Below are 41,179 nucleotides of genomic sequence, written 5' to 3'. Positions count from 1 at the left end.
TTGATTCTGGGGGTTGCCATTCATGCCCTCGCCGGAGATCGTGCTGCCCGACGTTTGGGAGAAGAAAGTCTGTTGGCCAGCAATATTCTTGAAGAACTACCTTTTGTCATACAGGAGTTGAATGCCATCCATGTCTGAAACCGAAATGCTGAAAGCCTGGGACCGCCGTTATTTTTGGCATCCCTTCACCCAGATGCAATGTTATGGTGATGATGATCCCTGGATTATCGAGAGGGCGGAAGGCCATTATTTGTATGATGTGGATGGCGCGCGTTGTCTGGATGCGGTTGCGAGCCTTTGGTGTAATGTGCATGGTCATCGCCATCCGCGCCTTGATGCTGCCCTTCTGGAGCAGTTGGGAAAGGTTGCGCATACGACAGCCCTGGGTGCCAGTAATCCACCGGCTATCCGTCTCGCCAAAAAGCTGGTTGAGTGCACACCGGAATCCCTGCAACACTGTTTTTTCAGTGAAGATGGTTCCGAAGCGGTAGAAGTGGCTATTAAAATGGCTGCACAGTACTGGGCCAACATCGGGCGTCCGGAAAAGCATCTTTTTTTGACCCTCGATAACGCTTATCACGGCGATACCGTGGGGGCTGTTTCGGTGGGTGGATTTCCGCTTTTTCACGAAGTGTATGGTCATTTGCTGTTCCCGACGCGCAGGTTACCCAGCCCTTATGTGTTGCAATGGGAACAATGTCAGGGGGATGCCGCACAGGCAGCCAAGCTCTGGCTGAATACGTTGGAAGCCGCTTTACTGGCAGAAAAAGACCATATTTCCGCTTTGATTCTGGAAGGAGGCGTGCAGGGTGCAGCCGGGATGTTGCCTTTTCCACCCGGGGTCTTGTCGGGCGCACAAAAGCTCTGTAATACCCATGATGTCCTGCTTATTGTTGACGAAGTGGCCACGGGCTTTGGTCGCAGCGGCCAATTGTTCTCCTGCCAAAAAGAACAGGTCGAACCCGACTTGCTGGCGCTCGGCAAAGGACTGAGCGGCGGTTATTTACCCATTGCCGCAACGCTGACTTCAGAAAAAATCTATCAGGCATTTCTGGCACCCTTTGGCGAAGCCAAGCAGTTTTATTACGGGCACACTTTTACGGCTAACCCTTTGGCCTCTGCAGTGGCCCTGGAAAATCTGAGCATTTTTGCTGAAGGCTATTTGTTGTCCGAAATTCCGAATAAAATCGAAAAACTGCGCGCAGGTCTGGAAGTGTTTCACCATCAACCCTGGGCAGGTGATCCTCGGCAATTTGGCTTGATGGCGGCCATTCCCTTGCGTGACCCGGCTACCGGAGCGGCTTACCCTTATGGCGAACGTGTCGAATACATGGTCTGTAAACGTGCCCGGGAAATGGGGGTTTATAGCCGCCCGCTTGGTGATCTGCTCACCATTGTGCCCCCTCTGTCGGTGACAGAGCAGGAAATAGACACTATTCTCCAAACATTATTTGACGCCATGGCGGAAGGAAGAACCCAATGACAACGGCTCAGGAAATCATGACGCGTGCGGCCAGCACGGTGCAGGAAGATGATTCGGTCAAGAATGTCGGCAAAATCTTGCTGCAGACGGGGCATCACAGTATTCCCGTAGTCAATGCCTCCGGGCATCTGGTCGGCATGATCGGTGAGCGCGACCTGATTGATGCCAACCGCGAGGTGCATTTGCCCACCATGTTGACCATTCTCGATGGATTGATTCCGTTGGGTGGCATGCATGAATATGAAGAAGAATTGCGTAAGGTCACGGCTGTTACTGCAGGCCAGTTGGCCACTACCAAGGTCGTGACCGCCGGACCCGATGAAAACACCGATGCGGTCGCCGAAAAACTCTTGCGTAAGGAAGTGCATGCCTTGCCTGTTGTGGATACAGATGGAAAGCTGTTGGGTATTATCACCCGCTCCGATATTCTCCAGCATCTGTTAAAACCCTGAGTTTGCGGATGGATTGGGACTTTCCCAGTGCAGATATTTGCCAGTCCTGGGGGGCGGCCTTGGCGCAAACCTTACAAGCACCGGCAGTCATTTATCTGGAAGGCGACCTGGGAGTTGGTAAAACTACGCTTGCCCAGGGTATTTTGCGGGCGCTGGGCGTCACCCAATCCATCAAAAGTCCAACCTATACTCTGCTCGAAACCTATGAAACAAAATCCGGGCTGGCACATCATCTGGATTTGTATCGTTTGAATGATCCAGAAGAGCTGGAATTTATCGGTATACGTGATTATCTGGCGACACCTGCCCTATGGCTGATCGAATGGCCGGAAAAAGGCAAGGGGCATCTGCCGAGTGCTGATCTCAAACTGCATTTGCACATTCTCCCTGATGCCCGCCATCATTTGTCAGCAACGGCGCAGCATCCGCGCGCCGAAGCCTGGGTGCAGACTTTACCTGTTGATCTGGCGCGCATTGCATGAACAAGCCAGTGACTGGTCCCTCACGCGTGCGCCGCCTGGACGCCACCCTCGCCAATCAAATCGCAGCGGGGGAGGTGGTGGAAAGGCCCGCCTCGATCCTCAAGGAACTGCTGGAAAATAGTCTGGATGCACAGGCTTCCCGGATCACCATTCAATTACAGGGTGGTGGTATGGATTTGCTGAGTGTGGAAGACAACGGCACCGGCATATTACCCGAAGATCTGCCGCTGGCGCTGGAGCGTCATGCCACCAGTAAGGTGTCAAGCTGGGAGGATTTGCAGGCTATCCAGACCATGGGCTTTCGTGGTGAAGCACTGCCAGCCATTGCGTCGGTGGCGCGGATGGAAATTCTGAGCAGAACGCACGACGCGGGGCAGGGTGCCCGGCTCCAGGTGCATGGTGGTGAGGTCCTGGCCTCGGAACCTGCTGCCCGCGCTCCCGGAACGACGGTGCAGGTGGCCGATCTGTTTTACAATGTCCCGGCGCGCCGCAAATTTCTGCGTTCGGCTGCCGCCGAATTGACGCGTATCCAGAAGGTGCTCCGACAGATAGCTCTGGCCAATTTCCCGGTGGCTTTTCAACTGCTGCAAAATCGTCGCAGCCTGGTGCAGTATCCGGCGGCCACTGATGCCGAAGCCCGTTCGGCAAGAGTCGCAAGCATCCTGGGCGAAGGTTTTTTGGCAAATGCGCTGTACCTCGAGCAAAGTGATCAGGGTATGTCGCTGCGGGGCTGGCTGGGCTTGCCTACCTATAATCGTGCACGGGGCGACGAACAATACTTTTTCGTCAATGGTCGTCCGGTGCGTGATCCGGTGTTGACCCATGCCTTGCGCGCTGCCTATCAGGATGTATTGTTTCAGGATCGCCACCCGTTGTTTGTTTTATATCTGGATATACCTGCCGAGCAAGTGGATGTGAACGTGCATCCAGCCAAGGCTGAAGTGCGTTTTCGGGATAGTCGTGCGGTACATGATTTCCTTTTTCATACCCTGCGCCGGATTATTGCCGAGCAGGGCGGGGATAAACCGCAAATTTCCGTTCCGGTACAGCCAGCAATGCGCCCCCTCGGCCTTGCTATGGATAATCCCGGTGCTATCCGTCCGCCTTCTGGTCCGTCTTCTGCTTATGTACCTTCCTTCCAGCAGGACTTGAGCGTTGTCGCAGAGGCCCGGACAGCCGCTTATTGGGAGCAGATGGTTGCAGCCGGTACGTCGCGTTCAGTAGAAAATTGCGTCGGGCAATCTCCGCAGGAGCAGTCCCTGGCGCCGGAATATCCGCTGGGGCAAGCCGTAGCGCAAATTCATGCCCGCTTTATCGTGGCGCAGAATCAGGAAGGCATGATTCTGGTGGATCAACATGCGGCGCATGAGCGCATCCTTTACGAGAAGATGAAAAAAGACTGCCAATCAGAGGATAAACAACAATTTGTGATTCCCGAATACGTGCATGTTACCGCCGCCCAAATGGCCTGTTTTGAAGAGCAGCAGGAGGCATTGCGAGCTGCCGGTCTGGATATCAGCGTAGCTGGGCCGGGCACCTTGGCTATTCATGGTGCTTTGCGTTCATTGGATGCGCGCAATTTTGCGCAACTGGTTGCGGAGCTTCTGGATATGGAAAAACCCTGGGGGCAGGGTGACGTGGAGGGTAATCCGGTATTGGCAGAAATGGCTTGTCGGGCGGCCATCAAGACCAGTCGGCGTCTGAACATGGACGAAATGAACAGTCTACTGCGCCAGCTGGAGGCTACTCCCCGGTTTGGTCAATGTAATCATGGTCGGCCTACGGTTGTGCAATTTTCTCTGGCGGATCTTGACCGCCTGTTTTTGCGTGGCCGATGATTCCCGCCCTGTTCCTGATGGGGCCTACGGCGAGCGGCAAAACAGAACTGGCCATGCATATTGCCAACCAGCTGCCGGTAGACATTATCAGCGTCGATTCCCTGCTGGTTTATCGTCATTTTGATATTGGCAGCGCCAAGCCGGATTGCGCACTAAGGCAGCAATATCCCCATGCTCTGGTGGATATTCGTGAACCAGATGAACCCTATTCCGCCGGACTTTTTCGGGAAGATGCCCTGGCTTGCATCACCCGGGCACGCGCCCGGGAACGCATTCCCCTGCTGGTAGGGGGCACCGGCCTGTACTTCCGGGCGCTGGAACGCGGAATTGACGAGCTGCCTCCTGCTGATCCGCAGATACGGGGTAAATTACTGGAAGAAGCCGCGCAAGAGGGCTGGCCTGCATTACATTTGCGTCTGGCTGCTCTTGATCCGCAAACGGCTGCAGGCATTCAGCCTCATGATCAGCAACGTATTCAGCGTGCGCTGGAAATTATTCAGCAAACCGGGGCACCGTTAAGTCAATCGCGGCAGTGGCAGGGCGCTTTCCCCGGACCACTGCTGAAAATCCTGTTACGTCCGGCTCGCGCCTGGCTGCATAACCGTATTCAGCAACGACTGGATTTGATGCTCCAGGAGGGGTTCCTGGAAGAAGTGGAAGCTTTACAGCAACGCCACTACTCCCCTGATCTTCCCGCCATGCGGGCAGTGGGTTACCGCCAATATTTTGCCCGCCTGAATGGCGAGTTTACAGCGGCAGAAGCTTATGCGGCAGCCCTGGCGGCAACGCGTCAGCTGGCCAAGCGCCAGGACACCTGGTTTAAAAGAGAGAGTGCGAATCTGGTGCTGGATCCGGCAGAGGATCAAACACGGAAGTCTTTGCCGGACTGGATCAGACAACAAATGCTGTAATACACTTTCATTCTGGTCTATCGGCTCTGCCGACAATTACCGGTTCCGGGCCAAGCTCCAAAATCTTCTACGGGAGAACATGATTGAAATCCTGGCATTTCCTTGGCTGCTTGCTGCCAGCGTTCATGCTGGCTGGCTGTGCACCGCCCATGCCTCATTTGGCAAAGCCTACCCCATTGCAGGATTTACAGCTTGGCAGTGACTTGACACAAAAAAACTCGTCTGTAGCTGCTCTTGCGGACTGGTGGCGTCCTTTACTCAATCAGCCAGAGCAAAACATCATGCAACTGGCTCTTGAAAAAAATCCGGACATGCTTGCTGCGAAAGCCAGAATAGCCTTGGCTTTATCTGCCTTGCGCGAAGCGGGAGCGCAGCGCGAACCACAACTCCAGGGCACCGGGCAGATTGGGGTAAGTCGTTGGACCAAAAATCAATTTTATTTGCCCCCCTATGGCGGAGAAACTTCCTGGAACAATTCGTTAAAGTTCGATTTTTCTTTTCATCTTGATCTTTGGGGCAAGGAACAAGAGCAGGTCAAGGAGGCGCGCTTGCGCTTGCAAGCAGCCGAACAACAAAGGCGCGCCGCCAGGTTGATTCTTGAAAATGCAGTGTTGCAACAGCTTCTCGCAATAGACGCCAGTGCTGCCATTCTGCAGCGTTTACAGGCCGAGCATCACATCTTGCAGCGGCTTGAACAAATTGAAAAGGAAAGACAGCAGCATGGCCTCAGTGATTCCTTGATCAGTCTGGCAAGTATCGCACGTCTTGCGGGTTTGGAGCAGGAAATAGCCGCACAAAAGGCCAAGTACGACAGCAATCGTCAGGTCTTGGCAACACTTTGCGGTGTGGGTGTCCAACTCCCCTTGGTGCTGCGGCATTACCAGCCCAATCTGCTGCAGACCCATTGGCAACAACCTAACACTGTTCCGGCTGAATGGATTGCCGAACGGCCGGATGTTGTCGCTCAGCTGATGACCATCAAGGCAGCAGCTGCAGCGGTGCATATTGCCCGCGATGCCTATTATCCCAATATCAATTTGGTGGCTTTTGCGGGTGGTTTGGCAGCGGCAGGCGGCTTGCTTACTTTTTTGCATCCTGGATCCTTACAAGCGGGTGTGGGACCAGCCATCAGTTTGCCATTGTTTACCGGGGGGCGACTGCGGGGCCACTTTGATGCCAGCCAGGCGCAATATCAGCTAGCCCGCGCCGCATACCAAAAAAGCTTGTTACAGGCTTTGCAGCAAGTCGCTTTCAGTCTGAGGCAATTGCAGTCTGCCAGTCAGGAGCGGGAAATCTTACAGCGGCGCGCGGAAGCCTTGTCGCGCAGCGCGGCATTACAACAACAAAGATATCAAGCGGGTCTCAGTAATGCCCTGCCAGTCATGGCGGCGCAACTGCCTATCATCGACAATCAGATGCAGCAAATTCGCCTGGATACTTATGCCCGGCAGAATCTGATCAAACTCTATGCTGCTCTTGGGGGAAGGATGATTCCAAAAACCTGGACGGGACCGGATTCACCATCATGATTACCCTGAATCTTGCCAGTCGCCAATATTGGCAGAGTTTCTACCAGCATGATCTGCAAACCTGGATTTTCTGGGCCAAGACAGCCGCTGCAGCGCTGATTGGTCTTTGGTTGGCTTATAGATTCCAGCTGGACTCTCCCAGTACGGTCGTAATCACCGTGTTTATTGTGATGCAGTCGCGTAACGGGATGGTTCTGGCCAAGAGCTTTTACCGGGCGATTGGTACTATTGCGGGCAGTATGGTCGCCTTGTTGCTGGTAGCGACTTTCCCGGATGAACGACTGGGATTTCTGGCTGGCTTGGCTCTCTGGGTTGGGTTTTGCACTGCCGGGGCGCGTTATTTTCGTAATTTTCAGGCTTATGCCTTTGTGCTGGCCGGCTATACTGCCGCGCTGGTCGGGCTACCTGCGGCCTTGGATCCTGAGCATGCCTTTTATATCGGCGTTGCGCGCCTGAGTGACGTGATGCTTGGGATCATTGTGGCCTCGGTCATGAGTGCCATTGTATTTCCGCAACCGCTGGAAGATCTGCTGCAGCAGACGGCACAAGCGCGCCTGCTGCATTTTTTGCGCAACACTTTGCGTGTACTGCAGGGGGGCGTACCTAGAGCTGACTGGATTGCACTGCATCTTGAAGCGATTCAGGAGATTTTGCAGCTGGATAGTTATCGTTCCGGGGCGCTTTTTGAAAGTGGTCGTGGGCGCCGTAAAAATATGCGCGTTCGGCAGATGATTGCCGACATGATGTTTGCTTCGGGTTCGCTGCATTTACTGAATAGTCATATTCGTAGACTGCAACGCGATACTCTCGCGCCGGTGCGTCTCAAAACCGAAAATTTGATAGATTCGGTGCGTCTGGATTTTCAGGAGATACAACAACAAATCCGGAATGGCGGAATAATTGCTGCGGAAAATCACTTGCAGAGACTGCAAAACAGGACCGGGCAGCAATTAGATGAATTACGGGTCTCTTTGCTGGATGATCTGAATGCGGATCAACGACTGGCTCTCGATAGCCTGATAATGTTACTCACCCGCTTTCTGGCTGAGCTCCGGCGCTATATGGTCAGTTATGGGCAATTGATATATCCCGAGGCGATCATGGCGGCCCCCCCTTACCGCTGGCGATTGCCAGGGTACAAGAGAAACATTGGCACGCCTCTTTTGACCGTCCGCCTACCGAAATAGCCCAGCCCTTGAGCGCGGCTTTGCGCAGCATTATTGTTGTTGCGGTGGTTTCGCTTTTCTGGCTAAACACGGCGTGGCCTTCTGGTCCCGAAGCCGTCATTATTGCTGTGGTCCTCAGCGCGTTATTTTCAACCTTTCCAAATCCGCTGGCTTCGGTGCGCCAGATGGGGTTTGGTGTACTCACTGCTTTCCTCGCGGCTCTCCTGTTCAGTCTGGAGTTTTTACCCCGAATATCTGGTTTTCCAATGCTTGCCCTTGCGCTGTTGCCGTTTTTGTTAATCTCTCCATGGTTGTTGACGCGTACCCGGTGGTCAGGAACAGCGGCTGGCTTTGGTATATTTTTCCCCCTGTTTGCCATTCCGGGAGAGGGGCAAGAAATATCCTATAGCGCATTGCTGAATAATGGGAGCGCACAATTGCTGGCAGTATTTATAGTGGGAATTGCTTTTTATCTCATTTTTCCGGTGGGAAATAACTGGGAGCGACGGCGTCTTCTACAACGCTTTCGCGAGCTTGTCCGGGTTGCAGCGCAGGCTCCATTACCTAATTTACGTAACCAGTTTGAAGCGGAAAGTCGTGAATATTTGCGTTTATTGGCCGCAGATTTGTCACCTCAGCAGGCCAGTGACCTGAAAATTCTGCGCGAGGTAATGCGTCTTAATGAACTCGCCGAAGGAATCCTGCAGCTGCGTATTTTGCTGCATGCACAAGCTGAAATGGATGGTGAGCAACCTTTGCAGCGCTACGAAGCGCAATATGTTACTCCCTTACTGGAAGCGTTTCCCAAGAAATATGAGGTACCCATGTCGGCAAATTATGAAAAACGTTTATGCGCGGTGATGGACGCTGCGGCTAACTTACCGGCAGAAATCGTCGATACGGCTTTACACCCTATTTTGCCGCCTGATGCCCTGTTTCGTGTTTATGTTCATGTCATTGCCAGCGTTTCACGGCGCTTCTCGGTAGACAGCGAGGCTGAGCATGCCCGTTGAAATAGTCTTCTTTGGCGCCGTGGTGCCTACGCTTTTGCCTGTTTTTGGGCTGAGCGTCACTCTGTATCTGATCGTGGACAAATGGACCGGTCGTTGGGATCTGGATCGCTGGGTATGGCATCCGGCACTGTTTCGTCTGGCCCTGTTTGTGTGCGTTTTTGCACTGTTGGGCCTTGAGGTTTATCAATGATTGCACGCGTATTGCGGGTATTGGCTAACATTCTGGTCGTGCTCCTTGCTGCCTGGCTGGGTTGGCGGCTTTGGCAGGCCTATATGGACCAGCCTTGGACAAGAGATGCGGTGGTACAGGCGCAAATTGCCCAAATCAACGCCGACGTCGGTGGTCGAGTGATTGATCTTTATGTCAAGGATAATCAGAAAGTGGCAGCCGGAATGGTATTGTTCCGTATTGATCCACAGCGCTATCGTCTGGCTCTCGCCAATGCGCAGGCCGCACTGGCGGATGCCAATGCGCAATTGGCGTTGCGGCAGGAGCAGTCGGCACGTCGGGCGCATTTGCCTGACGACGTTGTTTCGGCTGAGGCTCGCTCTGATGCCCTGCTGCAAGTGCGCGTAGCCCAGGCGCAAGCGGATGCTGCTCGTGCGCGTGTCCATTTGGCACAGTATGATCTTGCCCATACCCAGGTGCGGGCTCCGGTGGCGGGTATCATTTCTCATCTACGTCTGCGCGTAGGGGATTACGCAGCAACCGGTAAGCCACTTCTGGCCCTGGTGGAGACGGGCAGCTATTGGATTGACGGTTACTTTGAACAAACCAGGCTACAGGGTGTGCATGTGGGAGATCAGGCGCACCTGCGACTGCTGGGATCTGCACATACTTTTCCAGGGTTAGTGGAGAGTATCGCACCAGCTATTACTGATCGCGAAAGCCACACCGGGGCACGTCTCGTAGCAAGTGTACGCGCGAGCTTCAATTGGGTTCGTCTACCTGCCCGCATTCCCGTGCACATCAGGATTTTAAGCAAACCCAAGGATTTCCCGCTGACTGCCGGGATGCTTTGTTCCGTAGTCATTGAGCGAAAGCACTCATAACGCCAGATTTTTACGGGAACTGAACGACATGGGTAAGAACATCTGGAACAGGACTATCGATTGCCAGTAAACCGGTGTAATGCTAGCCTATGGCGACTTTTAATCTATCCCTATTGAGGAACTTATGGCTGTTGAGCGCACTTTGTCCATTATCAAACCCGATGCCGTCCAGAAAAATGCAGTAGGTGCCATTCTGGGTCGTTTTGAAGCAGCGGGTCTTCGGGTGGTAGCCAGTAAAATGCTGCATCTCAGCCAGGAAGATGCGGGTGGTTTCTATGCAGTTCATAAGGCCCGCCCCTTTTACGGTGAACTCTGTGCTTTCATGAGCAGTGGCCCGGTACTGGTCAGCGCGCTGGAAGGCGAGGGCGCGATCCTGAAAAATCGTGATCTCATGGGTGCGACCAACCCCAAAGATGCTGCGCCTGGAACTATTCGTGCAGATTTCGCTGACAGTATTGATGCCAACGCCGTTCACGGTTCTGACAGTGCCGAAACAGCTGCCTGGGAAATCAGTTATTTCTTTAGTCAACGGGAGATTTTTTCGCGCTAAATGAGTGCCGAGGCTTGTGCTGTGATTCCGGCTCAAAAGCCGCACCTTCTGGGGCTGGAACGCCAGTCCCTTGAGCGTTTATTGGCCGATTGGGGAGAATCTCCCTTTCGGGCCAAGCAAATTCTGCAATGGATTCATGGACGGCAGATCACAGACTTTGCGGAAATGAGCAACATCAGCAAGGCGTTGCGTGCGCGTCTCAGTGAACAAACCCAATATGCAGAGCCCGAAATTCTTGCCGACCAACTCGCTGCTGACGGTACCCGGAAGTGGTTGTTGGGTTTGCCTGACGGAAATGCAATTGAAACAGTTTTTATTCCCGAGGAAGATCGGGGAACCCTCTGTGTCTCCTCGCAGGTAGGTTGTTCGCTGGCTTGCAGCTTCTGTGCGACGGGCGCTCAGGGACTCAACCGTAACCTCGATACCCATGAAATAATTGCCCAGATCAGAGCGGCCCGGCAAATGCAGGGCTTGGACGCCATTACCAATATTGTCTTCATGGGTATGGGCGAACCGCTGCTGAATTTACGCCAGGTCTTACCGGCCCTGGATTTGTTGCGCGATGATTTCGCCTACGGTTTTGGACCCAAGCGCATCACGGTCAGCACCGCTGGAGTGGTTCCGGGTCTGGATCGGCTGGGTGCGGAAAGTCCGGTCAATCTGGCAATCAGTTTACATGCCAGCCGGGACGAAGTCCGTGACGTGTTGGTACCGGTTAATCGTCATTACCCCCTGGCTGAATTGCTCGATGCCTGTCGTCGCTATCCGCTGCTCCCGCGTCGCCGCATTACTTTTGAATATGTCATGCTGGATGGTGTTAATGATAGCGATGCAGATGCCCGTGCCCTGTTGCGCATTTTGTCGGGTATTCCAGCCATGGTGAATCTCATACCGTTTAACAGTTTTCCGGGTTCTGATTACCAGCGTTCGTCGCAAAAACGCATTGATGCCTTTCGGGATATTATCCTGCGCGGCGATGTGATGACCGTCACCCGTCGCCCGCGTGGCGATGACATCGCCGCTGCCTGTGGACAGCTCGCGGGACAGGTGCGCGATGGTAGACGCAGCATTCCTTTGAGGGTTCAGGCATGAAAACGGGTCGAATCAGCTTCTATAAAATAACCTGGATTCCTGGTTTGCTTATCGTTTCGGCGTTGAGTGGTTGTGGGCTGTTTGGCAGTAAAAATACGGCCATGAGTTCGGATCAACAAATGGCCGCTTTTATTGCTCATGAACACAAAACGCGTGCGGCTGACCAGAGTCTTCAGGCTTCTGCCGATGATGGTAAAGCCAAGGCGGGTATTTATACTTCACTGGGCACGGCTTATTTGCAGGATGGACATCCCCGACAAGCCATTCGTGAACTGCAAATGGCCAATCAGGCGGATGACAGCTATGCAGATGCCTATAATGTGATGGGTCTGGCCTATGAGCAGCTAGGTCAGAAAACTCTGGCGCGCCAGGCTTTTGAACAGGCCCTGTCACTGGACGCCAAAAATCCGGAATATCGTAATAATTATGGTGCGTTTTTGGTTAACACGGGTGACTACCAGCAGGCTATTGTGCAACTCAAGCAAGCTACCGCCGATCCCTTATACAGCACGCCACAATTTGCCTGGACCAATTTGGCCCAGGCCTATGCGGGCCTCAAAGATCCGGTTGCCGCTCGCAATGCGCTGAATCGCGCGCTCTATCTTCTTCCCAACTATCCACCCGCCTTGCAAATACTGGCCGAAATGGATTTTAAAGAAGGTAATGTGCAAGCTGCCTATGGACATTTACAGGTGGTTCTTGCGCAGGAGCCAGATAACGCCAGCGCATTACTTTTGGCTGGACAGATTGCCGCCCAGCAAGGACGCCCGGAGCAAGCCGCCGCACTGTGGCAGCGCTGCGTCAATGCAGCACCGTATTCCGATGCGGGAAAAAAAGCGCAACAATTGTTGCTGCAACATGGCTGATTAAGAGATGGACTCTATGGATGAAAGCTCCAGCAATCCGGATTTGCGAAATGCCCGTGAAGCACGTGGCTGGACTCTAAAGCAAGTAGCAGAACGCTTACATATTACTGAAATTCAGGTTCAAGGGCTCGAAGAAGGGAATTATGCCGTGCTTCCTGGAGCCACTTTTGCGCGTGGATTCCTCAAGAATTATGCACGCATTCTGGATCTGGATCCGGAACCTTTACTGCGTAATTATGACGCCGCCAACGCGGGCTCGGGAATTTCTCCGACGCGCCAATTGCTTCCTGATGGCGAAAGCCCTTTACTGGATTACAGCAAACGCACCCTCCTGATTTCTTTCTTGATATTAATTGCCGTGATAGTGGCTGTCTGGTGGTTCTGGGGTCGGAGCGAGAACGCTTCTACCGTACTGCCTGAAAATAACAGCCACAGTGTTTCCTCCATGCCAGCGACCGTGGCGGAGCCAGCAATTTCCAATACAGCGCCCACTGCTTCTGTTCAAAGTGTGGTCGTAGCTACTCGCAGTCAGGCTGTGAGCAGCTCCAGTCCGGTGACGGCCACAGCGCAATCGGCTCCGACCAGCTCTGCGGTGACCAGTAGTACGACTGCGGGAATCGCTTTCCAGTTTCATGCCAACTGCTGGGTGCAGGTCAAGGACGCTGCCGGTAAAACCTTATTGGCGGTCCTTGGTCGTCCGGGTGATCTGCTCAAAGTCAACTCAGGGAAACCCCCTTATCAGGTTCTGGTTGGCAATGCCCAGGGCGTGACCATTCATTACCAAGGTAAAGCCATCGCGCTTCCTGTGAACGCCATGGGAGTGGCTCGCATGCAATTAGGAACCGCCCCCGCCGCAAGCGCGCAATCTGCTGCAGTTCCGGCGATTACAGCTCCAGCACACAGTTCGGCAGCCCTTAACAGCCCTGTTAACCGGCACCGTGCTGTGCTAAACCATAGTGCACAACCCGACGTTGTTGCCCCAATCACTTCCGCAGCGCTTTCTGTCAGCGCATCTGTTACTAGCGAGGCATCCCATGCACCATGAATCTCCTATTCAGCGTCGTAAAACCCGGCAAATCCACGTTGGAAAAGTAGCCATCGGTGGAGATGCACCGATCAGCGTGCAAAGCATGACCAATACCGAAACCCGGGACGTAGCAGCCACTGTGGCGCAAATTCGCCGTCTGGAAGCGGTGGGAGCAGACATTGTTCGGGTTTCTGTACCCAGTATGGATGCTGCTGAGGCTTTCAAGGCCATCCGCGCGCAGGTGGAAACACCTCTGGTCGCCGATATTCATTTTGATCATCGCATCGCTCTACAGGTCATGGCCGACGGTGTCGATGGTCTGCGTATTAATCCCGGTAATATCGGGTCACTGGACAAAACTCGTTTGGTCGTGGAAATGGCCAAGGATAAAGGTATTCCCATTCGTATCGGTGTGAATGCCGGCTCCCTGGAAAAAGATATTCAGGAAAAATATGGCGAACCCACACCTGAAGCCTTGGTAGAGTCTGCCTTGCGGCATGTGAGCATTCTTGATGAGCTGAATTTCCACGATGTTAAAATCAGCGTAAAAGCTTCCGACGTTTTTCTCGCAGTAGGAGCATACCGACTGCTTTCAGAAAAAGTGGATTATCCCCTGCATCTGGGCATTACCGAGGCGGGTGGTCTGCGCTCGGGTACGGTCAAATCCGCCATTGGTCTGGGTCTACTGCTGCGCGACGGCATCGGCGATACCATCCGTATTTCCCTGGCTGCTGATCCCGTAGAGGAAATTCGGGTTGGCTTTGATATTCTCAAGAGCCTGCACCTGCGGCAGAAGGGAATTAACCTGATTGCCTGCCCTTCCTGTTCCCGGCAGGAGTTTGATGTCATCAGCACCATCAATGCCCTGGAGGCGCGGCTTGAAGATATTCTTGAGCCCATGGACGTGTCGGTGATTGGCTGCGTGGTCAATGGTATTGGTGAAGCCAAGGAAGCGGACATTGGTCTGGCGGGCGGAGACAAGCGCAGCATTCTCTATTACCGTGGCAAGCAGGTAGACCGGGTAGAAAATGTGGATATAGTCGATGTGATTGAAAAGCGGATTCGTGCCGAAATTGCGGAGCGTCAGGCAGCCCGTAATGATGCCTGAGCGCTTGGTAAGACTTCGTTTGGGGAAAGTGAGTTATCCGTATGGCTGTTAAGGGATTGCAGGCGGTGCGGGGAATGAACGATATTTTTCCCGCAGAAGCAGCAGCCTGGCAGGCCCTGGAAACGGATTTGCGGGGATTGCTCCAACTGTATGATTACGGCGAAGTCCGCCTCCCGCTACTGGAATCGACAGAACTATTTGCCCGCGCCATTGGTGACGTCACCGACATTGTCCAGAAAGAAATGTACACCTTTGCCGATCGTAATGGTGATAGCCTTACTCTGCGTCCGGAAGGGACCGCTGGTTGTGTACGTGCAGCGATCCAGAATCAGACCATGCGTGGGCAGACTCCACGTTATTACTACATGGGCCCCATGTTTCGCCATGAACGTCCCCAGAAAGGCCGTTATCGGCAATTTCACCAACTGGGCGTTGAGGTTTTCGGTCAGTCCGGAGCCGGTACAGATGCAGAAATCATCGCCCTGTCTGCACGTATCCTGAAGCAGGCCGGGGTGCAGGCCTCTTTACAAATCAATTCATTGGGCAGTCCGGAGGCGCGAGCGGCTTACCGTGAGCGACTTCTGGAGTATTTGCGACCGCAACAGGAAGCCTTATGTACTGATTGTCAGACCCGTATGGAGCACAATCCGTTACGAATTCTGGATTGTAAAGTACCTGGCTGTCAGCAGATTGCCAGCAGTGCGCCACATCTGGTGGATCATCTCGATACCGAATCGGCCCTGCATTTTGCCAGTCTGCAAAAATTGCTGACGGCTCTTGATATTCCCTATCAATTGAATCACAGCCTGGTACGCGGGCTAGATTACTATAACCGGACGGTGTTTGAATGGGTTACGGATGCCTTGGGTGCTCAGGGAACCGTGCTGGCCGGTGGTCGTTATGATGGACTGGTTGCGCAGTTGGGTGGTCAGGATACTCCCGCCGTTGGTTTCGCAGTAGGGCTGGAACGCTTACTCGCCTTGCAGGAAATTCAGGGGAACCAGGCCTGCGCCGTCAAACCCGTTCTTTTCATCGGAGCCATGGAAGAAGATAGTCTTGCCCGTGCCTGGCAACTGGCTGAATCTCTGCGCGATCTGGGTATCAGTGTGGTCAGTGGAGGCCCTGCGGGTTTCAAGGCTCTGCTGAAGCAGGCAGAACGTTCCCGGGCGCAGTTCCAGCTAGTCATTGGGTTGGGACAATTGCAAGGTGAACCGGTATTCATCAAGGAACAGGGCGGGGAAGGGCGTTGGGAAGGCAGTCTGGAGACCGTGATCACTGGTCTGCAAAGCCTCGGCGTTGATTTCCCCAAGCATGCACCCCATACTGGGCAAAATTTTGCCACTGCCAGAAGATCAAAGTGACCGGTCAAGAACTTTCCGCATTTCTCTCCCGCCATCGTATTACCCTGATTGTGGGTATTCTCGTGATTCTTTTTGCCGCCATGGGGTTTTTTGGCTACGAGAAATATCAACGCCATCAAAACGAAAAAGCAGCTGTACTGTATAGTGAGCTGGTAGATACCATGGTTCAGGGGCAGACCAGCACGGCCCGTGCCAGTGCGGACACGCTGATTCATCAGTACGCGCATACCCCTTATGCAACCATGGCGCATTTCTTTCTGGCACGCATGGATATGGAGAGCAAACAAGTTCCTGCCGCAGAAAAAACGCTCAACAGTGTGATAGAGAACACCAGCGCACCGCGTGGCATGCGCAGCCTTGCCCGCTTGAATCTGGCACGCCTGTATGTGGATCAGCATCAGGCACACAAGGCTCTGGATATGCTGAAAAATCCACAGCCTGCCTATGTTACCTTGGCTGATGAAATCAAAGGGGACGCTTATGCCTCTCTGAATCAGATCAGCCAGGCAGAACAAGCCTACCAATCGGCCATGGCAGCCTTGCCGGCGGCTGACCCTTATCGTACTTATCTGCAAATGAAAATCGCCAATATTGGAGTTGCGCCGTGATGCGGAATGATTTTTTCAAAAGCATATGGCGTTTAGCCGCTCTGGGAATGGTTGCTGCCCTGCTTAATGGCTGCGGCATCATGTCCTGGTTTAAATCTTCACCCAGTCCCAAAACGCCTCCACCTATCAGTAAAGGTCAGAATAAAGTTTCTTTTTCGACCCAATGGCAGGCCCGGCTTTATGGACTATGGCCTATCAATCCCTACCAGGGAACAGAAATTGCTCACTCTGCGCATCAGATTGTGGTGGCTAATGCTTCCGGGCATCTGGTCAGCATGAATGAATCGGGCAGTCAGCAATGGATGCGCAGTCTGGATGACAAAAGTGCGCGCGGTGCCACCATCGCCCATGGCGTCGTCTACGCGGGCACCAATGCTGGCAAGGTATTTGCCTTTGATGCTAAAAATGGTCATAAACTCTGGTCGGTACAACTCAGCTCCGAAGTGCTGACGCCGGTGGTCTATGCCGACGATCACTTACTGATGCAAACCGTAAATGGCCATCTTTGGGCGCTAAACCCCAAAGATGGCAAAATTCAGTGGACATTCTCCATGAACCAGCCCTCCCTTATCTTGCGGGCGGTTTCGACCCCGACTGTGCATGATGGTGTGGTCTATGCCGGTTTTGCCGATGGAACTTTGACGGCATTAAGCCTTTCTACAGGTGCTGAGCTGTGGCATGCCCGTGTAGCTATTGCCCATGGCAGCAACGAGCTGGCGCGGATGGTGGATGTGGCAGCACGTCCGATAGTCGCTGATAATCAGGTTTTTGCGGCAGCGTATCAGGGTAATCTGGCTGCCTACACTGAGCAGGGAGGTACTCAGAACTGGAGTGTCCCCATGTCGTTGTATTTAACGCCAGTCTGGTTCAAGGGACATTTGTATGTAGCCGACTCAGATGGAGTAATTTCTGAAATAGATCCTGGTTCTGGCAGTATCCTGTGGAAAAACAATAAACTCAAAGGTCATGCCATGACCGGGCTGAGTAGTTGTGGAAATGATTTGCTGGCAACGGATAATGGTGGCTATCTCTACGCCTTCAATCCCGAATCCGGGCATCGGATTGGTCAGACCCGCCTTTCCTCCAGCGGTATTCAAAGTAGTCCTGTATGTCTGGATAATAACCAGATTCTTGCCCTCAGTGATGCGGGCACTTTGTATCGGATCAAGCTCGAAAAGCGCTAAGGCTGTATCATGACTGCAGTTATTGCCCTGGTGGGGCGACCCAATGTCGGTAAATCCACTTTTTTTAATCGCCTCACCCGTACGCGTGAGGCTCTGGTTGCCGATTTCCCTGGGCTGACGCGTGATCGTCACTATGGAACCGCTCAGTTTGAAGGGCGTCAGTATCTGGTCATTGATACGGGCGGCTTTGAACCGGAAGAACGCGAGGGTCTGGTTGCAGCCATGGCCATTCAGACCAGGCTGGCTATTCAGGAAGCCGACGCCATCTGTTTTCTGGTAGATGCCAAAGAAGGTTTATCTACTCAGGATGAAGAAATTGCCATGGAATTGCGCCGTGGTGGCAAACCGATTTATCTGGTTGTGAACAAGATGGATGCTAAAGGAGCCGTCAGCGAACTCCCGGAATTCCATCGCTTGGGTCTGGGAATGCCCTATACCATTTCTGCCGCCCATGGACATGGTGTTGAAGCCCTGCTGGAAGCCGTTTTTTCGGATCTGCCCAGTGAGGAAGCTGCGCAGCAGGATGTCGGAAAAGGCCCCCGTATAGCCATGCTCGGTCGTCCTAATGTGGGTAAATCGACTCTGGTAAACGCCATGCTTGGCGAAAAAAGAGTGTTGGTATTTGATGAGCCGGGGACTACCCGGGACAGTATCCGTATTCCCTATGAACGGGATGGCAAGCCCTATGTCATGATTGATACTGCCGGCATGCGGCGGCGTGCCAGAGTGGGCGAGGGTCTGGAAAAGCTCAGTGTTTTGAAAACATTGGGCGCTTTACGGGAAGCCGACGTCGTGTTGCTGGTGCTCGATGCTAGGGTCGGTATCGCCGAGCAGGATTCTCATCTGGTGGGGGTCGCTGTAGAGTTGGGACGTCCGATTGTCGTCGTGATCAATAAATGGGACGGGATGAGCCCTCACGAGCGTAAGGCGGTCAAGCAGGAGCTCGATCGCCGCCTGAGTTTTATTCAGTATGCGCCGGTCTACACTATTTCCGCCCTGCATGGTACCGGTGTTGGCGATTTGTACAAAAGTATTGACCGCCTCTGGCAGGATTCCCGCAAACATTTTTCAACGGGAGAGCTGAATCGGGCTTTGGGCGAGATTATTGAAACCCATCAGCCACCCATGGTCGGTGGACGCCGAATCAAGTTACGTTATTGCCATCAGGGTGGTGAAAATCCGGTTACTCTGGTATTTCACGGGAATCAATTAACGCGCTTGCCGGGTAGTTACAAACGCTATCTGGAAAGTGCCTTCCGGAAAGCCTTGCACCTGGATTCCATTCCCTTACGTCTGTTATTTCGCCAGGGCGAAAATCCCTATGATCCACAAAGAGGCAAGCATTAGATGAAAGGCAGTCTGGCTGGATGGTGGCGCTGGGCCATTATCGCCCTCCTGATTTATCTCGGCATTTTATGGAGTGGGGCGATACTGCCTGTCAGTCCCCAAGGTTTATGGATTCGTGCCGGGGAGTATGCACTTTGGGCCACCGTAACACTGGGGGCCTTAGCGCGCTTTTATCCGGTACTTGGTCCATATGGCTGGCGTCCGGTGACTATTTTTCTGGGGGCTGTTTTATCGGGGCTGGAGATTTTTATTGGTTCGGGCCCCGACAGCAAAACCCGGGTGGACGAATGGATGACTGCTCTGATTGGCATTGCCGTGATCACGATTCTCGCCCGAGTGTTACCTCGTGCAATCACTGTCACCTGGTTTGGACAGGAAGTGCAAAAACGTGAACCTTTTACTCGTACGCCACGCTGAGGCAGAAGACGAAGCAGTTTCCGGCTCTGATTTTGAGCGGAAACTCACCCGCTATGGACATGAAACAGCCGCTGCTGTCGCCCAGGGCTTACGCCATTGTATTCAAGGTTCGGTTCTCTTGTGGAGTAGCCCCTTGCTCCGTACCCGCGAGACAGCCGCTTATATTTCCCAAGCCTTTGATGTTGAAGTAGAACGCTATCACGAATCCATTCCAGCTGGCGATCTGAACACCCTCAGTAGGGATTGGCAGAGCCTGAGCAAACAGCCTGAAACGCTGATTGTGGTAGGTCATCAACCCCATCTTGGAATTTGGACTACGCGGCTAACCCGCGTCAGTGTGCCCGTCAAAAAAGCCAGCGTGATTGGTATTCATCTGAAAGCTGTTGATCAACTGGAAGGTGAACTTCAGTGGTACGCCCGGCCGGAAATGATGCGCGCCGTTACGACTGAGAATAAAGCATAAGCACAAGCGTTTTAGTTGGCACCGCAAATTGGTGTATAATCATTAAGTCACTTCACACGTTCAATCAGGAGGTGTTAGATGTCCGAAGCTGCGGATCTTGTTATCATTCTTATTACTGGCGCTGAAAATCCCAAGCGTCTTCCTTCCGCTTTTTTCCTGGCTGCCACTGCCGCCGCCGCCGAGCAAAAAGTCGTCATGTATTTCACCGGACCGGCCACGGAGTTGCTTGCCAAAGGTAAGGCCGAAAGTATATTTCCGATGGAAGGTGGCAAGAGTGTCGCCGACTTTATGAAGCTGGCCGAAGATAATGAAGTTCAAATTATTGGTTGCCTGCAGTCTCTGGAATTGAATGGCATGACCAAAGATGATCTGGCCAAACCCATTCCCATGATGAATCCCAGTGCTGCGCTGCCTTCATTGGCCGCTGCGGGCCGGATTCTGACCTGGTAAGCGACGGTAACACAACCTTTATTGTCTTGAAGAGCCCGTCCTTCTGGTCGGGCTCTATTTGCACCAGAAGGTTTGTCATCAAACTGTCATATAACTGTGCTAGATTGCTACTTACGTCGCGTCAGGACTGCCCACCAGGCATTGATGACGTACGGTGTGTGTATGGAAATAAGCCGTAAATCAACGTATTCGCCATCTTTGGAGGTCTTATGCTGTATCGTTTGAAGAAAGAGCTTTCTCGCAGTGTAAAGGGTGCCGTCATGGTTTCTGCATTGGGCCTTGCCGGCATGTATGCCATGCCTGCCAGTGCCGCCACGATTTCCTTGTTGGAAACCGGTTCCACCTTGTTGTATCCGCTTTTCAATTTGTGGGTACCTGTGTACACAAAAATGAATCCCGGCGTGCAAATTACCACCCAGGGTACGGGAAGTGGTACGGGTATTGCTGAAGCCATTTCCGGCGTCGCCCAGATTGGTGCCTCCGACGCATACATGAGTGATGCCCAGATCAAAATGCATCAGAACATCCTCAACATTCCTCTGGCCATCTCCATTCAGATGATCAATTACAATCTGCCCGGCCTGAACAACAAGCATCTGAAGCTTTCTGGTCCTGTGCTTGCCGGTATTTATTCCGGGAAAATCAGCAATTGGGACGATGCGGCTATTGCCAAGTTGAATCCTGGCGTGAAACTGCCCAACCACAAGATTGTCCCTATTCACCGTACTGACGGTTCCGGCGACACTTTTATTTTTACCACCTACCTGTCTGACACCACTCCAGAATGGAGCAAAAGCGTTGGCTACAGCACGACGGTGAGTTGGCCCGCAGTTCCGGGTGGTATTGGTGCTCTAGGCAATCCGGGTATGGTACAGGCTCTGAAGACGACCCCTTATGGTGTAGCATACATCGGCATCAGCTGGAAGAAACCGGTTGAAGAAGCCAAATTGGGTCTGGCCATGCTGGAAAACCGTGCAGGCAATTTTGTATTGCCTACAGTAGAAAATGCCAAGGCCGCAGCTGGTGAAATGGTCAGCAAGACCCCTGCTGATGAACGGATCAGTCTGGTATTTGCTCCTGGTGCCAAGTCCTACCCCATCATCAACTATGAATATGCTATCGTCAGTAAGACCCAGGCCAAGCCAGAAGTGGCTGCAGCCATGAAGAAATTCCTGAACTGGGCCATTGATACTAAGGGTGGTAATGCGCCACACTTTATCACTGCAGTAAACTTCGTACCGCTACCCGACAGCGCAGCTGAGCTGTCACGTAAACAGATCGCAGAAATTCACTAAGATCTGAACGGTGCCGGGTTAATAACCCGGCACCAGTATTTTTTTAATATTCATTTATTACTGTTTATGTAACTTTAACTTACTTTGGGAAGTGGAATCATTGTAATGAAAATTCCTGTATTCAGAACGGCATTAGTGACTACCGCAAGTTTTTTGCCAATTTCATTACTCCTTCTGATAATTTTTTTGGTCGTGTATTCATGGCCCGCTATTCAGTATAATCAATTTCATTTTTTATGGACAAATGATTGGAACCTTGGCAATCTTTATGGGAATCCAGTTACTGTAAATGGACATCAAATCATGCCTGGTGCCAAGTATGGCATCTGGTTTCTGGTCGTTGGGACGGTTGCCAGTTCGGTGCTGGCGATGCTTATTGCCATGCCTATCGCCATTGGTGCAGCCTATTTTCTCAGTGAAGGTATTCGTAAAACCTGGGCAGGGCCCTTATCCTTATTTGTCGATCTGCTCGCAGCCATTCCCAGTGTAGTGTATGGATTGTGGGGATATGCTTTGCTGGTGCCGCTGTTTGGGCATACCATTTTTCCTTTTATGGCAACGACTTTTTCTTTTATTCCTTTCCTGAATGGCGAAGCGGGCAGTGGTTATGGGCTATTGACCTCTGCTTTTGTCCTGGCAGTCATGATCATTCCCCTGATTTCTGCGACGCTGCGTGAATCTATACTGATGACGGAACCTGCCTTAAAAGAAGCTGGTTTGAGTCTTGGCTTGAATCGCCTTGAAGTTTTTTGGCATATTGTTTTGCCCAAGCTAAGAACCGTGTTGATCGGCGTAGGGATTTTGGCATTAGGACGCGCTTTGGGTGAAACCATGGCGGTATTGATGGTCAGCGGTAATGCCTTGAACTACTTGCCCAATAACATTTATGCTCCCATTTCGACGATGGCGGCATTTATTGCCTCGCAGCTGGATAGTGCGCTGCAAGACCCAACCAATATGGCTGTTGAGGCATTATCTGAAATAGCTCTGGTGTTATTGCTGATTACGGTCGTTGTTAATATAGCTGCGAGAATGATGTTGTGGATGGCAAAGGTACGCTAATGGCTATTAATGTGTTGGAAGAGCAGGTATTACCGAAAATGAGCACGCCCAAGAAATTCAAAGTATCCTTATGGCGCAGGCTTATGACTGTTTTTGCTACCGTCATGGTCATAGGGTCCTTTGTTTTTTTGGCGGCCATGTTTCTTTCCATCATTGTTGATGTGCTCATACATGCCTGGCCAGCGCTCAATATTAAATTGTTGACAGACATTACCAATGGTATTGGTGGTGGTCTGAAAAACGCCATTGAAGGTTCCATTATCATCTCTCTTGGCAGCTTGCTGTTGGCTGCGCCTATCGGAATATCTGCAGGCATTTATTTGAGCGAACATGGTCATGGGAATGCTGGCAAGCTGCTGCGGTTTCTCTCCGATGTTCTGGTTGGTGTACCATCCATAGTGCTGGGTTACGTCGGTTATATTACGATGGTTATCTATTTGGGCTGGCAATTTTCAGTGGCTGCAGGAATCATCACCCTGACCGTCATGCTCCTTCCCTATATTGCCCGTTCCACGGAATTGGCGCTGAGCAACATCCCTTTATCTGTTCGCGAAGCCGGATATGGATTAGGGGCAGGGGAGGGGAGGATTGTTTTCAAGATATTACTACCTGGTGCGGCACCGGCGATTATGACCGGTCTTTTTTACGCGGTGGCCTTATCCATGGGCGAAACGGCACCACTTTTGTATACCGCTGGCTGGTCCAACTATATGTGGACCGGAAATCTAACCAAGGAGCCAATCGGCTATTTGACTTATGTCATCTGGACATTCATCAACGAGCCCTTTGCAGAATCACATATGTTGGCATTTGCCGCAGCTTTCTTGATTACCGCCGGAGTGTTGATGCTCATTCTTCTGGGGCGCTGGTATATGGTGCGAGCCCAGCGCCGGATGGGAGCATACCGCTAGTTATTCAGATTGTTCAGGAAAAAACCTTCAGTACCTGGCTATCTTCTGAACCTGATAGGAGTTCTTTTGCTCTGGCAAGATGTTCAGTGGCACGGCCACGATCACTATTATCCGCAGTCTGCCAAATGGGAAACAAAGTAGTTTCTTCACGGTTTTCGTGCTTCGCGAGTGAGCCGGAAAGCATGGCGCATATGGCTGGCAACATGCCATAGTCTTTTTCGTCAAAGGTTTCTTCGACCAGACGCGATTGAACAATAATACTGTCATGTTCAAAAAGCATATCTGCCAAGGGACCTTGTTCTTCGCCACCGCCAAGAACCGGACCCAGCAGATTGTTTTCCAGATGAACGTGACGGCGGAGACCAATCCAGTAATCCTTGAAAATACTCTCAGCCTCAGCAATCCTGTTTTCGTTGGCTGCAGCAAGAACCTGAGCAAACTGATGATCCAGGCGATAATGGTCCCAAGTTAACAAATCAACCACATCTTTGGCTTCTGCCCCGGCTCGGGGTTGAACTTCGATCTGCCATAATTTGCCATCGCTTTCCATGTGCCAGGAGATGGCATCCCGCAGTTGAAAAGCTACGGCACGCATCATAGCGGCAGGATCTGAATCTGCGAGCACCTGTATTTTTTGCCCGACGGATAGACGAATGCTGGCTGCATAAACAACGGGTTGTGCTTCGGTATAGGTCATCCCGCGCACATCAATCACGTTACTCAAGGGCGTCGCCCTGGAAGGGTTTGTGGGGTCAATCGGCATGAGGGGTATCCTTAATGTTACAGAATGGTGCCCAGGGCCGGACTCGAACCGGCACGGTATAAACCGAGGGATTTTAAGTCCCTTGCGTCTACCGATTTCGCCACCTGGGCAAGGTACAGGCTGATCTTTTCATCGTACGCTGTTCACAGCGGCGACAGTCTGATCAGCAGTGCCTGCATCATAACAAGATCAACCTTCACAAACCAGATGATCAAGTTATTAGAATAAACGCGGCAGATTGCAGGGAAGCTTTGCAGCAATTTTGGGCCTCGCATTTGTTGTTTTTATCGAAATATTTCCCCGAAGCATCATTTTTGAACAGAGGATTGGTAGCCAATTGATCCACAACTTGTTTAGCCAGCGATTGCTGTTCAGGAGTTACTGGCTGAAGGCCGTAATCAGTTTCTGTAAACATCAACAACTGCTGAAGTTATGTGAGCATGGTGTGTCTGGCAAAAATATGGATGCTTGTAAACGGACAGACTGGTCGGTATCATTATTGTATCTAATGACTTTGAGCAAACCCTGACTAGGAGAAACCATGGCCGACTTGTTCTCACCGTTGCAACTGGGCAGCATCCACACCGCTAATCGCATTTTTATGGCACCCTTGACGCGCTGCCGCGCAGAGGGCGAGCACGTACCAACGCCGCTTATGGCAGAATACTACGCACAAAGAGCCAGTGCGGGGTTGATCATCGCTGAAGCAACCATGATTTTGCCTGGTAATTCTGCCTTTTGGCATGAACCGGGTATTTATTCAGCCGCACAGATTGATGGTTGGCGCTTAGTCACCAACGCCGTGCATTCGGCTGGCGGTAAAATTGCCCTGCAGCTTTGGCATGGGGGTAGAGCGTGTCATCCCGATTTGAATGATGGTGCTGTTCCTGTGGCTCCCAGCGCCATGGCCATTAAAGGTGAAGAGGTACATACCCCAAATGGAAAGCAAAAATATACTGAACCGAGAGCCTTAAATGATGATGAAATACCCTCTATTGTCCAAGGGTTTGCCCAGGCTGCTCTAAATGCCCGTTCTGCCGGGTTTGATATGGTGGAAGTACACGCCGCAAACGGATATTTACTGGATGAATTTCTGCGCGACGGAAGCAATATGCGCTCTGGAATATATGGTGGTAGTATGGAAAACCGTGCGCGACTGCTATTCGAAACATTGACGGCTGTTTCTAATGCCATTGGTGCCGACCGGGTTGGTGTGCGTTTATCTCCCCTCAATAGCTTCAACGATATGCGTGATACTAATCCTGTGGCCTTGCTGACCTGGCTTGCTGATCGCTTGAATGATTTTGAGTTGGCTTATCTACATTTAATGCGCGGAGACTTTTACGGTCATCAATCAGGCGATATTTTGTCTCCGGCGCGGAAACATTACCGTGGAGCCCTGATTGCCAACATGGGTTACTCGCCTGAAGAAGCCAAAGAGGCTTTAGCCTCTGGTATTGTTGATGCCATTGCGTTTGGGACGGCTTTCCTGGCAAATCCAGATTTGCCAAATCGGATTAGTGCAGGCTATTCTTTGAATGCTCCAGACCAGTCAACTTTTTATTCTTCTGGACCAAAAGGATATACCGACTATCCGTTGTCTAACAAAAGCTAGTTTTGGTAAATAATACAGGACGAGATGAATACCTACTATTTCGTTAGTTATTCCCTCAAGTTCCACGATATTCCCTCTCCGGCCCGGAGAGGAATCAATGTATCCACACCGCAGGGATAGCTTTCGGAAACCGTCCAACTCCGTTTTTCCAGAGTAATGTGCCCCTGATTACGAGGGAGCTGGTAGAAATCCGGTCCATGAAAACTGGCAAAGGCCTCCAGCCGATGCAGAGCATCTGCCGCTTCAAAAATTTCTGCATAAAGTTCAATGGCTGCATGGGCGGTGTAAATTCCGGCACAGCCGCAGGCCGACTCCTTGTCTTGACGGGGATGGGGGGCGCTGTCCGTACCGAGAAAATATTTGGGATTACCACTGGTAGCGGCTTGAATCAGTGCCTGGCGGTGGGTTTCCCGTTTGAGAATTGGCAGACAGTAATGGTGAGGACGAACCCCACCGACAAACAGGGCGTTGCGGTTGAGGAGTAGGTGATGAGCGGTGATGGTGGCCGCTATCTGCTTTCCGGCATCGGCAACAAATTGGGTGGCGGTGCGGGTGGTGATATGTTCGAGGACCATGCGCAGACCCGGAAAATTGCGAGTCAGGGGCAGCAGATGACGTTCTATAAATACGGCTTCCCGATCAAAAATATCAATATCCGGATCGGTCACTTCTCCATGCAGGAGCAGGGGTAGATCCATTTTTTCCATGGCTTCCAGCACGTTGTATACGCGTTTGAGGTCGGTGACACCGTTTTCCGAGTGGGTGGTTGCTCCCGCCGGATAGTATTTCACTGCCTGTACAAAGCCGCTGCTTTTGGCTTTTTCGATTTCACTTACTGTGGTGTTATCGGTGAGATAAAGGGTCATGAGGGGTTGAAATGCTGAGCTCGGTTCCAGTGCCGCAACAATCCGGTCACGATAAGCAGCGGCAAGTTCCACAGTAGTTACGGGCGGCTTCAGGTTGGGCATGACGATGGCCCGACCGAAACGTCGGGCACTGTCAGGAAGCACCGAGGCCATATTGGCCCCGTCACGCAGATGCAGATGCCAGTCGTCGGGACGAATCAGGGTGAGTTCTTGCACAGCAACATCCTCAGCTTGTTGAGATCAGACTGGATGATATGTTGCTGGCGCGATGTTTTTCAATCGGGCACTGCGGACTGCTCTGATTTTTGTGAGACGGCTGCTCTGGCTTTTTTGGCTGCTGCAGCGCTGTGAGCCTGCAGGCTATGGTCAATGGCGGTAGCTTCCTGAGGATTCAGGGAGCCTATCAGCGGCAAAAGACTATAGGCTTCTGCAAAACGCTGCATCCGAATCATGGTTCGGGCTGCACTTCCGTAGGCAATGGCCGCTTCCGGGTATTTGCCGGTCATGTAATACACATTGCCCAATTCACCATAAATACCCGGATGATCAGGCGCTTCGTGGAGCAGTTTTTGGTAGTCGGCAATGGCTTTCGGTGCATTGCGCTGCCAGTAGGCTGCTCTTGCCTGCAAGAGCAGTTTGACTTCGGCTTTGCTCAGGCTTTTTGTCGAAGCCGGTATGGGCATGGATAATGCGGGCGGAGCCTTGATATTTTTGTGGGCTGTGGCAGTCAGATGCGCCGATTGAGCGGGGGCAGTTTCTGCGGCTGCTGCGCTGGCAATAATGCTGAAAGGAGCCGTTTCGAGATGCATATTCCCGGAGACTAATTGCAGGCTGGCGCTCGCAAAAAGTGCTGAAAAAACTATCGCTGTTTTGAAGAGAAAATGTTTGTGGAAGGGTTTTGGGGAGAAAGTACGCATAAGTTGTCCGCCTCAATGATAAATGGGTTTGGTCTAGGCTGTACACCATTCTGGATACAAAGTAATGGCCAGTTTTTCCAGTTCCTGGCTGGCTTTGCTGCTGGCATCCAATTCAAAAACGGCGCGGGCTTCACTCAGTGAGCGGCGAAAGGCAGTGCGTTGTCCGAGTCGTAATCCCAATGATTTGACTTGTGGTAGTTCTGCCAGAATGGCCTCGGCTTCATCGCTTTCACGTACTGCGTGGTGGGTATCTGCACGATTGATAAATGCCCAGACCGGAGGGGCTGCCCATTGGCTGCAATCCTCCAGAAAACGTTGCGCAGACCAGATATCGGCCTGACTGGGGCCGACGGGCATGAGGATGGCATCGGCGCCGCTCAAGGCCTCCCGAAAGGCGGTCAATTCGGAATAACTACAGTCAATCAGTACGTATTCAGCCTGGGGCAGAGCTTCATCCATCTCTGTAGCTACAGAAAAAGCGGGCAGGATGTGCTGTTCTGTGCGATCGCTGCAGACATCGCGTAAGGTCCCTTGGGGATCGAGGTCGTAAAGTTGCACGGGAGTCCGATACGCCAACCACACGGCGAGATTGAAACTCACCGTGCTTTTACCGGATCCACCCTTCATGGAGGCCACTACCAAATGCATGAGGTCCTCGGGTTAGCGGCCATATCCGTAGGGCGAATAACCATAAGGAGACTGATAAGGTCCCATGGGCGGGGGCGGCATGCTGGGACGCATCTGCTGCGGATAGGGTTGGCGATATTGTTGTGGATATTGCCCCTGATTGGGATAAGCGTAGTTTTGTGGTGCCGGATAACGGCCATAACCTTGACTGGGTCCGTTGTAGGATTGTTGTCCATAGGACTGCGGATAACCATTACTACCACCGCCCTGATATTCGCCCTGATAAGGCTGCCCATAACCGCCGTAGTTGCCACTATTCATGTTCATGGGGCCACCATGCGGCCCATTGAAATTCATGCCACCCATATCCCAAGGGCCTTCTGATCCCTGCATGGGGCCACCATAGCCGCTAAAGGGTCCGCTGTTGCCATTCATGGGGCCGCTATAACCGGACCAAGGCATGCCACCACCGCTCCAGGGCATAGGACCCCAGGCATACGCCGGGGTTGCGATCATGAAGCCCGCCATACCGACACCCGCTATCAAAGCCAAAGACCGCAGTTTCCGGTTCATTGGTGTTTTTTTCAATGATTTCATCACATTTGCCTCCATGTTCGTTATAAAAACCCTCGATTCTGTTGGTTTACAGAACCAGCCACGCCATCGGCAATTTCAGCAAGCTTTATCAGCAAACAACGTGCCAGAAGTTAATCTCTTGTTTTATTAAGGATTATGGGTTTAAGAAATTTATCTTGTAGCAACAGAAAATTGAGCCAATCTACTGATATATAATAAATATTATAAATGTTGCAGCATGAAAGAATGCAACGGTTGATACAACAGTTCTTGCAACGTGGTGATTCAGATAAAAAAGGGAAACAGATTGATCTCCCGAATCTAGAGGTGACAAACAACACTAAAATTGCATGGGCGATTTATCCGAACTGGTTTTTGCGCATGGCCCAACTCATGATCAGCATGCCTAATCCAAAGGCAGCCGAGAAACCGATGATGATCCAATTGTATATGGACGAACCGGCTTGCGGGGCCAGTGCGAACAGAAACTGGAGGGCTACCGCCAGGGCCAGATAAGCGCCAGAGCCAATAATCAGCACGAGTTCCTTATCAATTTGCTGGCCGATGGCCACTCGGAGGGCATAAGCACCATCAAACAGGACGTAAATGGCAAAAAACCAGACCAGTAATGGAATGGTTGCCTTGAAATCGGCCAGGGCCACCAGCGCATACACCAATGCGGCTGCTCCGCGAATGGCCAGCAGTGGCCAGGAATAAAAACCGCCACTTTTTTTGATAATCTGTACTGAAGAAGTTGCTGTAGTCATATTTCACCTCCGTGATGTAACTTTTTAAATTAAAATGAAAACCGGCAGACCTAATCCTCGCTGGAATGAATATGGTCACCCACCCAAAGGGCCGCCATCAGTACAATGACGGCGATACTCATGGTCAATACGGACATCGCTTTGAGATGATCGACATCCACCACCAGATAGCGGGCGATGGCCGTCACGGCGACATAAATCAGAAAGCGCACGGGCAGTTTTCCGGTTTTGAAATAAATGCCGGTCATGGCCCCGATTTCCAGATACACAAAAAGCAGCAGCAAATCCTGCAAGGTCGCATAGCCACGATGAATCAGGTGCACATAAAAATGCGTAGCCGACCAGATGATGCTGGCACCAATGATGAACAAGGACAGCGATTTGAAAATCTCGACCATGGTGCCACCCGTGCGATGTGCCCGTTTGAACATTTCCAGTATGCCGGTATTGCGAGTCATCACCCGGCCGTCTTTTTTTTACCGGATGCATTCATGGTTTTGAGGACCCGGTAAGCGATGGAGATGACATTGCGGAGCACATAGATCGTTTTTCCGGACAGCACGAGGCGTATTAGGGCAAAAATCCCGCCACTGCTTGATCCGCCTTTTTGCTCCGCATCGTCCAGGCCATCACGGATGGAGCAGACCAGTGCCCGCGCACCTGATGCCATGTTGCCTCCCCCACAGCGGGCAACCATCGTCTACCAGTCCCGAAACGCGTGCCGACAGGGAAGGTGAGGCACCCTGGATAAGGCCGGTTATCCGTTTCAGGATATCGGTCCATTCTACGGTGGCCATGCCCAGTTGCTGCATGGTGCCGGATTTGGCCAGATCGCCGAGCACTTCCGGCAGGGTTTCCATCAGCGTACTCATGGCGACCAGCAGGGGTTCCAGCATGCGGACGCCGGATTCGACCCGCGCCTCCAGGTCGGCGGCAGAATGCACGCCGGTGACCTGAGCCAGTTTTTGGGTGGCCGACCAGAGGTGGCCTGCTTCACAGGCGATATGCAGGGCAGCACTGCGGACATCGGTATCGGCAGTTACCTCGTCCAGCATGGCGTACAGTAAACGTAACTGATCCTCGATGGCATGACTGAGGTCCAGCACCTGCGACCAATCCGGCGTTTCCGTCGGGTTATTGACGGCTTGACTCATTTCGGCAGCACTCATCACATTTGTCCTCCTTTGAAAAGATAACGGCCCCTGGCGAAGATCTGCAGACAATCTGCGCGCCAGGGGCATGCCCTCAGCCCACTTTGCGGAGATGGGCGGGCTCGTCACTTTTCAGGCGGGAAATACCGAGCATCTGGAAGACCAGCTTTTCATAAAAAGGCTCAGAAACCCCGGCTTTCATTTTGGCGAGGAAGTATTTTTCAAAGGCAATCTTGGACCAATGTACCCAGGGCCCTTCTCCGAACCAGTCAACACGCCGGGGCTTGAATTGGGGTAAGGCCACAAAGGCGGCGCCGCTCGTGCCCATGTCGGCCAGGCAGATGGCGTTCCAGGTGCCCATTTCGGCAGTGGGTGCCTTTCCCTGGATTTCTGCCTGAATGTTATGGACGAGGGCAGTGACCATGGATTCGATCATGTAGCCGGTTTTGGGGGCACCGGTGGGTACCGGAGTCTGTTCTACTGGAGGAATGGCAATACAAACGCCCGCCGAGTAGATGTTGGGATATTTGGGGCTGCGTTGATGTTCGTCGACGATGACAAAGCCCTTGGGATTACACAGTTCCGGCACCTTGGCTACCGCATCTACGCCTTTGAAAGAAGGCAGCATCATGGAAAAACCGAAGTCGTGGGTGCCGACCCCGATTTTTTCACCTTTTTCATTCAGATGCTCGCAGAACATTTTGCCATCGTCCACTTTGGTGGTGTTCATGTTGGTGTGTACCTGAACCCCCATTTCCCCAAGGCCCCGGGTCAGAATTTCCTGAGAGTCCCCGACGCCACCCAGACCCAGATGGCCGACATAAGGCTCGGAAGTGATGAAGTGGAATTCCTTGATTTTGCTGCGCGCGCCACGCTTTTCGAGATCGCTGAGCACAATCATGGCGTATTCATAGGCGGGTCCAAAGCAGCTGGCACCGGGCATGGCGCCGATGATAATCGGATCGGGATTGTTGGAATCCAGCAGGTTCATGTAAGCCGCAAAGGCTTTTTCAGCGTGATCGACGGTACAAATGGAATGGGTCGACTTCTGATGTCCGGCATGGGGACCGGATCCGGGAACGGCATCAAAAGCCAGAGCGGGTCCCGTGGTGATGATCAGATAGTCGTAATGGACACTGGAACCATTGGCGAGATCAATGGAGTTGCGTTCCGGATCAATGCGGTCGGCGCGCTGGGCAATAAAATTGATGCGCTTGCGACTGGTATGCGGCTCAATATCAAACACGATTTGCTCCCGCTGCCGCCAGCCCACACCGACCCAGGGATTGGAGGGAACGAACTGGAAATAAGGGTTTTCGCTGATCAGCGTCACCTCATGTTTGGGACCGAGCAGATCCCGCATTTCATAGGCGGCGGGCATGCCGCCGGTTCCTGCGCCTAAAATCACTACATGTGCCATGGTCAATACTCCTTATTCAAAGCGAAAACGAACAGCTGACGAACGACGGATCAACATCCGCTAAAGATGGGCAGCAAGGTAAAAAGGATGAAAAATGCACCAAATGAAATTTCAGTTCACCAGCAAGTTATATACCAAAAATAAGTTGTTTGATTTTTAAACGATTTTTAATTTATAGAAATTTATAGCGCAACGGTTTTTGGTGATTATGTTTCATATCATATTGTTATTATTCTATTTTTAATGAAACAACGGAGGTGTATGAATGCAACACAGAACTGAATATCAGAGATTCATGTAATGATAATCTGACCTTTTTGGGGGTTTTTATTGCAGCAGAGGCTGGTGATGCAACATCTGATGCATGATTTATCTTATTGTTTTTGTTTTATATATAATAAAAAGCGTTGCATGGATAAAGATTGTCATCAGATTGATTCGATTGAAATCAAACAATTAAAAATTGGCATGATTTATGCTGAATTGCGTTCAGTGTCTGATTCATTATTTTGAGGGAGAGGTTCATGATGGATAGTCATTTTCTTGATGAAGCACGGGACTTGCCTTCAAAGGTGCATGCATCCCGATCTGGAAAATCTGGTATGACTCCCATGGATCGGGTGGTTGCCTGGTCAGTTTTTCGAACGCGTGCGGAAGCGGAAAATCTGGTTGCCCATGTGCATTTGGCACCGGGTCAGCATCTGGTCGGTGGACATGGTCAGGATAGTGTGGCGCCTTTCTGGTGGGTCGGGGTACAAGTGAGTGATCTGGGGGAATGGGGACACAGTGCCGCGATCAATAAGCGGGGGCGGCATGGAGACTGATCTGCGTACACCTTTGGCGGATGTTCTCGAAAAATATCGCCACTGGAATGGTCAAAACTGCCAAGACCTGAAGTCACAATTTTTGACGAGGGATGCGTCATCCTGAGAACCGCTTTTTGGTGCGGGCATGCGTCCGCAAATTTTTGTTCACCAGTATGAGGAGGTATTACCCGTGGCAGATTTATTTTCACCCGCCTGGATGGCTCGTTTTGTTGAGGAATGGAACAAGGATCCCGAGCTTTCTGACGCTCTTGCCCAGATTGGCTTTAATTCGGTCATTGCTTATGGTTATCCGGAAGAAGACAAGCCGCGTGCTTTTCTGGTGGTACAAAACGGCAAGGCAACGGCATCGGGCGTATATACTGATCAGCCTTTAAACTGGGATATTCGCGCCCAGCATCCGCAATGGTTGAAGTGGATAGAGAAGTCTCCGGGTATGACGGGACTGGGCATGGCGTTTACCACCGGAAAAATCAAATTCAAGGTAGGGGATTACGCGAGTATGCTCAAAGATCCACGGATGGCAGGACCCTTTGTCAAAAGCTTTTCAGCGATGTCCAAAATCTAGTCCGCAAGGTAGCGACGCTGGGGCTTCTGGGTTATGCAGAAGCCCTGAATTTATTAGTGTCCCAAATGGTTGTTACTGTCTTTTCCAGAAATACCCAGGCGGGACAAATGCCGCCACAGGGTCACGCGATCAATCCCCAGCTCGCGAGCGGCGGCGGCACGATTGCCTCCATGTTTATCCAGTAGCTGCAAAAGGTTTTCCCGATCATAAATGGCTTCCGGATCGTTTTCTGATCGGCTGGAAGTAACCGATGACCCCAAGTGCATTCTGTCCAGGAAGTCTTTGGGGAAATCACTGTCATTGATTTCCGGTCCGGCACTGCAGATGGCCACATATTCCATCACGTTGCGGAGTTCACGCACATTTCCCGGCCAGGGGTAATCCAGGAGCAGATGTTTGGCCGCCGAGCCGAGTTTTTTCTTGTGACCCCCCGTAGTGATTTTCAAAAAATGTTCAGCCAGGAGCATGATGTCCGAGGGCCGTTCACGCAGTGCCGGAATGCGGATAGGGATCACATTCAACCGATAAAACAAGTCACTGCGAAAATCTCCACTTTCTACCAGTTCCTTGAGATGACGATTACTGGCAGCAACCACGCGTACATCGACCTGATGGGTTTTGGTGCTGCCGACCGGTTCATAGCGCATGTCTTCCAGCACCTTCAGCAGTTTGGCCTGATGATGTTTGGGCAGTTCGCTGACTTCATCGAGGAAGAGCGTGCCACCATCGGCTGCCGCAAAACGGCCAATGCGATCTGTCACTGCTCCCGTAAATGCGCCTCTTACTGAACCGAAAAACTCGGCTTCAAATAAATTATCGGGTATAGCGGCACAATTCACTTCCACCAGGGATTTTTTGGCGCGGTTACTTTGTTGATGCAGCAGGCGGACCATCAAGCCTTTGCCAGACCCCGATTCGCCTTGAAAAATGACGCTGGCATCGGTGGCCGCGACTTGCTCAATCAATTCGAGGGCATCGCGCATGTGCGGGTCATCCGTAATAAAACCCACACTGCGGGTGCCGCCCAGAATCCGCTCGGCATGACGCAATTCGGAGACATCTTCGATGAAAAAAATGCGGCGTTTATGTTGTTTGCGCTCTACCAGTCGGGTTCTGATCTGCAGGACCTTGTGATCGCCTTCGGCAACAGGAAGCAGGTGATCCCAGCGGACGCAGCCAGTTTGCGGGCGACTCACCGCATCTTCCTGACCGGCAGCAATGGCCGCTCGCACCAATTCTTTCTGGACGCTACCCCCAGGTATGCTGCGCAAGTGCTCCAGTTGGTGCGTGTTCAACAAGATTTTGGCGGCAGCGTTGCAGAATTCAATTTTTCCCTGAATGTCGGTCAGCAGAATGCCGGCGTCCATGGAATCCAGTAATTCTGGCAAAACCTCGCAGAGGGTTTCCAGTTCAGTGCTCAGCGACGCCATTTTTTTCTCCTTGGCTAGCACCTCACCATCAGGCTCAGTGGTTGCCATAAGCATTCCCCTGATACGGATAGCCACTTTGATATTGCGGATTATATCCCGGTGGAACTCCATCATAGGCTTCTTGGCGTGGAGGGGGTAGAGGCGTTCTGGGCCCATAGTCCGGATCATTGTGATTGAAGGGCAACATGCCACTCAGAAAAGAAAAGGGGGGGGTAATGTTACGGTTCAGGCTCCAGAATTCAGCCTGCATCTGTCCGGTGGCCCGGGCCATGTAGTTGGTCGAATGGGTCATCTCTGCCATGTTTTGTGACATGCTGTTCATGTTGCGTTGAATGTTGGGACTCATTTTCTGGAACTGTTTGGTCATTTCATGGAGGTCATGAGACATTTCCACGGCCAGATAAAACTCATAAGCGGCGAGGACCAGAAAGGCGACGAGGGCCGCGTAGACGATCAGTCTGAGCTGGCGGTCAGAAAGGCCAGCGATATGATGCTGAGACTGCGAGTGTGTTTCCGTAGTCGGTTGTTCCGCCATGATGGTTTGTCTCCTGATGATTTAATTGGATCGTCAGCTGATAGGCTGCATATGGATTGATTTGTGCGACGATGGGAATAAGTGTGCGGGCTCCACGCAAGTTTTTTTCCCGGATCAGATTTCGAAAGCTATGAATGTAATCATTTTCCGCCGCGTAAAATGCGTCTATCCGGTAATAAACATTGCCTTGTTCTCCATAGAGATCTGCCAGATACCGTTGGGGGGCGAGATGAATTAATTGCGCATATTCCTGAATGGCGCGTAATGGGTTGCCTTGCCAGTAGGCTTGGCGTGCCTGCATCAGTTGCTGAATGTACGAATGGTCCCATCCGGATTTTGGCCGTGACAAATCGGATGTAACCCCGGCTTGTGCAGCGGCCATGCACACTGTAAACCCGACAGGCAGCAGCATTGCTGTCCATCGAGTTGATTTTGTGAACTTCATTATCAAGCCGGCGGCATCCCGGTTTCGGCTTCGGGTGAATGGGACAGCGCCTCCTGCACTTTTTGCGCTTCCGCAGGATCCAGACGTCCGAGAATAGGAATCAGCGCGGCACCATCGGCATAACGTCCGGCATGAATCAGTTGCATGGCCGCCTGGCCATAAGCGTTGCCCGCCTGGTGATAGTGACCTGTCATGTACAACACATTACCCATTTCGCCATAGGCAGCAGGGGAGTCAGGCGCTTCCTGAATTAAATGATGATAATCCGCAATAGCACCGGCATAGTCGTGATGCCAGAAAGCCCCGCGTGCTTGCATGAGCAACTTGGTCTGATCGGCGGTCAACGGCTTGCTGTTTTGGGTGATGGCCGCAATGCTGGGGGCACTGGTGACATGCAGGACTTTTTGCGCGGGTTTAGCGGCAGCTACCTGGGTATTATCGGGCTGATTGGCAGTGATGGCCCAAATAAACAGAATCACAATGATGATCAGCAAGATCAAAATGATCAGTGGGTATCCCCAAAAGCGACCCAAAAATCCCTCTTTTTGCGCAGGAGGGGGAGGGGGCGGAGAGTAACTGCTATAACTGGAACTTGACGCCGCTGCCGCTGCTGAGGCATCTGTATCGGTACCCGTGTCACTATGCAAGTTAGCTTCTGTTTCCGGCATGGATTCTTTGCCGCTGGTCTGGGCATCTTCTGAATGTAACTGCGGTTCTTCTCGGATGTCACTCATAATTCAGTACTCCTTATGGTTAACGTGCCAGTGCCTGGCGGATGATGGTGGCCTGATTCGGGTCAAGAGAACTGATCAGGGGTAATAATGCTGCGGCAGAAGGATATTGATGCGTTGCAATTAACGTTCGGGCAGCACTGGAATAGGCCTTGCCAGCAGATAAAGGATGGCCAGTCTGGTAATAAATGTTGCCTAATTCGCCATACAGTTGCGGTACTTCCGGCAGTTGATCAATTAACGCCTGATAATCGGCAATGGCGGCTTTCACGTCATGTTCCCAAAACGCCCGCCGTGCAGCCATTAACAGAGCATACTGAGACTCGGTAAGGTTTTTCGGAAAGAGGATTTTAACGTGCGGGGTAACCGGGGTTGCTTGCTGCACAGCCACGCCCGGCTGTAATTTTGGTGTGGTGGCTGTGATCGGCACTGTTGCAGGATGGGCTACCGGAGTGGGTTTGCTTTCCTGTTTTTCCCACCAATGCTGCATTGCCTGCCATTTTTGCACTGTGTATTGCCGGGTCGTCTGCCAATCATGACGCCAGAGTTGCGGATCCTGTATGGCAGCAATGACTACCAGAACAATGATCACCAGAATAATAAACCCAATGATTCTACCCAAAATTCGTTTCATGGCTGGCCTCTTTTGGCACCTGTATTTTTGATTTCACGGCAATATTCGAATAAGGCGGACATCGAGGTGCATCCGTAGCCCGCATAAGTTTTGTGTATCATGGATACCCACAACCACTATGGTGTTACCAGGTACTCCAGGGGCTCATGGGGCTCATGGGCGACATGGGGTTCATGGAGGACATCGGACTCCAGGGCATGCCACCGCCCCAAGGCATGCCGCCACCACCACCCCAAGGCATGCCACCACCACCCCTCCAAGGCATTTCTTCACCGCCCCAAGGCATACCACCACCGCCCCAGGGCATCGCATCTCCGGACCAGGGGCGTCCGTAGCCGCCAAAGGGTCTGCCATTGAAATTCATGGGACCCCAATGGGGAAAAGTCATACGGAAACTCCCCATACTCCAGGGACCACTATTACCGTGCCAAGGACCTCCATAACCAGACCACGGTCCGGAATTCCCTTGCCAGGGATTGGAATAACCGCTCCAGGGCATGCGGTTTTGCCAGCCGGACCAAGGCATTTCGCCTCCCCAGGGCCCCCAGGCATAAGCAGCAACAGGTACGGAAAGTGTTCCCATTGCGGCAGAGAGAATGGCTACCTTTAACCATTTTGCTTTTTGCATTGCGTTCTCCTTTTTTCAGGCAGACCTATATCCCGATATTTCCGTTTATGGATAACCATAACCAGACTGTGGGCCATAAAACTGAGGTGGCCGGGCTTCGGGAGGGGGTCCATAGGGTGATGGCCCGTAGGCTGGTGTTTCATACTCTGGCGCGCCATATTGTGGGCCGTACTGTGGTGGCTGGGCATAAGGGTTGGGTCCATAGGGAGTTGGTCTTCCGTAGGCCGGTGCGCCATAGCCTGGCATGGGAGCGTTTTGCCAGGGCATGTTGGGGCCCCGGTAGGGCATGGACTCCATGGGACCAGCATTCGGCCCGCCGTAAGCTGGTCCTGGGGTATATTGGGGTGCGTATCCTTGCTGGGGGGCATATCCCTGTGGTGGTATCGCCATCGGGGAAGAGGCTGGAGGTGTTGTATCCAGGGCACCTTCGTGCGGCCCATTGGGGTAGGGGCCCGGAGGTGGGGGAACCCAGTCCGCTACTTCGTTGAACGTGGCTGTAGGCATGGCAGCTTCATGGTTGCTCCAGCCTGGAGCGGGTGGCGTGCTCTGGGGGGCTTGTTGTTCTGCGCTGTTCCAGGCGCTGTCTGCATTTTCAGTGGGTGCAGGCCAGCCGTTGGTCTCGTAGGGATAGCTGGATGTATGGTGCGGTGCATATCCATGCCACTCGGCATAGGTGGAGTCTACTGGCATTGGCACTGGCAGTGCTTGATCTGGACGGGTCTCCGACCAGCCGGAAGACGTTGCGCTATTGGCCATGCCAGAACCTGGTATTCCCGAATATGGACTGGAGTAGGGCGTGTCCACGGACGCCAGTGCCTGGGCTTGCATGCCCAGTGCCGTACAGACCGCCACCCCCAGCCAGAACAGGCGCTTGTGGCTACGGGGTGAAAGGGTTGTGTGGCTTGTCATGGGATTAATCCTCCTTTTTCGGTTTGGAACCGGATGACCGTAAATGAATGCCACGCGCTTTGGCGCGGGGTGAAGGTGGTGCAGTTGTTTCAGCGGTTGTGGTTGCGACGGGGTTGCTCTGCCTGCCGACCGGACTATCAGCCGATGCGCTGGCACTTTCTGAAGTTGAGGCATTGGGATTCACTGGCCCTTGCGATGATCCCTCCGGTCCCTGAGGGGGGCTCATGGGCTCTGAAGGCGACTGCGGACCCGGCGCTTCAGGCTTGTTGTGGGCGGCCGGGCGCTTCATCAGCCAGGCCCAGAGTTGTCCGAGCAAAGCCAGCAGGATTTTGGTAATGGCCCGGAAAAAGGCGCGAATATCCTGTCCGATCATGTCCAGGGTCATGGCCAGGGGCCCGACGTTTTTTGCTGGATTATCCTGAACCGGTGCTGCGCTTTGAATATCGCTACGCGCCGGACTGTCTTGGGGAGACAAAGAAACCTGCAGATGCGCGGGCGCAAACGGGAAAGGCGGCTGATTCTCGTTTTTAAACTCGCCCAGATCCATCCCCGCCGGGCAGAAAGCCGCACGACCGCTGACACAGCCCAAAGGAATGACCAGCAGGGTAAGGATGGTCGAAATCATGACCCCGAAGAGCAGGGAAATACCCATCCCCCGGAAAATCGGGGAGGTGATGATTTCTGCGGAACCGAGCATGAGCGCCAGCGCCGTAATCACAATGGGACGGGTACGGGTCGCGCAGGCTTCAATCAGGGCATCCATGACCGGCATGCCTTCGGCCACTCTTTGCTGGGAGTAATCCACCAGCAAAATGGAATTGCGTACGATGATGCCGGCCAGAGCAATGAAACCGATCATGGAGGTGGCCGTAAAGCTCGCACCAAACAGCCAGTGACCGGGTAAAATCCCGATCAGGGTCAGGGGAATAGGCACCATGATGATGGCGGGGATGACAAAATTCCCGAATTCCCAGACCACCAGCATGTAGATGAGGACAATAGCCACGGCAAAGGCAATGCCCATATCCCGGAAGGTCTTGTAGGTCACGGTCCAGGCACCGCCCCACTTGATCGTGGCATGATTACCGCTAGGAATGCTGATCCAGTCGATGCCCAGCGGGTGTCCATCGGGGGTCAGATAACCGGACAGGGCATCTTCGACTTCCAGCATGCCGTACAGCGGGGCGTCCAGACGTCCCTTGCTGCCTGCCGTGACGTACTCAACGGGCTTGAGATCCTGCTGGTAGATGGGTTGTTCAGCGGTCTGCCGATCAAAATGGCCCAGCGTATAAAGAGGGACGGCGCCATAACTGACGGAGGGTACGGGAAGGGCGGCCAGACTATAGACATTACTGCGCAGGGCCAGAGGAGTCTGCAGCACGGCGGGTACCGCAAGATTCTGACCGTAGGGGGTAAAGTTACCCAGTTTGTAGCCACCGAGGGTCATCGCCAGAGTTTCATTCAGGGCGCTGGGCCGTACACCGGCCATGCCGGCCTTGATGGCATTCAGATGAAAATGCCAGTAGTCATGGGGCGCTTCCAGGGTGTTATCCACCTCGGTGAGGTTTTTGGCCCGGGCAAATTCTGCCGTCACCTGCCGGGTGACCGCAGCGCGGATGGCGGCAGAAGGGCCATAAACTTCGGCCACAACCGGCGCCAAAACCGGTGGCCCTGGCGGACTTTGCACAACGACAATATGGGCCTGGTGTTGTGCCGCGATGGGCGTAATCAGGTGGCGCGCGACGACGGCGAGTTCGGAGCTGGAGGCGCTGCGTTCGGCTTTGCCGCGCAACTGCACATGAATCATGGCCTGCCAGGGCTGGTTGCGCAGGTAGTAATGCCGCACCATGCCATTGAAATCATAAGGTTCCGGCGTGCCCACATAACTTTGCAGCGCCTGGACATCCTTCATCCCTTGTAAACTCTGTACCACCTCGGCCGTCACATTGGCGGTCACCGGCATGGCGGTACCTGCCGGCAGGTTGATGACGACGTTAAAGGCACTGGAATTACCATGGGGCAGCATGGTGAAGGGCACCCACTCGACCAGAAACAGCGCCAGACTGGCAAAAAAAGCGACCACAATGCCACCCAGAAACAAACGA

The 41,179-nt window shown here is 52.6% G+C and carries 47 protein-coding genes and 1 tRNA gene; 28 read left to right on the top strand and 20 right to left on the bottom strand.

Features of this window, described 5'->3' with window-relative positions; translation table 11 throughout:
- The first annotated feature begins 130 nt into the window (after positions 1–130).
- From bioA to pstA, 25 genes are all read left to right on the top strand, one after another.
- A complete protein-coding gene (bioA, locus tag HAP95_RS15760; RefSeq protein ID WP_215885083.1) occupies positions 131–1,483 on the top strand; it encodes an adenosylmethionine--8-amino-7-oxononanoate transaminase in 1,353 nt (450 codons plus the stop codon).
- Positions 1,480–1,935, top strand: a complete 456-nt coding sequence (locus tag HAP95_RS15755) for a CBS domain-containing protein (RefSeq protein ID WP_215885082.1) — start codon at positions 1,480–1,482, stop codon at positions 1,933–1,935. Before bioA ends, HAP95_RS15755 begins: the two co-directional genes overlap by 4 nt.
- Positions 1,936–1,943: 8 nt before the next feature.
- The gene (tsaE, locus tag HAP95_RS15750) at positions 1,944–2,417 is read left to right on the top strand and encodes a tRNA (adenosine(37)-N6)-threonylcarbamoyltransferase complex ATPase subunit type 1 TsaE (protein WP_215885081.1); all 474 of its coding nucleotides are present in this window, start codon (positions 1,944–1,946) and stop codon (positions 2,415–2,417) included.
- The gene (gene mutL, locus HAP95_RS15745; protein ID WP_215885080.1) at positions 2,414–4,255 is read left to right on the top strand and encodes a DNA mismatch repair endonuclease MutL; all 1,842 of its coding nucleotides are present in this window, start codon (positions 2,414–2,416) and stop codon (positions 4,253–4,255) included. Before tsaE ends, mutL begins: the two co-directional genes overlap by 4 nt.
- Positions 4,252–5,166, top strand: a complete 915-nt coding sequence (gene miaA / locus HAP95_RS15740) for a tRNA (adenosine(37)-N6)-dimethylallyltransferase MiaA (protein ID WP_215885079.1) — start codon at positions 4,252–4,254, stop codon at positions 5,164–5,166. Before mutL ends, miaA begins: the two co-directional genes overlap by 4 nt.
- Positions 5,167–5,249: 83 nt before the next feature.
- Positions 5,250–6,695, top strand: coding sequence for an efflux transporter outer membrane subunit (locus HAP95_RS15735; RefSeq protein WP_215885078.1), 1,446 nt, complete (start codon positions 5,250–5,252; stop codon positions 6,693–6,695).
- Positions 6,692–7,882, top strand: coding sequence for an FUSC family protein (locus HAP95_RS17365; protein ID WP_215885077.1), 1,191 nt, complete (start codon positions 6,692–6,694; stop codon positions 7,880–7,882). Before HAP95_RS15735 ends, HAP95_RS17365 begins: the two co-directional genes overlap by 4 nt.
- A gap of 20 nt (positions 7,883–7,902) precedes the next feature.
- A complete protein-coding gene (locus tag HAP95_RS17360; RefSeq protein WP_264318864.1) occupies positions 7,903–8,874 on the top strand; it encodes an FUSC family protein in 972 nt (323 codons plus the stop codon).
- Positions 8,864–9,064 (top strand): DUF1656 domain-containing protein, encoded by a 201-nt coding sequence (locus HAP95_RS15720; protein WP_215885076.1) that lies wholly within the window; start codon positions 8,864–8,866, stop codon positions 9,062–9,064. The genes HAP95_RS17360 and HAP95_RS15720 overlap by 11 nt, the downstream gene beginning before the upstream one ends.
- Positions 9,061–9,927, top strand: coding sequence for an efflux RND transporter periplasmic adaptor subunit (locus tag HAP95_RS15715; protein ID WP_215885075.1), 867 nt, complete (start codon positions 9,061–9,063; stop codon positions 9,925–9,927). The genes HAP95_RS15720 and HAP95_RS15715 overlap by 4 nt, the downstream gene beginning before the upstream one ends.
- 124 nt (positions 9,928–10,051) lie before the next feature.
- Positions 10,052–10,477, top strand: a complete 426-nt coding sequence (gene ndk, locus HAP95_RS15710; RefSeq protein WP_215862938.1) for a nucleoside-diphosphate kinase — start codon at positions 10,052–10,054, stop codon at positions 10,475–10,477.
- On the top strand, positions 10,478–11,569 hold the full coding sequence (gene rlmN, locus HAP95_RS15705; protein ID WP_215885074.1) for a dual-specificity RNA methyltransferase RlmN: 1,092 nt from the start codon (positions 10,478–10,480) through the stop codon (positions 11,567–11,569).
- Entirely contained in the window at positions 11,566–12,435 is an 870-nt protein-coding gene (gene pilW / locus HAP95_RS15700) for a type IV pilus biogenesis/stability protein PilW (protein ID WP_215885073.1), read from the top strand. The genes rlmN and pilW overlap by 4 nt, the downstream gene beginning before the upstream one ends.
- 16 nt (positions 12,436–12,451) lie before the next feature.
- A complete protein-coding gene (locus tag HAP95_RS15695; RefSeq protein WP_215885072.1) occupies positions 12,452–13,480 on the top strand; it encodes a RodZ domain-containing protein in 1,029 nt (342 codons plus the stop codon).
- Entirely contained in the window at positions 13,470–14,570 is a 1,101-nt protein-coding gene (gene ispG, locus HAP95_RS15690; RefSeq protein WP_215885071.1) for a flavodoxin-dependent (E)-4-hydroxy-3-methylbut-2-enyl-diphosphate synthase, read from the top strand. Before HAP95_RS15695 ends, ispG begins: the two co-directional genes overlap by 11 nt.
- Before the next feature lie 41 nt (positions 14,571–14,611).
- Positions 14,612–15,931: a histidine--tRNA ligase gene (gene hisS / locus HAP95_RS15685; RefSeq protein ID WP_215885070.1), complete on the top strand. Its 1,320-nt coding sequence runs from the start codon at positions 14,612–14,614 to the stop codon at positions 15,929–15,931.
- A complete protein-coding gene (locus HAP95_RS15680; protein WP_215885069.1) occupies positions 15,928–16,539 on the top strand; it encodes a YfgM family protein in 612 nt (203 codons plus the stop codon). The genes hisS and HAP95_RS15680 overlap by 4 nt, the downstream gene beginning before the upstream one ends.
- Positions 16,539–17,723 (top strand): outer membrane protein assembly factor BamB, encoded by a 1,185-nt coding sequence (bamB, locus tag HAP95_RS15675; RefSeq protein ID WP_215885084.1) that lies wholly within the window; start codon positions 16,539–16,541, stop codon positions 17,721–17,723. Before HAP95_RS15680 ends, bamB begins: the two co-directional genes overlap by 1 nt.
- 9 nt (positions 17,724–17,732) lie before the next feature.
- Positions 17,733–19,070 (top strand): ribosome biogenesis GTPase Der, encoded by a 1,338-nt coding sequence (gene der, locus HAP95_RS15670; RefSeq protein ID WP_215885068.1) that lies wholly within the window; start codon positions 17,733–17,735, stop codon positions 19,068–19,070.
- Complete coding sequence (locus tag HAP95_RS15665; protein WP_215885067.1) at positions 19,071–19,487, top strand: hypothetical protein; 417 nt, start codon at positions 19,071–19,073, stop codon at positions 19,485–19,487.
- Positions 19,459–19,950, top strand: a complete 492-nt coding sequence (gene sixA / locus HAP95_RS15660) for a phosphohistidine phosphatase SixA (protein ID WP_215885066.1) — start codon at positions 19,459–19,461, stop codon at positions 19,948–19,950. The genes HAP95_RS15665 and sixA overlap by 29 nt, the downstream gene beginning before the upstream one ends.
- Before the next feature lie 78 nt (positions 19,951–20,028).
- Entirely contained in the window at positions 20,029–20,400 is a 372-nt protein-coding gene (locus HAP95_RS15655; RefSeq protein ID WP_010640087.1) for a DsrE family protein, read from the top strand.
- Between the two features lie 209 nt (positions 20,401–20,609).
- Positions 20,610–21,695 (top strand): phosphate ABC transporter substrate-binding protein PstS, encoded by a 1,086-nt coding sequence (gene pstS, locus HAP95_RS15650; RefSeq protein WP_215885065.1) that lies wholly within the window; start codon positions 20,610–20,612, stop codon positions 21,693–21,695.
- Between the two features lie 105 nt (positions 21,696–21,800).
- Positions 21,801–22,757, top strand: coding sequence for a phosphate ABC transporter permease subunit PstC (pstC, locus tag HAP95_RS15645; protein ID WP_215885064.1), 957 nt, complete (start codon positions 21,801–21,803; stop codon positions 22,755–22,757).
- 83 nt (positions 22,758–22,840) lie between these two features.
- On the top strand, positions 22,841–23,668 hold the full coding sequence (gene pstA, locus HAP95_RS15640) for a phosphate ABC transporter permease PstA (RefSeq protein ID WP_226832848.1): 828 nt from the start codon (positions 22,841–22,843) through the stop codon (positions 23,666–23,668).
- 13 nt (positions 23,669–23,681) lie between these two features.
- On the opposite strand, the gene HAP95_RS15635 is transcribed toward pstA, so the two are convergent.
- From HAP95_RS15635 to HAP95_RS15625, 3 genes are all read right to left on the bottom strand, one after another.
- Positions 23,682–24,431, bottom strand: a complete 750-nt coding sequence (locus HAP95_RS15635; protein WP_215885062.1) for a hemerythrin domain-containing protein — start codon at positions 24,429–24,431, stop codon at positions 23,682–23,684.
- Between the two features lie 25 nt (positions 24,432–24,456).
- Positions 24,457–24,541, bottom strand: a tRNA-Leu gene (locus tag HAP95_RS15630).
- A gap of 101 nt (positions 24,542–24,642) precedes the next feature.
- Positions 24,643–24,846: a hypothetical protein gene (locus HAP95_RS15625; RefSeq protein ID WP_215885061.1), complete on the bottom strand. Its 204-nt coding sequence runs from the start codon at positions 24,844–24,846 to the stop codon at positions 24,643–24,645.
- Positions 24,847–24,972: 126 nt separating this feature from the next.
- Between HAP95_RS15625 and HAP95_RS15620 the strand changes: the two genes are divergently transcribed.
- On the top strand, positions 24,973–26,046 hold the full coding sequence (locus HAP95_RS15620; protein ID WP_215885060.1) for an alkene reductase: 1,074 nt from the start codon (positions 24,973–24,975) through the stop codon (positions 26,044–26,046).
- 47 nt (positions 26,047–26,093) lie between these two features.
- On the opposite strand, the gene pyrC is transcribed toward HAP95_RS15620, so the two are convergent.
- The 9 genes from pyrC to HAP95_RS15575 all read right to left on the bottom strand — a co-directional run bounded on the left by pyrC (position 26,094) and on the right by HAP95_RS15575 (position 32,370).
- A complete protein-coding gene (pyrC, locus tag HAP95_RS15615; RefSeq protein WP_215885059.1) occupies positions 26,094–27,128 on the bottom strand; it encodes a dihydroorotase in 1,035 nt (344 codons plus the stop codon).
- Positions 27,129–27,187: 59 nt separating this feature from the next.
- On the bottom strand, positions 27,188–27,829 hold the full coding sequence (locus HAP95_RS15610) for a tetratricopeptide repeat protein (RefSeq protein WP_215885058.1): 642 nt from the start codon (positions 27,827–27,829) through the stop codon (positions 27,188–27,190).
- A gap of 33 nt (positions 27,830–27,862) precedes the next feature.
- Positions 27,863–28,477 carry a nucleotide-binding protein gene (locus HAP95_RS15605; protein ID WP_215885057.1) on the bottom strand — a complete coding sequence of 205 codons (615 nt, stop codon included), beginning with the start codon at positions 28,475–28,477 and terminating at the stop codon, positions 27,863–27,865.
- Between the two features lie 12 nt (positions 28,478–28,489).
- Positions 28,490–29,053, bottom strand: a complete 564-nt coding sequence (locus HAP95_RS15600) for a hypothetical protein (RefSeq protein ID WP_215885056.1) — start codon at positions 29,051–29,053, stop codon at positions 28,490–28,492.
- Between the two features lie 338 nt (positions 29,054–29,391).
- Positions 29,392–29,799 (bottom strand): hypothetical protein, encoded by a 408-nt coding sequence (locus HAP95_RS15595; RefSeq protein WP_215885055.1) that lies wholly within the window; start codon positions 29,797–29,799, stop codon positions 29,392–29,394.
- A gap of 50 nt (positions 29,800–29,849) precedes the next feature.
- Positions 29,850–30,257 carry a phosphate-starvation-inducible protein PsiE gene (locus HAP95_RS15590; RefSeq protein ID WP_215885054.1) on the bottom strand — a complete coding sequence of 136 codons (408 nt, stop codon included), beginning with the start codon at positions 30,255–30,257 and terminating at the stop codon, positions 29,850–29,852.
- Positions 30,257–30,469, bottom strand: coding sequence for a hypothetical protein (locus HAP95_RS15585; RefSeq protein ID WP_215885053.1), 213 nt, complete (start codon positions 30,467–30,469; stop codon positions 30,257–30,259). The genes HAP95_RS15590 and HAP95_RS15585 overlap by 1 nt, the downstream gene beginning before the upstream one ends.
- Positions 30,429–30,968, bottom strand: a complete 540-nt coding sequence (locus HAP95_RS15580; protein WP_215885052.1) for a hypothetical protein — start codon at positions 30,966–30,968, stop codon at positions 30,429–30,431. The genes HAP95_RS15585 and HAP95_RS15580 overlap by 41 nt, the downstream gene beginning before the upstream one ends.
- A 76-nt stretch (positions 30,969–31,044) precedes the next feature.
- Positions 31,045–32,370: an NAD(P)/FAD-dependent oxidoreductase gene (locus tag HAP95_RS15575; protein WP_215885051.1), complete on the bottom strand. Its 1,326-nt coding sequence runs from the start codon at positions 32,368–32,370 to the stop codon at positions 31,045–31,047.
- Between the two features lie 524 nt (positions 32,371–32,894).
- Here HAP95_RS15575 and HAP95_RS15570 point away from each other — a divergent pair.
- Positions 32,895–33,194, top strand: a complete 300-nt coding sequence (locus HAP95_RS15570) for a hypothetical protein (protein ID WP_215885050.1) — start codon at positions 32,895–32,897, stop codon at positions 33,192–33,194.
- Positions 33,195–33,366: 172 nt separating this feature from the next.
- Positions 33,367–33,762: an SCP-2 sterol transfer family protein gene (locus tag HAP95_RS15565; protein ID WP_215885049.1), complete on the top strand. Its 396-nt coding sequence runs from the start codon at positions 33,367–33,369 to the stop codon at positions 33,760–33,762.
- A gap of 53 nt (positions 33,763–33,815) precedes the next feature.
- Here HAP95_RS15565 and HAP95_RS15560 read toward each other — a convergent pair whose 3' ends face one another.
- The 8 genes from HAP95_RS15560 to HAP95_RS15525 all read right to left on the bottom strand — a co-directional run.
- A complete protein-coding gene (locus HAP95_RS15560) occupies positions 33,816–35,240 on the bottom strand; it encodes a sigma-54 interaction domain-containing protein (protein ID WP_215885048.1) in 1,425 nt (474 codons plus the stop codon).
- The gene (locus HAP95_RS15555) at positions 35,227–35,727 is read right to left on the bottom strand and encodes a hypothetical protein (protein ID WP_215885047.1); all 501 of its coding nucleotides are present in this window, start codon (positions 35,725–35,727) and stop codon (positions 35,227–35,229) included. The genes HAP95_RS15560 and HAP95_RS15555 overlap by 14 nt, the downstream gene beginning before the upstream one ends.
- Positions 35,663–36,139, bottom strand: a complete 477-nt coding sequence (locus tag HAP95_RS15550) for a hypothetical protein (protein WP_215885046.1) — start codon at positions 36,137–36,139, stop codon at positions 35,663–35,665. The genes HAP95_RS15555 and HAP95_RS15550 overlap by 65 nt, the downstream gene beginning before the upstream one ends.
- Before the next feature lie 35 nt (positions 36,140–36,174).
- Positions 36,175–36,906, bottom strand: coding sequence for a tetratricopeptide repeat protein (locus HAP95_RS15545; RefSeq protein ID WP_215885045.1), 732 nt, complete (start codon positions 36,904–36,906; stop codon positions 36,175–36,177).
- A gap of 19 nt (positions 36,907–36,925) precedes the next feature.
- Positions 36,926–37,537, bottom strand: coding sequence for a hypothetical protein (locus tag HAP95_RS15540; protein ID WP_215885044.1), 612 nt, complete (start codon positions 37,535–37,537; stop codon positions 36,926–36,928).
- Between the two features lie 124 nt (positions 37,538–37,661).
- Positions 37,662–38,165: a hypothetical protein gene (locus tag HAP95_RS15535; RefSeq protein ID WP_215885043.1), complete on the bottom strand. Its 504-nt coding sequence runs from the start codon at positions 38,163–38,165 to the stop codon at positions 37,662–37,664.
- Positions 38,166–38,210: 45 nt separating this feature from the next.
- On the bottom strand, positions 38,211–39,074 hold the full coding sequence (locus HAP95_RS15530) for a hypothetical protein (protein ID WP_215885042.1): 864 nt from the start codon (positions 39,072–39,074) through the stop codon (positions 38,211–38,213).
- A gap of 4 nt (positions 39,075–39,078) precedes the next feature.
- The coding region (locus HAP95_RS15525; RefSeq protein WP_215885041.1) for an efflux RND transporter permease subunit at positions 39,079–41,179 on the bottom strand (2,101 nt) is incomplete at its 5' end.

The organism is Acidithiobacillus sulfurivorans, from assembly GCF_018853815.1.
Lineage (GTDB): Bacteria > Pseudomonadota > Gammaproteobacteria > Acidithiobacillales > Acidithiobacillaceae > Acidithiobacillus > Acidithiobacillus sulfurivorans.
Note: the sequence above shows the minus strand (reverse complement) of the source record. Positions and strands in the feature narration are given on the sequence as shown.

Excerpts from the sequence above, each read along its gene's own strand:
- ndk (WP_215862938.1), top strand. The coding sequence starts at position 10,052 with ATGGCTGTTGAGCGCACTTTGTCCATTATCAAACCCGATGCCGTCCAG.
- HAP95_RS15555 (WP_215885047.1), bottom strand. The coding sequence starts at position 35,727 with ATGGCGGAACAACCGACTACGGAAACACACTCGCAGTCTCAGCATCAT.
- rlmN (WP_215885074.1), top strand. The coding sequence starts at position 10,478 with ATGAGTGCCGAGGCTTGTGCTGTGATTCCGGCTCAAAAGCCGCACCTT.
- bioA (WP_215885083.1), top strand. The coding sequence starts at position 131 with ATGTCTGAAACCGAAATGCTGAAAGCCTGGGACCGCCGTTATTTTTGG.
- HAP95_RS15655 (WP_010640087.1), top strand. The coding sequence starts at position 20,029 with ATGTCCGAAGCTGCGGATCTTGTTATCATTCTTATTACTGGCGCTGAA.
- HAP95_RS15635 (WP_215885062.1), bottom strand. The coding sequence starts at position 24,431 with ATGCCGATTGACCCCACAAACCCTTCCAGGGCGACGCCCTTGAGTAAC.
- HAP95_RS15625 (WP_215885061.1), bottom strand. The coding sequence starts at position 24,846 with ATGTTTACAGAAACTGATTACGGCCTTCAGCCAGTAACTCCTGAACAG.
- HAP95_RS15575 (WP_215885051.1), bottom strand. The coding sequence starts at position 32,370 with ATGGCACATGTAGTGATTTTAGGCGCAGGAACCGGCGGCATGCCCGCC.
- HAP95_RS15605 (WP_215885057.1), bottom strand. The coding sequence starts at position 28,477 with ATGCATTTGGTAGTGGCCTCCATGAAGGGTGGATCCGGTAAAAGCACG.
- HAP95_RS15595 (WP_215885055.1), bottom strand. The coding sequence starts at position 29,799 with ATGACTACAGCAACTTCTTCAGTACAGATTATCAAAAAAAGTGGCGGT.
- HAP95_RS15535 (WP_215885043.1), bottom strand. The coding sequence starts at position 38,165 with ATGCAAAAAGCAAAATGGTTAAAGGTAGCCATTCTCTCTGCCGCAATG.
- pstA (WP_226832848.1), top strand. The coding sequence starts at position 22,841 with ATGACTGTTTTTGCTACCGTCATGGTCATAGGGTCCTTTGTTTTTTTG.
- HAP95_RS15620 (WP_215885060.1), top strand. The coding sequence starts at position 24,973 with ATGGCCGACTTGTTCTCACCGTTGCAACTGGGCAGCATCCACACCGCT.
- HAP95_RS15590 (WP_215885054.1), bottom strand. The coding sequence starts at position 30,257 with ATGACTCGCAATACCGGCATACTGGAAATGTTCAAACGGGCACATCGC.
- HAP95_RS15695 (WP_215885072.1), top strand. The coding sequence starts at position 12,452 with ATGGATGAAAGCTCCAGCAATCCGGATTTGCGAAATGCCCGTGAAGCA.
- HAP95_RS15585 (WP_215885053.1), bottom strand. The coding sequence starts at position 30,469 with ATGGCATCAGGTGCGCGGGCACTGGTCTGCTCCATCCGTGATGGCCTG.
- miaA (WP_215885079.1), top strand. The coding sequence starts at position 4,252 with ATGATTCCCGCCCTGTTCCTGATGGGGCCTACGGCGAGCGGCAAAACA.
- der (WP_215885068.1), top strand. The coding sequence starts at position 17,733 with ATGACTGCAGTTATTGCCCTGGTGGGGCGACCCAATGTCGGTAAATCC.
- mutL (WP_215885080.1), top strand. The coding sequence starts at position 2,414 with ATGAACAAGCCAGTGACTGGTCCCTCACGCGTGCGCCGCCTGGACGCC.
- HAP95_RS15580 (WP_215885052.1), bottom strand. The coding sequence starts at position 30,968 with ATGAGTGCTGCCGAAATGAGTCAAGCCGTCAATAACCCGACGGAAACG.
- pstS (WP_215885065.1), top strand. The coding sequence starts at position 20,610 with ATGCTGTATCGTTTGAAGAAAGAGCTTTCTCGCAGTGTAAAGGGTGCC.
- HAP95_RS15550 (WP_215885046.1), bottom strand. The coding sequence starts at position 36,139 with ATGCTGCTGCCTGTCGGGTTTACAGTGTGCATGGCCGCTGCACAAGCC.
- HAP95_RS15715 (WP_215885075.1), top strand. The coding sequence starts at position 9,061 with ATGATTGCACGCGTATTGCGGGTATTGGCTAACATTCTGGTCGTGCTC.
- HAP95_RS15600 (WP_215885056.1), bottom strand. The coding sequence starts at position 29,053 with ATGAAATCATTGAAAAAAACACCAATGAACCGGAAACTGCGGTCTTTG.
- bamB (WP_215885084.1), top strand. The coding sequence starts at position 16,539 with ATGCGGAATGATTTTTTCAAAAGCATATGGCGTTTAGCCGCTCTGGGA.
- HAP95_RS15540 (WP_215885044.1), bottom strand. The coding sequence starts at position 37,537 with ATGAAACGAATTTTGGGTAGAATCATTGGGTTTATTATTCTGGTGATC.
- hisS (WP_215885070.1), top strand. The coding sequence starts at position 14,612 with ATGGCTGTTAAGGGATTGCAGGCGGTGCGGGGAATGAACGATATTTTT.
- pstC (WP_215885064.1), top strand. The coding sequence starts at position 21,801 with ATGAAAATTCCTGTATTCAGAACGGCATTAGTGACTACCGCAAGTTTT.
- HAP95_RS15545 (WP_215885045.1), bottom strand. The coding sequence starts at position 36,906 with ATGAGTGACATCCGAGAAGAACCGCAGTTACATTCAGAAGATGCCCAG.
- HAP95_RS15560 (WP_215885048.1), bottom strand. The coding sequence starts at position 35,240 with ATGGCAACCACTGAGCCTGATGGTGAGGTGCTAGCCAAGGAGAAAAAA.
- tsaE (WP_215885081.1), top strand. The coding sequence starts at position 1,944 with ATGGATTGGGACTTTCCCAGTGCAGATATTTGCCAGTCCTGGGGGGCG.
- HAP95_RS15610 (WP_215885058.1), bottom strand. The coding sequence starts at position 27,829 with ATGCGTACTTTCTCCCCAAAACCCTTCCACAAACATTTTCTCTTCAAA.
- HAP95_RS15755 (WP_215885082.1), top strand. The coding sequence starts at position 1,480 with ATGACAACGGCTCAGGAAATCATGACGCGTGCGGCCAGCACGGTGCAG.
- HAP95_RS15530 (WP_215885042.1), bottom strand. The coding sequence starts at position 39,074 with ATGACAAGCCACACAACCCTTTCACCCCGTAGCCACAAGCGCCTGTTC.
- pilW (WP_215885073.1), top strand. The coding sequence starts at position 11,566 with ATGAAAACGGGTCGAATCAGCTTCTATAAAATAACCTGGATTCCTGGT.
- HAP95_RS15665 (WP_215885067.1), top strand. The coding sequence starts at position 19,071 with ATGAAAGGCAGTCTGGCTGGATGGTGGCGCTGGGCCATTATCGCCCTC.
- HAP95_RS17365 (WP_215885077.1), top strand. The coding sequence starts at position 6,692 with ATGATTACCCTGAATCTTGCCAGTCGCCAATATTGGCAGAGTTTCTAC.
- HAP95_RS15570 (WP_215885050.1), top strand. The coding sequence starts at position 32,895 with ATGATGGATAGTCATTTTCTTGATGAAGCACGGGACTTGCCTTCAAAG.
- HAP95_RS15720 (WP_215885076.1), top strand. The coding sequence starts at position 8,864 with ATGCCCGTTGAAATAGTCTTCTTTGGCGCCGTGGTGCCTACGCTTTTG.
- ispG (WP_215885071.1), top strand. The coding sequence starts at position 13,470 with ATGCACCATGAATCTCCTATTCAGCGTCGTAAAACCCGGCAAATCCAC.